This window comes from Cupriavidus sp. KB_39 (genome assembly GCF_052114485.1).
In the GTDB taxonomy this organism is placed as follows: domain Bacteria; phylum Pseudomonadota; class Gammaproteobacteria; order Burkholderiales; family Burkholderiaceae; genus Cupriavidus.
In genome coordinates, this window is sequence record NZ_JBFREV010000013.1 from 114,235 (window position 1) to 168,331 (window position 54,097).

The window sequence follows — 54,097 nt, forward strand, 5'->3', positions numbered from 1 at the left end:
GGGCGCGGGCTGGGCGTGCTCAATACCTTTGTCTTCCTTGGTTCCGCGCTGACCTCTTGGGGCTTCGGGCTGATCGCCAATGTCGGCCACACGCGCCAATGGGCGGAAGGCGATACCTACGGCGCGATTTTTCTCACGGCGGCCGTACTGGTAGCGCTGGCGCTGGTGCCGTACGCCTTCAGCCGGACCTCGGTCGCGGCCCAGCCGCGCTAGAACCCGACAGGACCGCGCTGCGTTCCGCGATGTGGGATGTCCTCTGCCCACGGGCGGGCAACGTCCGCAATGCGCGTTTTCCCTGAGAAATTTCTCAAGCTTCTGCTACCCGATGCCGTTAAGCCATCCAATGTCCGGTCGTGCGTTCATTCGCGCGACGGGGCACCGGAGAGAGAGCGGCCGGGCGCCATGCGGGCGCGCACGGTCACCCACCAGTGTGCAATCAGGTAGAAGAAATGAAGAATCTTGGTATTGGTGTTCGCCTTGGCATTGGCTTTGGCGTGGTCTTGATGCTATCCACCCTCATGACCGTGGTGGGCGTGCTGCGCCTCCAGGAAGTGGCCGGCCGCACGCACGAAATGATGCAGCAGCCGCTGGCCAAGGAACGGCTGGTCAGTGACTGGTACCGGCTGATGTACGCGAGCGTGCGCCGCACGACCGCCGTGGCGCGTAGCGCCGACCCCTCGCTCGGCACCTTCTTCGCGGCCGAGACCAAGTATTCGGTCGAGGCGATCGCCAAGCTGCGCGAGAAGCTCGACCCGGTCATGACGTCCGAGGCCGAGAAGGCGGCGTTCCAGCGCATTCTTGTTGTGCGCAACCCGTACAACGACTCGCGCGACAAGATCACCAAGCTCAAGAAGGACGGGCAGACCGACGAGGCGAACAAGGTCCTCGAGACCGAATTCGTGCCGGCCGGCGATGCCTACCTGGGTGAGATTCAGAAGTTGCTGGACATCCAGCGCGCGGCCATCGACAGCACGGCCGAGGAAATCAACGGCATCTACCGCAGCGCGCGTAACGGCCTGATCACGCTGGGCGTGGTGGCGCTGGGTATTGGCGTGGCGTTTGCGTGGTGGCTGACCATCGGCATCACGCGCCCGCTGCACCGTGCGGTGGGCTTTGCGCGCACCGTGGCGGCGGGCGACCTGACCAGCCAGATCGAGGTGGATAGCCACGACGAGACCGGCCAGCTGCTCGAAGCGCTGCGCGAGATGAACGACAACATCCTCGGCATCGTCACCGAAGTGCGCTACGGCACCGAGGCGATTGCCACGGGCACGAGCCAGATCGCGGCCGGCAACACGGACCTCTCGCAGCGTACCGAAGAGCAGGCGTCGTCGCTGCAGGAAACGGCCTCCAGCATGGAGGAGCTGACCAGCATCGTCCGCCAGAACGCCGACAGCGCCAAGCAGGCCAGCGCGCTGGCCGTGAATGCGTCGGAAGTGGCGACGCAGGGTGGCGACGTGGTGGGGCAGGTGGTCCACACGATGGACGAGATCAACGTGTCCTCGCGCAAGGTGGTGGACATCATCTCGGTTATCGAGGGCATCGCCTTCCAGACCAACATCCTGGCGCTGAACGCGGCCGTGGAAGCGGCCCGTGCCGGCGAGCAGGGCCGCGGCTTCGCGGTGGTGGCGGGCGAGGTGCGCAGCCTGGCGCAGCGTTCGGCCACGGCGGCCAAGGAAATCAAGTCGCTGATCGGGGATTCGGCGGATCGTGTGGAGCGCGGCTCGCAACTGGTGGCGCGCGCCGGCGAGACCATGGAGCAGATCGTCAGCGCCGTGAAGCGCGTGACGGACATCATGGGGGAAATCAGCGCGGCCTCGGCCGAGCAGAGCGCCGGTATCGAGCAGGTGAACCTCGCGGTCACGCAGATGGACACCGTGACGCAGCAGAACGCGGCGCTGGTGGAGCAGGCCGCTGCGGCGGCGGGCTCGCTCGAAGAGCAGGCCCAGCGCCTGAAGGAAGCCGTGTCTACCTTCCGCCTGGCCGCCTAAGTGGACACCTGAGCGGCAGCAGGAGTATCAGAAGTATCAAGGGGCCTTGGGCGGCGTGATGCCGCCCGGGCCCGGCAGCTTCTCCGAATGCTGCATCGACGGCATCATATTGCTGTTCAGGTGGAACATCACCCAGAGCGAGCCGGTGAGCGTGATGACCACGAGCACCAGCGTGAAGATCAGGGACAGCATGTTCCAGCCGCCTTCCGAGTGCGCGTTCATGTGCAGGAAGAAAATCATGTGGACGACGATCTGCACTGCGCCGAGCAGCAGGATCACCACGGCCGTGGTCGAAGTCTTGTCGAACACATCGCCCATCACCAGCCAGAACGGAATCGCGGTCAGGAAGACCGACAGCACGAAGCCGGTCAGGTAGCCGCCCAGCGTGGCGTGCGGCCCGATCTCTTCTTCGTGACCATGACCATGCGCGTCCGCGTGGTCGCCGAGGGTGTTGTCGTGCACGCTCATTGCAGCGTTCCCATCAGGTAGACGAAGGTAAAGACGCCGATCCACACGACGTCCAGAAAGTGCCAGAACATCGACAGGCACATCAGCCGACGCTTGTTGGCGGTGATCAGCCCGTGCCGGCTGACCTGGAACATCAGCACGACCAGCCAGATGATGCCGAACGTCACGTGCAGCCCGTGCGTGCCGACCAGTGCGAAGAACGATGTCAGGAAAGCGCTGCGCTGTGGCCCCGCGCCTTCATGGATCAGGTGTGCGAACTCGTACAGCTCCACGAACAGGAAGGCCAGGCCGAACACGCCCGTGATGGCCAGCCAGATCAGCGTGCCGGCTTTGCGCCGCACCTGCATCTGCAGCATGGCGAAGCCGTAGGTGATCGACGACAGCAGCAGGAAGGTGGTGTTCAGGGCCACCAGCGGCAGCTCGAACAGCTCCGCCCCGGTGGGGCCGCCCGCGTATTCCCGCCCGAGCACGCCGTAGCAGGCGAACAGGCACGCGAAGACCAGGCAGTCGCTCATCAGGTAGAGCCAGAACCCGAGCAGGGTGCCGTTCTCCGCGTGGACCTCTTCCTTGACGTAGAACTGGTAGTTGTGGTCGAGCGGCGCGGCCGGGTGGGTGCCCGGGCCGCCGTGCGAGAGGGGCATCGTCGATTCAACCATGGGTCGCGAGCAGTTGGGTGCGCGTCGCTTCGGTCCGGACCACGTCATCGGCCGGAATGTAGTAATCGCGCTTGTAGTTGAAGGTATGGACGATGGCGGAGATGATCGTCGCCGCGAAGGACACCACCACGAGCCACCAGATGTGCCAGATCAGGGCGAAGCCGCACAGGGTGCTCAGGCCCGCCAGCACGATCCCGGCGGCGGTGTTCTTCGGCATGTGAATGGGGATGAAGCCCTGGTCGGGGCGCTGGTAGCCCAGCTGCTTCATCTGCCACCAGGCGTCGGCGTCGTGGACCATCGGCGTGAACGCGAAGTTGTACTGCGGCGGCGGCGACGAAGTGGACCATTCGAGCGTGCGGCCGTTCCACGGGTCGCCCGTGGTGTCGCGCAGCTGCTCGCGGCGCATGAAGCTGACCACCAGCTGGATGATGAAGCAGCCGATGCCGAGCGCGATCAGCAGCGCACCCAGCGCGGCGATCTGGAACCACGGCTGCAGCGACGGATCGTCGAAATGGTTCATGCGGCGCGTCACGCCGAGGAAGCCCAGCCAGTACAGCGGCATGAACGCCACGTAGAACCCGACCAGCCAGAACCAGAACGAGCACTTGCCCCAGAACGGGTCGAGCTTGTAGCCGAAGGCCTTCGGGAACCAGTAGGTGATGCCGGCCATCAGCCCGAACAGCACGCCGCCGATGATCACGTTGTGGAAGTGGGCAATCAGGAACAGGCTGTTGTGGAGCAGGAAGTCAGCGGGCGGCACCGCCAGCAGCACGCCGGTCATGCCGCCGATCACGAAGGTGACCATGAAGCCGACGGTCCACAGCATCGGCACCTCGAACTTGATGCGCCCGTGGTACATCGTGAACAGCCAGTTGAAGATCTTGGCGCCGGTTGGGATCGAGATGATCATCGTCGTGATCCCGAAGAACGAATTGACGCTGGCGCCTGATCCCATCGTGAAGAAGTGGTGCAGCCACACCAGGTAGGAGAGCACCGTGATCACCACCGTGGCGTACACCATCGACGCATAGCCGAACAGCCGCTTGCGCGCGAAGGTGGCTACCACCTCGGAATACACGCCGAACACGGGCAGGACCAGGATGTAGACCTCGGGGTGGCCCCAGATCCAGATCAGGTTCACGTACATCATGGCGCTGCCGCCCTGGTCCGCCGTGAAGAAGTTCGTGCCGACGTAGCGGTCCAGCGCCAGCATGGTGATGGCGGCGGTCAGCACGGGGAACGCGGCGATGATCAGCACGTTGGTGCACAGCGAGGTCCAGGTGAAGATCGGCATGCGCATCAGCGTCATGCCCGGCGCGCGCATCTTGACGATGGTGACGAGCAGGTTGATCCCCGATAACAATGTGCCGACCCCGGCCACCTCCAGGGACCATATGTAGTAGTCCACGCCCACGTCCGGACTGTGCAGGATGCCGGACAGCGGTGGATAGGCCAGCCAGCCGGTGCGCGCGAACTCGCCCACGAACAGCGACATCATCACCAGTATCGCGCCGCCCACGGTCATCCAGAAGCTGAAGTTGTTCAGGAACGGGAACGCCACGTCGCGCGCGCCGATCTGCAGCGGCACGACGAAGTTCATCAGCCCGGTGACCAGTGGCATCGCCACGAAGAAGATCATGATCACGCCGTGCGCGGTGAAGATCTGGTCGTAGTGGTGCGGGGGCAGGTAGCCGAGGTTGTCGCCGAATGCGACGGCCTGCTGGATGCGCATCATGATCGCGTCGGCAAAGCCGCGCAGCAGCATCACGATGCCCAGGATCACGTACATGATGCCGATCTTCTTGTGGTCGATGCTGGTGAACCACTCGCGCCACAGGTAGCCCCAGACCCGGTAGTAGGTCAGCGCGCCGACGAGGGCGAGGCCCCCGAGCGCCACCACGGCGAACGTCGCCAGCAGGATCGGTTCATGGAGCGGAATGGCCTCCCAGGAGAGGCGGCCAAAGATCGGCGAAGCGAGATCGGAACGCTCGGGCATGTTGTGTCACCTGGGCCAGCAGGCCGCTGAGTATTGGCGAAAGATTACGAGTCCGGCGGCGCTTCGTCTACCGCAGCAAGCGCCTGCCGTCGTTCAGCGCGGGTTCCGAGGCGAACATGGACGCCTCGCCCGCCGCGCCGCCAGCCGTATTGCCGGCCGTGCAGACATAGGTGGACGGGTCGAACTTGCCGCGGCTGCGGTCCAGCGCCATCGTGTCCGCCATGCAGGTTCCCCCTAGCACGCAGCGGTTCAGGATCTGCTTGTACAAATCGGGCTCGACGCTGGCATAGCGCTGCACCGGCACGCGCTCGCTCGGCTCGGCCAGCTTCACGTACGCATCCTTGGAGAGCGCGGTGCCGCCCGATTTCACCTGCTGCACCCATTTGTCGAAATCGCCGTCTGACAGCCCGTGGAACTTGAAGCGCATGTGCGAGAACCCTTCGCCGCTGTAGTTGCCCGAGAGTCCATCATAGACGCCGGCCTTGTTGATGACGGCGTGCAGCTTGGTCTCCATGCCGGGCATCGCATAGACCATGCCCGCCAGCGAGGGCACGAAGAACGTGTTCATCACCGAGGTGGCCGTGATCTTGAACGCGATGGGCCGGTCCACCGGCGCGGCCATCTCGTTGACCGTGGCGATGCCCTGCTCGGGGTAGAGGAACAGCCATTTCCAGTCCATCGCCACCACTTCCACGACCAGCGGCTTGGTGTCAGGCGTGACGGCGCGTTTGCCGTCGATGAAGGTGAGGGGGCGGTAGGGATCGAGCTGGTGGGTACTCACCCAGGTCACGGCGCCCAGCGCGATGATGATCAGCAGCGGCGCGGCCCAGATGGCCAGCTCCAGCACGGTGGAGTGGTCCCAGTCAGGGTTGTAGTGGGGATTGTTGGCGTTCTCCCGGTACCGCCAGGCGAACAGCAGCGTCAGGATGATCACCGGAACGATGATCAGCAGCATCAGCAGGGTGGCGATGATGATGAGGTCGCGCTGGCGCACGGCCAACTCGCCAGATGGCGAAAAAAGCACTGCGTTGCAACCGGCGAGCGCGGCCAGCAGGCCGAACGCACCAACACGCAAAAGCAGTCTTCCCGTCACTTTGAGCGGCCGAGCCGCAGAATCGAAGGGTCGCATGGTTGCGGAAGTGGCGTTTGAGGAACGTCGAGCGCCGCTCGACGCAATCATCTTTTCGATTTCCTATGGCAGTTTAGGCGCTATTCTTGTCAGTGGATGACTTTGAGTGCAGTTTGACATGCCTCTCGCTCGCGAAGGAGATCTCAAGGATGGCCAGCCTGACCCATCAGCACCGCGCGTCGCCGACTGCACCTCCGGCGGAAGGTCACCATCAGGTGGCGCCCGCCGAAATCGCCACCGGCGTCGTGATCGGCCGCGCGTCGGAGTACTTCGACTTCTTTGTCTACGGCATCGCCTCGGTGCTGGTCTTCCCATCGGTCTACTTCCCCTTCGCCAGTGAGCTGGCGGGGCTGCTCTACAGCTTCACGATCTTTTCCTTCGCGTTCATCGGGCGGCCGTTCGGCACGGCGCTGTTCATGCGCATTCAGCGCCGATGGGGGCGCGGCGTCAAGCTGACGGCCTCGCTGTTCCTGCTCGGCACGGCAACGGTGGGCATCGCCTTCCTGCCGTCCTATGCCACGCTCGGCAGCGCCGCCATCTACCTGCTCGCGTTTTTCCGCTTCCTGCAGGGCATTGCCTTCGGCGGCTCGTGGGATGGCCTGCCGTCGCTGCTGGCCATCAACTCGCCCCCGCACAAGCGGGGCTGGTACGCGATGGTGGGGCAACTGGGCGCGCCCACGGGCTTCATCATCGCCGGCGCGCTGTTCCTGTTCCTCTACGCGAGCCTGACACCAGCCGAATTCATCGACTGGGGCTGGCGCTATCCGTTCTTCGTGGCCTTCGCCATCAACGTGGTGGCGCTGTTCGCGCGGCTGCGGCTGGTGGTGACGCACGAGTACACGCAACTGCTCGACGAAGGCGAGCTGGAGCCGATCAGCACGTTGCAGATGGTGAACGCGCAAGGCTTCAACATCTTCCTCGGCGCCTTCGCGGCGTTGGCGAGCTACGCGCTGTTCCACCTGGTGACGGTGTTCCCGCTGTCCTGGGTGCTCCTGCACAAGGCGCAGGGCGTGACGGACATGCTGGCGATCCAGATCGTGGGCGGCTTCATCGCCTTCATCGGCACGCTGCTGTCGGGCTGGATCGCGGACCGTATCGGCCGCCGCACCACGCTGGCGGTGATGGCGGTGCTGATCGGCATCTTCAGCCTGTTCGCCCCATGGCTGCTCGACGGCGGGCAGACCGGGCAGGACGTGTTCATCCTGGTCGGGTTTGCGCTGCTGGGGCTGTCCTACGGGCAGGCGGCGGGCGTGGTGACGTCGAATTTCGATCGCCGCTACCGCTACACGGGCGCCGCACTGACCACGGACTTCGGCTGGCTGTTCGGCGCGGCCTTCGCGCCGCTGGTGGCGCTGGGCCTGTCGTCCCTGTTCGGGCTGGCGGCAGTGAGCCTGTACCTGCTGTCCGGTGCCGTCGGCACGCTCGTGGCGCTGCGGATCAACAAGGCGCTGGGCACGCACGACGAGGTGTAGCACCGATGGGGCACGACCTGCCCCATCGCCACCCGTTGCGCCACGCCGACACCCCACTAACCACTGAGGCGTGGCGGCCGGCGCGCTGATACCCTTCGGCTCGCGATCCATCCTCAGTCTCGTTCCATGTCTTCCAAGTCCCTGTGCGCAGTGTCCCTGGGCGCGCTGCTGTGCGCGCCTGCCCTGGCCGCCAACACTCAAGTCCTGCTGGAAACCCCCGTTACCTATGCGCCCGGCGCCGGCGTGGTCGACAAGGTCCGCGAGGAATGCCAGATCGAGTCGATGCTGGCCACGCGTGTGTCGGACGTCCTGCGCCGCCGCAACAAGGGCGGTGACGGCAAGCTGGCCGCCGGCGCGGAGGCCGGCGAGGCCCAGGTGATGCGGCTCCAGATCACGCACGTCCTGGGCGTGGGCGGCGGGGCCTGGACCGGCCCGAAGGCCATCACGGTGAATGCCGAGCTGATCGAAGGCGGCAAGGTGGCGCGCCACGTCAAGCTGAACCGCTGGTCCATCGGCGGATTCTGGGGCGGGTTCAAGGGCACCTGTTCGATCCTGAACCGCAGCGCGGTGGCGCTGGCCAAGGACCTGAACCGCTGGGCGCGCGATCCGTCCTACGTGCCGAAGGATGAGGTCGAGCCGCCGGCGCAGGCCGCCGAGGGACCGGCAGAAGGGCAGGCTGAGCCGGCAGCAGAAGTCCCGGCCGATGCCGCGGACGCGCCGCAGGCCAAGGGCACGGCGCTCGAATAGCGCGAGGCGGGCGGCGTATCATGGTGGCGTCATCGACCCCCTGACCCTCCCGTCGCCCCCGCCGCCATGCCCCTGCGCATCAGTGAAGAGATCACGTTCCGCAAGCTCGAGGCCCTGCTGGCCTTCATGGAGACCGGCAACCTGGCCAAGGCCGCGGAGGCGCTCGATATCAGCCCGGTAAGCGTGCACCGGGCGCTCCATTCGCTCGAGGACGGCATGCGCTGCGCGCTGTTCCGCCACGAGGGCCGCAACCTGTTGCCGACCGAGGCCGCGCACGTGCTGGCCGATGTGGCGCGAGATGTCCTCAAGACGATGTCCGACGGCATCCGCGTCACGCGCGAGGCCGCCGGCTACTCCGCCGACCAGCTCAAGATCGGCTCGCTCTATTCGCTGACCATCAAGACCGTGCCGCAGGTGGTCATCGGCATCAAGATGCGCCGCCCGGAGCTGCAGACCGAACTCGTGCTCGGCTCCAACGCCGACCTGCTCCAGAAGCTGCGCCAGGGCTCCATCGACGCCACGCTGATGGCCCTGCCCGAGCCCGACGCCGAAATCGAGTCGATTCCGATGTTCGAGGACGACATCTTCTTCGCCGCCCCGGCCGATTCCCACTACGCCACGCTGCCCGAGATCGACCTGCGGGTCTGCCGGGACGAGCCGTTCGTGTCGCTGGGCGAGGGCTTTGTGACATCGAGCGGCTTCATGGAGGCGTTCCGCATCGCAGATTTCACGCCCAACGTGGTGATGAAGGTCGGGGACATCTTCTCGCTGATGAACCTCGTGGGCGGCGGCATCGGTTATTCCCTGCTGCCCGGGCGCGTGCGGGACGTGTTCGCGAAGAACGTCGCCTTTGTCCCCCTGACCGCCGAATACGACATGAAGCAGTCCATCGGCCTGAGTTTCCTGCGCCGCCGGGAGCGCGATCCGAACCTGCTCGGCCTGGCCGCCGTGTGCCGGATGCTAATGAAAGCCTAGGGTTTCCGGGAGGCAATACCCCTTGTGAGGGGGCCGCACCGCCGTCAATAAATACGGGAGAATGCCGTTGTACTGGCGTGTCAATCCCTTGGTGCCCATGGAAATCATGCTGTCTGCGCGACGAATCGCCGTAATGGCGCCATTGGTGCTGGGGATCTGGCACGCGCAGGCCGCCGCCCAGGCCCGCGCCGCGCCGCCTGCAGCGCCCACCCAGGCGCAGACCACCATCGTCCTGTACTCGGAGGCCGGCCAGCGACCCCAGTCCTACGAGGAAAACGGGATTCCCAAGGGCGCCTATATCGACAACATCAATCGCGTCCTGAAGCGGATTCCCGAATTCAAGGTGCAGGTCCGCTTTGCCCCCTGGGCGCGGGTGGTGGAGGAGGCCCGGAACGGCAACAGCGCCGGCGTGCTCGGCGTCTATTACCGGCCCAGGGAGCGGCCGTTCCTGAATCACTCCAAGCCGTTCTATAGCGAGGAAGTGGCGGTGCACTGCAACCGCGATTCGATCGAGGGCCGCACCTTCCATCGCTATCCGGACGACTTCGCCGGGCTGAAGTTCGGCAACCAGCGCGGCTACCTCGCCCCCGGCCCGCGCTTTTTCCAGCTGGCGCGGGAGGGCAAGATCCAGCTCGTGGAGGGGCATGAGTTCCACGACCTGGTCAAGAAGATGCTGGTGCAGGAGATCGACTGCGTGGTGAATCCCACCGTGGTCATCAACGAGGCGCTGGTCACGCTGGAAGCGCAGGGCATTCCGGAGCGCATGCGCTACAAGTCCCGGCGGGCGATGACCATCAAGACCGAGACCGTGCACGTCGGATTCAGCAAGAAGTACGAGGAATCGCACCCGGAACTCGCCAGGTTCCGGCAATTGTTCGACCAGGCGGCGGACCAATAGCCCGCGCCGCGACCCCTCAGGATTGCGCATTCCATGCCACTGCTGCCACCGGTTCGTTCGATCCGGAACAGGATGATCGTGCTGTTCATCGTTGCCACCACGACAACGCTGGGCGCGTTCGCCATGCATCGGCAATGGCTGCTGCACCAGGACCTGGAGCAGCGCTTCGAGCGGACCCGTGGCGAGGTGTTGGACGGCCTCAAGCAGAGCCTGGCCGCGCCCACCTGGGCGCTGAACGTGGGGACCCTGCGCACGCAGCTGGAATCCACGCTGATCCATCCCGAGGTCACCGAGGCCTGCGTCTTCTCCCCGGACCGGGAGGAGGTGTACGCGGCGGTGCAGCGCACGGCCACCGCCGCCCCGGCCGGGCCATTCTGCGCGGCCAGCGGGCATGACGTGCTGGCGGAAGTCACGCTCTATCCCCCGGATGACATCGACGCCGAGCGGCGCAGCCAGGCCATCGGCACGGCCGTGGTCCGCTTCACGCGCGACACCATGCAGAAGACCCAGCGCGCGGCCATGATCCAGGGGATCACCGAGGTCGCCGTGATCGACGTAGCGCTGGTCATCCTGCTGACCTTCGGCCTGCGGATGGTGTTCCGGCCGCTCGAGCATCTGCGGGAGGCGCTGTTCGAACTGTCCTCCAGCCATGGCGACCATCTCGACGAACTTGCCCGGCTGGGTCGCACCGAGTTCGATAGCGTGATCGACGGCTTCAACTCGGTCCTGCGCCGGCTCCGGCTGATCATTGCCCTGCGCACGGAGGCGGAACTGGAATTGATGGAGAAAAACCGCCTGCTTGAGGCGCTCTCCAAGACCGACCAGCTCACCGGGGTGTTCAACCGGCGGCATCTCGACGATGCACTGGCCGGCGCGCTGGCGCGCAGCCGTGTCGAAGGCAAGCCGTTCTCGATCCTGCTGATCGACGTGGACCGCTTCAAGTCGGTCAACGACACCTACGGCCATCAGGTGGGCGACCGCGTGCTGGTCGAGATCGCCGACCTGATCATGGCGGTCAAGCGGCCGACGGACACCCTCGGGCGCTGGGGCGGCGAAGAATTCCTGCTGATCTGCGCCGATACTGCCCTGCAGGACGCCGTGTACTTCGCCCACCGGCTGCGTAATGCGCTGGCCGAGCAGGACTTCGCGGTGACGGGCCGGATGACCGCGAGCCTGGGCGTGGCCTGCGTGCAGCCGGGCGACACCATCCACGGCATGATCGCCCGCGCCGACACGGCCCTGTACCGCAGCAAGGAGCGCGGCCGGAATCGGGTCGAGTTCGCCGACGATGGCGTGACCACGCCGTAACAGCGGAAAGCCGCCGCCGGGCCGGTCAGGGCGGTAACAGACCGGTCCGGGCGGCGGCCATCACTTCCCGGCTCAGGCCGTCGATCAAGGCCGATGCCGCGCGGGCGTAGTGCCAGTGCAGGGGCACGTCCAGCGGGGTGTCTGGCACGAGTTCGACCAGCGCGCCGTCTGCGAGATGTTGGGCGATCAGGCTCTGCGGATGCAGGCCCCAGCCCATGCCGGCCACGGCCGCCGTGACAAACGCCTGCGATGAGGGCAGCGTGTGCCGGGGCAGTTCCACATGCCGATGGCACAGGCGCCGCACCCAGGTCGCCTGCAACGCATCCTTGTTGTTGAACACCAGACTCGGCGCCGCCGCCAGACTGCCGGCACCCACGCCGGCGGCGAAATGGCGTTGCACGAAGGCCGGGCTGGCAGCCGCCAGATAGCGCATGGCGCCCAGCGGACGGCTTTCGCAGCCAGCGGCAGGGCGGGCGGCGGCGGTCACGGCAGCCAGCACGGCGCCGCTGCGCAGCCATTCGGTGGTGTGGTCCTGATCGTCCACCGCCACCTCCATCAGGACGGGATGTTGCGCGGCAAACGTCGCAATCGCCGGCGCGGCCCACGTCGCCAGACTGTCGGCATTGATCGCGACGGGCAGCGCCACCCGCGCCAACCCCTCCGCCGCAAGTGACGGCAACGTCCCCTGCAATTCATGTTCGAGCATCCGCACGCGGTCCACGTGCTGGCACAGCCGGCGCCCGGTTTCCGTGGCCCGGCAGGGCTGGTCGCGGATCACCAGCGCGCAGCCCACGCGCTCCTCCAGCAGGCGAATGCGTTGGGAAATGGCCGATGGGGTCACGTGCAGCGCGCGGGCCGCACGCTCGAAGCTGCCTTCGCGGACCACGGCGGCCAAGGCGGACAGGGCGGCGTAATCGAGCATGAGATTAGTGAAACTACATCGAATGAAGAAAAGATAGTTTGTCTACATACTCCAGAGCAGGCAAGCTGCGCGCATGATTTCCGCACTGCCCACTCCTTCGCTCCCTTTATCCGTCGCCCTGCAGGGCCTGGCCCTGAGCTTCGGCCTGATCGTCGCCATCGGCGCGCAGAACGCGTTCGTGCTGCGTCAGGGCCTGCGCCGGGAGCATGTGGGCAGCGTGGTCCTGCTCTGCGCGGTGGCGGATGCCTTGCTGATTGCCGCCGGCGTCATGGGCATGGCCCAGGCGCTGGGCGAGCGCCCGGGCCTTGCGCGCTTACTGGCGCTGGCCGGCGCGATCTTTCTGGCCGTCTATGGCTGGCGGGCGCTGCGGCGCGCGGGGCAGGCGCAGCGGCTGCAGGCGTCGGAGGGGGAGAAGGGTGCGAAGAGTCTTAGCCGAGGCGCGATCCTGGCGCAGGCGGCGGCCTTCACGCTGCTCAATCCGCATGTCTATTTAGATACCGTGCTGCTGGTGGGCAGCATCGGCGCCCAGCAGCCGGCCGCGCTACGTGGCTGGTTCGTGGCGGGCGCCAGTTCCGCCAGCCTGTGCTGGTTCGGGCTGCTCGGGTTTGGCGCGCGCTTTCTCGCCCCGTGGTTCGCCCGGCCGAAGGCCTGGCGCGTGCTCGACGGGCTGGTCGGTATCACCATGTTCGTTCTGTCGGCGCTGCTGGTGCGCCATGCCTGGGCGGGCTGAGACCGGCCGCCCCGACAGCGCCCCTTATTACACCGGCACGTTCAGCACCGCCTTGGTCTCCAGGAACGCTTCCAGCCCATAGACGCCGTACTCGCGCCCAATGCCCGACTGCTTCAGGCCGCCGAACGGCGCCGCCGGGTCGTGGGCGAGCGTGTTGACGAGGACCCGCCCGGCCTCGATGCGCGATGCCACCGCGTGCGCCCGCTGGACATCCGCCGACAGCACGTAGGCCTGCAAGCCGTAGCTGGTGTCGTTGGCGATGGCGATGGCCTCCTCCTCGTCCCGGTAGGTAATGATCGACAGTACCGGTCCGAAGATCTCCTCGCGCGCAATCGTCATGTCGTTGGTCACATCGCTGAAGACGGTCGGGCGCACGAACCAGCCCGCGTCGAGCCCTTCCGGCCGGCCTTCGCCGCCCGCCACCAGCCGCGCGCCTTCGTCAATGCCGATGCGGATATAGCGCTGCACGCGCTCCCACTGCTTCTGGCTGACCATCGGCCCGACCGTCGTCTGCGGATCGCGCGGATCGCCGGCTTGCGTGGCCGCCACGATGTCGCGCACGTGCGCCTCGAACTCGGCAAGCCGGTGTTCCGGCACCAGAATCCGCGTGCCGGCGATGCACGCCTGCCCGCTGTTCATAAAGCCGGCGTCCATGGCCATCGGCACGGCTTCGTCGAAGTTCGCATCGTCGAGCACGACCACGGGCGACTTGCCACCCAACTCCAGCGTCACCCGCTTCAGCGTGTCCGCCGCCACACGCAGGATGGTCTTGCCGACCGCCGTGGAGCCCGTGAACGACACCTTGGTCACATCGGGATGCGTGCTGATCTCGGCGCCGACCACATCGCCGCGCCCTGTGACGATATTGAACACGCCGGGCGGCACGTCCGCTGCGTGCAGCGCCTCGGTGACGATGCGGGTCTGCATCGCGCTCATCTCGCTCGGCTTGATGACGGCGGTGCAGCCGGCGGCCACGGCGGCAGCCAGCTTGCCGCAGATAAAGCCCGCGTCGCTGTTCCACGGCGTGATCAGCCCGGCCACGCCCATCGGCTGCATCACCACCTCGGCGCCGCCCACGCGGCGCGTGAACGTGTACTGCTCGAGCACATTGGCCGCGTCGATCAGCACGTTGCTCGCATGCCGGGCCATCCAGCGGCCCCGGGACACCGGCGCGCCGTACTCCTCGGTGATTGCCTCGTACAGTTCGTCTTCCTTCGCCAGCACGGCGGCGTGCATGCGCTTCAGCAGGTCCACGCGCGCGCGCTGGCTGGTGCGGGAGAAGGCCGGGAACGCCCGTTTGGCGGCGGCGATGGCGTCCCGGGCGTCCTGCGCGTCGGCCAGGCGCACCTGGCCGATCACCTGTTCGGTGGCGGGATTGAACAGGTCGAACATCTCGTCGCCGTGCGGGGTGACGAAGGCACCGTCGATATAAATCTTGTCGATGATCTGCATGGTGGGTCTCCGGGGTAGCGGAAAAGCATCTTAAGCAAAGCGCGAAAAACGCGGGCTGAAGCACAAGATAGCTCTGCGCCATTGTGTTGACTAGCCATACAATGCGGGATGTGATGATGAAGAAATCAGGATAATGAAATCCTCTGGCCTCGGTGAACTGGAGGCGGTGCTGGCGGTGGCGCGGCATCGCAGCTTTCGGGCGGCAGCGGCGGAGCTGGGCGTCTCCACGTCCGCGCTCAGCCACGCGGTGGCGGCGCTGGAGTCGCGCATCGGCGTGCGGCTGTTCCATCGCACCACCCGCAGCGTGTCGCTGACGGCGGCCGGCGCGCAGTTCGTGGACAGCATCGCGCCGGCGCTGTCCACGATCCGGGGCGCGATCGAGCAGGCGGGGAGCCTGCGCGACACCGTGTCGGGCCAGTTGCGCATCAACACCTCGGCGGGCGCCGCGCGGCAGGTGATGCCGCTGTTCATCGCCTTCCTGCAGCGCTATCCGGCCATGACGCTCGATATCGTCACGGAAGGGCGGCTGATCGACATCGTCGCCGACGGCTTCGATGCCGGCATCCGCCTCGCCGAAACCCTGCCGCAGGACATGATCGCCGTGCCCTTCGGCGATACCCAGCGCTTCGCCGTGGTCGGCAGCCCGGACTACTTCGCCCGGCACAAGCCGCCGCGCACGCCCGCCGACCTGCACGCGCACGCCTGCATCCGCACGCGCATGCCGAGCGGGGCGATCTACCAGTGGGAATTCGCGCGGCATGGCGAGGCGGTGCGCGTCGACGTCAAAGGCGCGCTGACCCTCGACGAGCCCGGCCTGACGCAGCAGGCCGCCCGCGCCGGGCTGGGGCTGGCCTACCTGAGCGAGTGGAACGTGGCCGCCGACCTGCAGGCCGGCACGCTGGTGCGCGTGCTGGAAGGCTGGACGCCGCCGCTCGATGGCCTGTGCCTGTACTACCCGGGCCGCCGCCACGTGCCGGCCGGCCTGCGCGCGCTCATCGACCTGATCCGCGAGTAGGCACCGCACAGGCACCGAACAGGCACCGAATAGACACCAATCACCGGCGTATCAAGCACCATCCCGCGGGCGGGTTTCCACGTAAAATTCGGCAGCCGGCGCGATGCGTCGGCGCAATGTCTTTACATTTGGGATGTACGTAGACCTCCTCACCCTTTATCTCCTCGCCATCGGGACGCTTCTGGCCAGTGCCGGCATGACGTTCTGGGAGCATCGGACCAATCCCCGCCGCAGCCGCACGCTGCGGATTCTCGCGGCCGGTTTCACGACGCTCGCCATCGGCTGCGCGCTGGTGCTGGTCCGGCGCAGCGTGCCCGGGGCGATGGGCTCCGCCGTCAGCAATCTCGTCATCCTTACCGGGTACCTGCTGGTCCTCGGCGGCATCGCTTCGCTGAGCGGGCGGCAGTATCGCGCGGCGTCGGTGGGGATACTGATCGTGGACGCGCTGGTGTGGGCCGGCTGGGGCGCGCAGCGGCTGGACCTCATGTGGAACTACGTCAGCGCCCTGCCGATCGCGCTGATCAGCGCCATGACAGCGCGCGAGATGCTGCGTTGCGAGGCGATGAAGGCGCTCCGTTCGCGCCACATCATCGTGGTCGTGGCGGGCATCCATGCCGTGGTCTATTTCGCGCGGGCCCTGATCCTGCCGTGGCTGGTTTCTGCCTACGGGCCGGCGATGCAGGCCGCCGCCAGCAAGCTCACGGTCTACGAAGGGGTGCTGTACTCGGTCCTCCTGCCGATGGCGCTGCTCAAGCTGATCCGTGACGAGGCCCACGGCCAGCTCCTGCAGGAAGCCCAGACCGACTACCTGACCCGGCTGGGCAACCGCCGCTGGTTCTTCGAGCAGGGCGCCCGCCTCTTCGGTGGCGAAGGGAGCCGGCCGGTGGCCGTGCTGGCGTTCGACCTCGACCGCTTCAAGGCCGTCAACGACGTGTACGGTCACCAGACTGGCGACCAGGTGCTGAAGTCGTTCGCGGAAATCGCCCGGCGTGTGCTGGGGCCGCACGCGCTGCTCGGGCGCATCGGCGGCGAGGAGTTCGCCGCCCTGCTGGCCGGCGACGACGCGCGCCGCGCCCGGGCGCTCGGCGAGGCCGTGGCCACGCGCTTCGCCGACACCATCCCGCACCAGATCCACGGCCTCGGTCTCGGCATTCCGGCCACGGTCAGCATCGGGCTGGCCCACTTCGAGACCGAGGTGCCGCCGCTGGCCGACGCGCTGGCCGCCGCCGACCAGGCGCTGTATCGCGCCAAATCGCTCGGCGGCAACCGGCTCGAAGTGGCGCGGACCGCCGAGGGCTCCGCCGTGCGCTGAGCCGGGCCCTAGAAGCTGGCCGCCAGCCCGAACGACAGGCCGTGCACGTTGTTGCCGAAGACGTAGCGGAACACGCCCCGGATGCGGGTGACGAATACTTCATGTGCGCTGGTGTCGAGTTCCAGCCCGGTGCCGACCGTGGTGAGCTGGCTGAAGCCCAGCGCGCCGGCCTGATTGCCGAAGTAGTGCGAGTGGGACAGTTCGAGCACATAGCGCACCGGCCGGTCCAGCGCACGCAGGCCGGTGGGCGCGCGCCAGCGGGCGTAGAGGCTGGCGGTCTGGGCGGCGGCGGAGGCGTTCATGCCCCCCGTGGTGCCAAAGCTGCGCAGGTAGATGTTGGTGTAGCGCAGCTCCACATCGACATCGCGCTCGTTGCGGTGGCTTTCCCAGTCCAGCATCACCGACCCGCCCAGCCCGTAGGCGTTCATGGCGCCGTTGTCCAGGAAGGCGATCTCCTGGTCGGTCACATGTTCCACCGCGAACTTGGCGACGGAGAGGTCGCTGGCCACGCGGCCGATCGAGGCATTGAAGATCGGCCGGAACACCAGTTCCTTGCTGTCGATGAGCGGGAAATCCCAGCCGACGCCGACCGTGCCCGCGAAGGTATTCCACTTGGTCGGCAGCTTGCGGGTCTCCTGGCCGTTGGAGGCCACGAAGGTCGGGTCGTAGCGGTTGTAGGCAATCGACCCCTCCAGGTAGAGCGGGAACGACTGGCTCAAGGTGAAACCGCCGCCGAGCTGCCAGAGCGTCAGGGCGGGGTTGTCGGTGCTGGTGTTGCTGATGGAGAGCGAACTGGAGGCGAGGTCAGGCACCACGGCGAACGACATCAGCGTCAGCACCGCATTGGCCTGCTTCTGGACGTTGGCGCCCACGATGCCGAACGTGGGGCCGGTCTGGGCGTGGGCCGGCGCCGGGGCGAGGCCCACCATCCCCATCATCGCCAACATCACCAACATCACCACACATCGCGCGGAATTCAGGATGCCATGGGCGCGCATCGCCTACCTCTTCCTGGCCGGATTCAAGGACGCGGTCATGATCGCCGCAACGCCCAGTCGGCGGAAGTAAAACTTCTTGCGCGGCCGTTAAGAAAGTTCGGTGCTTGATGTGGCGCAAACGGCGCGACGCTGCGCAACGTTCATTCCGGACAAATCCGACCGCCTGTTCAATGCCGCGCGGCGGATTGGCGTGACGATGGCGCCTGCACACTGGAGGACAAACCATGAAAAAAATCGTAGGGATGGCGCTGGCCGTGACGGCGTTGGCTGGCGCGGGCGTTGGGCTGGCGGAGACGGCGAAGGAAGCCGCCGGGAAAGACAGCATGCAGGCGGCCAAGCCGGTCGCCAAGATAGCCAATCAGGACCTCAGCAAGGTAGCCGTGCCGGACAAGATCCCGCCCGGCTACCGCGCGTGGACGCTGATCTCGGTGGCCCGCGAGGAAGGCGCCACCGACGACCTGCGCGCCATCCTCGGCAACGAGGCGGCGGTCGTGGCCCTGCGCAGCGGCAAGTACCCGCTGCCCGACGGCGCCATCATCGCCCGGCTCGCCTGGAGCTACGACGCGCTGGCGGAGAGCGCGGAAGCCTTCGGCAAGGCCCAGTCCCACGTGGCCGGGCACCCGAAGAACGGCCTCCAGTTCATGGTGCGGGATTCGACCAAGTACGCCGCCACCGGCGGCTGGGGCTACGTGCAGTTCGATGACGGCAAGCCCTCGGACGCCACCAAGCAACAGGCCTGCTTCGCCTGCCACACGGTCGTCAAGAACCGCGACTATGTGTTCAACCGCTTCGCCCCGGATCCGCCTAACAGCAACTAGCCGAGCCCGGACAGAGGGAAGTGGCGGTCCCGTCATTTCTCTCACCGTAACGATCCGCCGCCGGGTGTCATTGTTTGACCATGGCCCCCGGCGTATCGTGGCCCACATCGACAGTCATGCCGCATGTCCGGAGCCGCGATGCCAGATTCCCCCACTCCCCGCCAATGGGACACCCGCCGCGTTGAGAAGCGCCGCCGCCAGGGCCTTGGCGCCCGGCTGGCCGATGGCAAGGTGGTTGCCACCGACAACATCGTCCCCTTCCTCGAAGCCGTGACCGCCCCGGGCGACCGCGTGGTGCTCGAGGGCAACAACCAGAAGCAGGCGGACTTCCTGTCCCGTGCGCTGGCCGAGGTAGACCCGGCCACCGTGCACGACCTGCACATGATCATTCCGAGCGTCAGCCGCGTCGAACATCTGGACCTGTTCGAGCGCGGCATCGCGCGCAAGCTCGACTTCGCCTATGCCGGCACGCAGAGCGTGCGGATCTCGCAGTTCCTTGAGGATGGGCTGCTCGAAGTCGGCGCCATCCACACCTATATCGAGCTGTACGCCCGGCTGTATGTGGATCTGACACCACAGATCGTGCTGATTGCCGGCTACAAGGCCGACCGCGCCGGCAACCTCTACACCGGCGCCAGCACCGAGGACACGCCCGCGCTGGTGGAAGCCGCCGCGTTCCGCGACGGCCTGGTGATCGCCCAGGTCAACGAGATCGTGGACGACCCGGCCGACCTGCCGCGCGTGGACATCCCCGGCTCGTGGATCGACTACGTGGTGCAGGCCGACAAGCCGTTCTTCTGCGAGCCGCTGTTCACGCGCGACCCGCGCCTGATCAAGCCGGTGCACGTGCTGATGGCGATGATGGCCATCCGTGGCATCTACGAGCGGCACAAGGTGCAGGCGCTGAACCACGGCATCGGCTTCAACACGGCCGCCATCGAACTGATCCTGCCGACCTACGGCGAATCGCTCGGGCTCAAGGGCAAGATCTGCAAGCACTGGACGCTGAATCCGCACCCCACGCTGATCCCGGCGATCGAATCGGGCTGGGTCGAGAGCGTGCACAGCTTCGGCAGCGAACTGGGCATGGAGAACTACGTGTCGGCCCGGCCGGACGTCTTCTTCACCGGCGCGGACGGCGCGATGCGCTCCAACCGGGCCTTCTGCCAGCTCGCCGGCCAGTACGCGGTGGACCTGTTTATCGGCTCCACGCTCCAGATCGATGGCGACGGGCATTCGTCGACGGTCACGCGCGGCCGGCTTTCGGGCTTCGGTGGCGCGCCGAACATGGGCCACCAGCCGGGCGGACGTCGCCACGCCACCCCGGCCTGGCTCGACCTGATCGAGACTGACGACCCGCTCGCGCGGGGCCGCAAGCTGGTGGTGCAGATGGTCGAAACCTTCCAGGCGGGCGGCAAGCCGACCTTCGTGGAGTCCATGGACGCTGTGCAGGTGGCCAAGGATGCCGGCATGCCGCTGGCGCCGGTGATGATTTATGGCGATGACGTCACGCACGTGCTGACCGAGGAAGGCATCGCCTATTTATATAAGGCGACGTCGATCGAGCAGCGCCGCCGGATGATCGCGGCGGTGGCCGGCGTCACGCCGATCGGCATGCGCCACGATCCGGCCACCACGCGCCAGATGCGCAGCGACGGGTTGATCGCACTGCCGGAAGACCTCGGCGTGCATCGCGCCGATGCCACGCGCTCGCTGCTGGCGGCCAAGAGCATGGCCGATCTGGTCGAGTGGTCGGGCGGGCTGTACGAGCCGCCGGCACGTTTCCGGAGCTGGTAATGGCCGTCCCAATCCATGCGGTAGCGCTCACCGAAGACCGCGCCGGCGCCATCGGCGCACTGGCCGAAGCGGTGTTGATCGACGAGGCGATGTTGTCGCCCAAGCCCGGGCTGGTGGATGCGCGCGGCAGCGGCGCCCACCGCGACCTGACGCTGGCGCTGATGGTGGCATCCGCGCGCAGCCTGCGCGGCGGCTTCGCCGCGATGGCGGAGGCGGGGCGGGAATCCTCCGGCGTCGATCGACCCCTGCGCGAACAACTCGGCGCGCTGGGCCGCGCGGCGGAGGCGACGATGCTGCGCGCCACCGGCGGCGTCAACACCCATCGCGGCGCGATCTGGTGCCTGGGCCTGCTGGCCGGCGCCGCCGGGCTGCTGCCGGAGGGTGCGGATGCCCACGCCGTGGCCGACGCGGCCGGGGCCATCGCCCAGCTGCCAGACCGGCATCGCCCCGCGCACACCGGCAACAAGGGCGAACTGGCGCGGCAGGCGTATCAGGTAGGTGGCGCGCGCGGGCAGGCCGAGGCCGGCTTCCCGCATGTCGTGCAGCGGGGTTTGCCGACGCTGCGCGCCAGCCGCGCGCGCGGCGATGCGGAGCCCACCGCGCGCGTCAATGCGCTGCTGGCGATCATGGCCGGGCTCGACGATACCTGCGTGCTGGCCCGCGCCGGCCGCGAAGGGCTGGCCACGATGCAGGCCGGCGCCGCCGCCGTGCTTGCAGCGGGCGGCATCGGCACGCTGCCGGGCCGGCGGCTGCTGCATCGGCTCGAAGCCGGCATGCTGGCGCGCAACGCCTCCCCCGGCGGCGCCGCCGACCTGCTCGCCGCCACGTTATTTCTGGATCGCCTGCCCACCGGGCCGGCGCTCCCCCACGGAGACCGATGATGGAACAACTCCAGTTCGAATATCCCGCCGGCGCACCGGCCAGCCAGCGCGTGCTGGTGGGCGTGGTCGGTTCCGGCGACCTTGAAGTGATGATCGAACCCGGCGACGCCGGCAAGACCTCGATCCAGGTGACCACCTCGGTGGACGGCTACGGCCGCGTCTGGGACGCCCAACTCACGCGCGTCTTCAGCGCCGAGCCGCGCGCCGCCATGCGCATCCGCATCCACGACTTCGGCGCCACGCCGGGCGTGGTCGGCATGCGGCTGGCCGAGGCGTTCGAGGCATTGGATGACAGCAAGGGGCAGCCATGAGCCAGCCCGCACTGCTGTCGCGCGAGAGTTTTGTCGAACTGGGCGCCCGCGCGCGCGCCCATGCGCTGCTGGACCCCGGCACCTTCCGCGAACTGGCGGGGCCGTTCGACGGCCTGACTTCGACCTGGCTCGCGCGTCAGGGCGTGGTGCCGCAGGCCGATGACGGCGTGATCGTCGCCAAGGGCACCATCGACGGGCATCCCACCGTCGTGCTGGCCATCGAAGGCGCCTTTCAGGGCGGCAGCCTGGGCGAAGTGGGCGGCGCCAAGATTGCCGGCGCGCTGGAACTGGCCGCGCAGGACAACCGACAGGGCACCCCGACGCGCGCGGTGATCCTGTTCGAGACCGGCGGCGTGCGGCTGCAGGAGGCCAACCTCGGCCTCGCCGCCATCGCCGAGATCCACGCGGGCATCGTCGATCTGCGCCGCTACCAGCCGGTGATCGGCGTGATTGCGGGGCAGGTGGGGTGTTTCGGCGGGATGTCGATTGCGGCCGGACTGTGCAGCACGCTGGTGGTCACGCGTGAGGCGCGGCTGGGCCTGAACGGGCCGGCCGTGATCGAGCAGGAGGCCGGCATTGCCGAGTACGACTCGCGCGACCGGCCGCTGATCTGGAGCCTGACCGGCGGCGAGCAGCGCATCGCTACCGGGCTGGCGGACCGCTATGTCGACGATGACAGCGCGGCGATCCGCGCCACCGTGGCGGCCCTCGTCGCCGAGCCGCCCAATCAGCCACCCACCCCGCCGCGCAGTGCCGCGTATGCGTCCTATCTGCAGCGGCTGGCCGACTATGACCCCGCGCGGCAGGCCGATGCGGCCACCGTGCGCGCCGTGTTTGGAGAACCGTCATGACGACCGAATCGACTGAATCGAACTCCCGGGGCGCCATTTGGCTCGCCGCCTTGAGCCAGGGCGCATCGCGCCTGACCGACTATCCGGCCTCGATCCAGGTGGCCGATGGCGAACTGGCGGGCCGGCCCGTGCGCTGGATCGCGGTGGTGCCCGATGCCGCCAGCCCGTTCCCGCGCGCCCGCCATGGCGAGGTGGGGCTGCGCGAGGGCTGGACGCTCGCGCGCGCCGTCCATGACGCCGTGCAGGCGGACCGCGACGCGCCGGTCAAGCGCGCCATCGTCGCCGTGGTGGATACCCCGAGCCAGGCCTACGGCCGGCGCGAGGAAGCGTTCGGCATCCACCAGTCGCTGGCCAGCGCGGCGGATGCCTACGCCACCGCGCGCCTGCAGGGGCATCCGGTGATCGCGCTGCTGGTGGGCAAGGCCATGTCGGGCGCCTTCCTCGCGCACGGCTATCAGGCCAACCGCATCGTCGCGCTGGCGGACCCCGGCGTGCAGGTGCATGCGATGGGCAAGGAAGCGGCGGCGCGCATCACCATGCGCAGCGTGGAGGACCTCGAAGCCTTCGCGGCCACCGTACCGCCGATGGCCTACGACATCGACAACTACGCCACGCTGGGCCTGCTGTGGCGGCGCGTGCCGGTCGCCCGGGCCGAGGCGCCCGAAGCCGGTGACGTCGCCACGGTGCGCACGACGCTGGAAGCTGCGCTGGCCGATATCGACGCCGACCCCGAGCGCGACCTGCGCAGCCGGCTGGGCGGCGAGAATCGGCAGGCATCGGCGCGCGTGCGCGAAGTGCTCGCCCGGCAGTGGCAGGGATGACACCGTGCCGGACGCTCCGCTCCCCCGCCCACTCCAGCCGCACGACCTGATCTGGCTGCGCGACGCCCCGGCGTTCGCGGCCAGCCAGCCGCTGCCGGCGTGGGTCGATGCCACGTGGCTGGCGGTGGCGCCCGTAGTGGTGCGGCGCGATCTGCTGCGCGATAGCTGCATCCCGGTGGGGCTGCGCGGCCGGCGGCGCGAGGAGCGCCACGCCACGTGGATCGATGCGTCCCAGTGCGATCGGGTGATGTCGCCGTTCGCCATCGCCGGGGCGGCGCGCTGGCAGGATCACCCGCGCCGACTGGCGCTCCCGGCGCTGCGCACGCTGGCGCAGATCGCCCCGCTGCTCGATGCGCGCGGCCTGCACTGGGGCGTGACCGGCGCGGCCGGGTTCACGCTCGCGTCCGGGCTCGATGTGCTCCATCCCGGCAGCGATGTGGACCTGCTGATTGACGCCGCCGCGCCGCTGGGTCAGGCCGACGAACAATGGCTGGCGGCGCTGATCGACGATTGCAAGGAGACGCGGCTCGATATCCAGATCGCCACGCCTCACGGCGGCTTTGCCCTGCTGGAGCGCCTGCGCACCGGCGGCCGCGTGCTGCTGAAGACCGCCACCGGCCCGGTGCGCTGCACGGACCCGTGGCAGACGGCATGAGCACGCTGCTGACCTTCCCCGGACAAGGCGCACAGCGCCCCGGCATGCTCCACAGCCTGCCCGACCATCGCGCCGTGCACGAGACGCTCGCCCAGACCAGCGACGCGCTGGGCCATGACGTGATGGCGCTCGACACCGCCGACAGCCTGGAATCCACCGTATCGGTCCAGCTCTGCCTGCTGGCGGCGGGCGTGGCCACGGCGCGCGCGCTAATGGCGGACGGCGCCCGGCCGGAGGCCGTGGCCGGGCTGTCGATCGGCGCCTACGCGGCGGCCGTGGTGGCCGGCGCGCTGGCCTATGACGACGCGGTGCGGCTGGTGGCGCTGCGGGGCCGGCTGATGGCGGACGCCTACCCGCAGGGCTTCGGCATGACCGCCATCCTCGGGCTCGAAGCCCCGGCGCTGGAAGCCATCGTGACGCGGGTCCGGGCGACCGGTCTGCCGGTCTACGTGGCCAATTTCAACGCGCCGACGCAGTTGGTCATCGCCGGGGCGGACGTGGCGATGGCCCGCGTGGCGGCGCTGGCGCAGGAGGCCGGTGCGCATGGCGCCAAGCGGGTGGCCATCGCCGTGCCGTCCCACTGCCCGCTGCTGGACGATGCCGCCGCGAGCCTCGCACAGGCGTTCGCGCCGGTCACGCTGCGCCGGCCCACGCTGCGGCTGTTCAGCGCCAGCGCCGCGCGCGAGCTACGCGACCCGGCACGCATCGCGGCGGATCTCGCCGCCAACATGGCGCTGCCGGTGCGCTGGCACGAGACCATGCTGCTGGCGCGCGCCTGCGGTGTGCGGCTGGCGGTGGAGATGCCGCCCGGCAACGTGCTGACGCGGCTCGCCGGCATGGTGCTGCCGGAGGCGGTGGCCTGTGCCGAGACGCGGGCAGACAGTGTGCGCGTGTTGATGGACCGGGCCAGCCGGGGCGAATAGAAGGTGCTCTCGACCTCGCAAAAAATTGAAACAATCGGTGTGCACGTGGGCGGCAAGCCTGCAGGCGGCGTACGATTTGGCCGTTAACACAGGCACGATCCCTAGCCGCCGGGACCCGCCCGGCGCGCGCTCAGGAACCGCCCATGCAGCCGCCCCCGATTCCGCCCGATGAAACCCTGCGTCTCGCCACGCTGAGATCGCTCAACATCCTCGACACCCCGGCCGAGGAACGGTTCGACCGCCTGACCCGGCTCGCCAAACGGCTGTTTGACGTGCCGATCGCGGTGGTCAGCCTGGTCGATGCCAACCGTCAGTGGTTCAAGGCCTGCGAGGGCCTGGACCAGACCGAGGCGCCGCGCAACACCTCGTTCTGCGGCCACGCGATTGCCGGCGACGGCATCCTGCTGATTCCCGACGCCCGCCTGGACCCGCGCTTCCACGACAACCCGCTGGTCACCGGCGATCCGCATATCCGCTTCTACGCCGGCTGCCCGCTGGTGGCGCACAACGGCACCAAGCTCGGCACGCTCTGCCTGATCGACCGCCAGCCGCGCACCTTCGACGACGACGACCGCGCGCTGCTGCACGACCTGGCCCGCATGGCCGAACAGGAGCTGGCCGCCGTGCACCTGGCCAGCATGGACGAACTGACCGCGCTCTCCAACCGGCGCGGCTTCACGGTGCTGAGCCAGCACGCCATCGAGTTGTGCCGCCGGCTGGACCGGCCGGCCACGCTGGTGTTCTTCGATATGGACGGCTTCAAGCCGATCAACGACCAGTTCGGCCATGCCGAGGGCGACCGCGCGCTGACCGCGTTCGGCGCGGCGCTGCGGATGGCGTTCCGGGATTCGGATGTGGTGGGGCGGCTCGGCGGCGACGAATTCGCCGCGCTGCTGACCAATACCGATGCCGCCGGCTGTGGCGAGGCGCTGGCGCGCCTGCATCGAAACGTGGATGCGTGGAATGCGCAGAACGCGCGTGGCTACCGCCTGCGTTTCAGCGTGGGGCTGACCGAGTTCGATCCGTCCCGCCACGCCACGGTGCATGAGCTGCTGGCGCAGGCCGATGCGGCGATGTACGCCGACAAGGCCCAGCGCAAGGCCACGCGGCACTGATTCAGGCTGGTTAGGGCTCCGCGCGCTGCGGCGCGGCGCGCAGCACGCCGGCGGCGATCTCGCGCATCAACTCGTCCACGGCATTGAGTTCGGGCTCGCCGAGTTCCCAGGCGCAGCGCGTGGCGCCCCAGTCGCCATAGATCAGCGCGATGCAGCGGTTGCGCATGCGCACCGGCGCCAGCAGGATCGACTTCGCGTCCGGCATGGCGTCGCGGTACCAGCGCGGAATCCGGTGGGCGATGCTCGGGTCGAACGCATCCTCGATCAGCAGCGGCTTGTCGGCCAGCCCGGCGAAGTGGAACACGTCGGGCACGAAGCCTTCCTCGAAGGACAGGGCCGTCAGCTTGTCACGCATGCCCTCGCCAAAGCCCAGCCGCGCGTGGAAGCGCTTGGTGGCCGGGTTCAGCATCATCAGGAAGCAGCGCGAGAAGTTCATCGCGCGCATCGTGGTTTCCAGCACCATCGGCGCCAGCTGGGACACCGACAGCCCGGCGCCCTCGCGCCGCACCTCGTCCAGCCCCTGGCGCAGCCGCCGCAGCATGTCTTCCGGATCGCTGCTGGCGCCGGCGGGCGCCGCCGCCTCGGCCGGGGCCTCGGCGCGGGTGATCGAGGTATTGAGCGAATCGGCCTGGCGCACGGCAATCGCCACGTCGCCGGTGGTCAGGCCCAGCATCTTGGCGTGGGCGGTGAGCAGGTCCTGCACCGACTCTTGCGTGCCGTCGCGCACCATGGCAGCGGCGGCCTGGGCCGAGACATGGGCGATGGCGGCCAGCCAGTCGGCATGGGTTTCCAGCACCGTGTCCGGCGACATCAGGCGCGGCTTCATGGCATGGGCGATGATCCCCGGCAGGCGCCACTTGCGCGCGGCGGCCTCGGCGATCTCCTCCATCGAGACGCCCAGCACCTCCTGGCAGGCCTCGTTCTCGGTCATCGGGTGCGTGGCGCACATCGCCTCCACGCGCTCCCACTCGTCCGGGAAGTAGAACACCACCAGCAGCCGGCTCATGTGGTGCATCAACGTGCAGACGACCGCTTCCTCGCCCTCGTTGATGCCGCGCGCATGCGACAGCGCCCGGGTGATCTCGCCCGCCACCAGCGCGCGCTGGAGCCCCTTGGTGGCTTGCGGGCGCTGCGACGCCACGCCGTGGAAGTAGTCGAGCAGCTGGATGCCCAGCGTCAGGTGGCTGATGGCCTCCACGCCGAGCACCAGGATGGCGCGGGACACCGTGGTGACCTCGCCGCCGAACGAGCGGTACATCGCCGAGTTGGCCAGCCGGATCACCTTCTGCGACAGGCTGAAGTCGGACAGCACGCTGGTGGCCATCTCGCCCACGGTGAGATCGCCGTTGAGCGTCTGGAAGATGTTGTCGACACAGTACTGCAGGGTCGGGAAGTCCCCCTGCTGCGCCATGCGGGTCCACAGCGACTCGAAGAATTGTTCCTTGGGCAGCATGGTCATCCAGCCACCTGCCGCGAGAACACTTCGTCGCGGCCCAGCATCAGGCGGCCGTCCGCGAGGGCCTGCTCGAAGTCGAGCGGGCTCAGCGCGCGCGCGTAGCGCCAGCCTTGCACGAGGTTGCAGCCCTGGGCGGCCAGCAGCTCGCCCTGCGCGTCGGTTTCCACGCCCTCGGCGATGGCGACCAGACCCAGCTCGCGCGCCAGCGACAGCACCGCCGAGACGATGGTGCGCGCATGCGGGGAATCGACCATGTCCGCGACGAAGCTGCGGTCCACCTTGAGCGCGGACAGCGGGAAGCGGCGCAGGTAGGAGAGGCTGGAATAGCCGGTGCCGAAGTCATCCACGGCAAAGCGCAGGCCCAGCGCGCGCAGGGACATCAGCAGGTCCTCGGCGGCCTTGGGGTCGGTCATCAGCGCGCTTTCGGTGATCTCCAGCACCAGGCGGTCGGCGCTGATGCCGGCGTCCTGGATGGCGTTGCGCACGCTCTCGAAGAACCCCGGGTGCAGGAACTGCACGGCGGAGACGTTGACCGACATATGGCCGACCTGGAGCCCCTGGGCATCCCACGCGGCCAACTGGGCGCAGGCGCAGCGCAGCGCCCAGGCGCCCAGATGCTTGATCAGGCCGTTCTTCTCGGCCACGGGAATGAAGACGTCGGGGCGGATGAACTCGCCCGCGTGGTCCCAGCGCATCAGCGCCTCCACGGCGCAGACCTCGCCCGTGGCGGGCCAGACGATGGGCTGGTAGTGGAGCAGGAATTCGCCGTTCTGCACCGCCTCGAACATGCTCTGCTCGATGCGGAACTGCTCGTCCAGCCGGCGGTCCAGCTCGGGCGAGTAGACGCAATAGCGGTTCTTGCCCAGCGCCTTGGCCTCGTACATGGCCAGGTCGGCGCGGCGCAGCCAGTGCGACTCCGACTCCGGCTGGACGTTGCCGGACGCGGCCGACGAGAAGGCCAGCCCGATGCTGGTGGTGATCCGCACATGGCAGCCGCCCAGCAGGAAGGGCTGGCGGCAGACGTGGATCACGCGCTCGAGAATGCGGATGGCCTCGGCCTCGGACTCCAGGCCATCGAGCATCAGCACGAATTCATCGCCACCCAGGCGCGCCACGCTCTGCTGGGAGCGCACGGTGTCCTGCAGGCGGGCGCCGACTTCCTTGAGCAGCGCGTCGCCGAACTCGTGGCCGAGCGAATCGTTGATGTTCTTGAAGCCGTCCAGGTCCATCAGCGCCACGGCGAACGGCACGCGCGCGCTGGCGGCGCCGGCCATGTACTGCTCGATGCGCCGACGGATGAAGGCCCGGTTGCCGACGCCGGTCAGCGGGTCCAGGAAGGCGCGGGCGTTGAGCTGGCGCTCGTTCTCGACCCAGTCCGTGACGTCATGGCCGAACAGCAGCAGGCTCGCCGGGGTGTTGCCCTCGCCGGGCTGGTGCGCGATGCGCAGGTCCAGCCAGCCGCCGCCGATGCCGCCGGCAAAGCGCACGCGCTCGCGGCGGGCGGCGCGGTCGCGCGCGCAGGCCTGGAGCAGGGCGGCCACGCTATCGCGCGATTCCGGGGCGATGACGTCGAGCACCGACGTGCGCAGCAGGTATTCGTGGGGGTATACGAGCAGGTCAGCCGTGGCTTCGGTGGCCTGGAGGATGCGACCCTGGACATCGACCCGCATGGCCAGCGCGCCGGAAGCTTCCAGCAGCGCCCAGGCCTCGCGCCCGGCAGGGCGGTCGCCGGCAGTCCCGCTTTCCGCGGGCTCCGGCGCCAGGGCAACATCATATGCAAACGAGGTCATGTCTTCCTCAGCCCGGAATCCCCTTGGACGCTGGCCTGATAACTGTTGAGTGGGTCTCGATGGGTAACGCGTGTTCTGGCAGGCAGATCGGAACCAGTCCGGGGCCTTCCCGCACCCGGAACATGACCACTGGTTCTGTTGCATGCCGAACGGATCGACACCGGCGATTCTAATACGAGCCGGCATCAGGCTGAACGCCGCGCGGGGCAAGGAATGCGCGGCGTCGGCGCCGCTACAACAGGCGCGCGGCGCCCGGGGGTGGGCGCCGGTGGGGGGATTGACATCGCAACGAAAATGGCGCTTTGTGCGCCGCGGGCTTTCAGCCCCGTTTGTCAGCCCTTCCGTGGCCGGCGCACGGCGCGCAGCTTGCCGCTCGTGCCGCCGCCGCAGAAGAACTGGTCGGCGCCATCGGACTCCAGCCCGGACACGCCCACGCCGGCCGGCATATCCAGCCGCTCCAGCACCTCGCCCGAGGCCGGATCGACGCGCCGCAGCTCGCTTTCCTCGCTTTCCCAGGTGCCATGCCACAGCTCGCCGTCCACCCACGTCACGCCCGTGACAAAGCGGTTGGACTCGATGGTGCGCAGGACCTTGCCGGTCTCCGGGTCGATCTGGTGGATCTTGCGCGCCTGCCACTGGCCCACCCACAGCGTGCCTTCGGCCCAGGCCATGCCCGAGTCGTTGCCGTCGCCCGGGGCGGGGATGGTGGCGACAACCTCCCCGGTCTGCGGGTCGATTTTCTGGATCTGGCGCTCGGCGATCTGGTACAGGTGCTTGCCGTCGAAGGCGGTGCCGGCATTGGCGGTCACGTCGAGGGTGCGCAGCGTCTGGCCAGTGGCCGGGTCGAGCACGTGGAGCGCGTCGCCCGAGGCGAACCAGACGCGCTTGCCGTCGTAGGTGACGCCGTGGACGGCCTCGACGCCGGGGAAGGGGCCGTATTCACGGAGGATTTCAGCGGGCTGTCGTTTCATGGGTGGATTCCCTCGTTGGTTGAAACATGCCTTCATCCTAGTGATTCGGCAGCGGGGTGGGGAGTAACAAGGTCGTCGTGAATCCGGGCACGGGGGTGCTCAGCCAGCGCCGGGCGCGGCCCCGGCCGAACGCCTCAACCTTGCCGTCGGCGGCCAGCGCGTCCAGCGCGCGCTGGGCGGTGCGCTGGCTGGCGCCCAGCGCCAGGGCGAGGGCGGAACTGGACCACGACTCGCCATCGCCCAGCAAGGCCAGCACGGCACCGTGCTTTTCCTCGACCGGCCGCGCCAGCACCACCACCTGCCGGGCGGGCGGTGGCTCCAGTGGCACCAGCGCGAAGCCGTCCGGGGTGGCCTCTACCCGCGCCAGCGCGCCCAGCATCGCGCGCAGCCGGCCGATTTCCACGCGCAGCCGCGCGCGGTGGGAGCCGTCGATATGGCGGGTACGGAAGGCCCGGGCGATCAGGGCGTCCCGGGGCACATCGGCCGGCCAGGCTTCGCCGAGCGCCCGCGCCAGCGTCAGCAGCACCGGCCGCCGCGCCAGCGAGATGGCCGTGCCGTCGGCCTGCACGACATGACGGCAGCCATCGATCACCAGCGCCTTGGAGGCTAGCAGCGCCTCCACCTCGTCGAGCCGCAGCGGCCAGTCGCCGTCCGGCGTGATCTGCCGCGCGGCGGGGGCGTCGAGCAGCCGGACGGCCTGCTCGACCTCGGCCGAGAGCCCGGGAATGGCGGCCTGGCGCGCCGCCTGACTGGCCCGGGCGAGGGCCTCGCGCGCGGTCTGGGTGCGCAGCCGGCGCAGGGCGATGCCGGCCACGATCAGTTCGTGCGCGGCGCGCGAGGCGGGTGGGAAGGGGGTGGGGTCGAGCGTGGCGAGCGCGGCCTCGGCGGCATCGAGCCGGCCAATCAGCAGCAGATGGCGGATTTCGAGTTGCCGGGCGTGGGCGGCATTGGCGAGGTCGCCGTGCGCCGCCAGCGTGGCCTGCGCGGCGCCGAGCGATTTGGCTGGCCAGCCGAGATCGCGGGAAACCAGCGCGATCTCGGCTTCGGCCACCACGCAGCGCGCCCGGGCCACGGCCTCCTTCTGGCCGAAGGCGCGGGCGGCGCGGCGCACCAGCAGCCGGGCACGCGCGAGATCGCCAAGCTGGGCCATGGCGATGCCGCGCAACGCCAGCGCCGGCGCGTCCTCGCGCAGGGCCACGCGGTTCAGCGCGCCGAGCGGGTCACCCGCCGCCAGCGCCCGCGCGGCGGCGGTAATCAGTGCGTCCATCCAGTTCCGCCAGGAAATGGGTCATGGACGGCACACTATCACGCGACCCGGCGGGCTGCTCCCCTCTCCCGCTTGCGGGAGAGGGGAGCGGCCGGGGGAGAAAACCGGCAGTCAAGCCAGCGCGCCATCCGTGTAGACGTCGAACTGGCGTGACGGCTCGGCGGACACCCCACGCCGGTCCATGCCCGACAGGAAACGCGAGCTGTCCTGGTCGCGCGAGGGCGGTGTCACGTCGCGGGCGCCGTCGGTGTAGACGTCGAAGCGGCCACGGGCGCCGTCGCTGTAGACATCGCGCGAATCGACGCGGAAGTTGTAGCCGTATTTGTCGCCGGCGAACAGGCTGTCACGCGGGCTGGCGGCCTGGGCAAGCTGGGCGGCAAGGGCGGTGGCGATGGCGACGCCGATGAGGAAGGGAAGAAAGCGGTAGTACATGGGTCGAACTCCGATTGGGACAGGGTAGGAAGGGCAAGGAACGCAATCGCGCGTTCCTCCCTTCCTACGCAGGGGCCGTGCCAATCGAAAATCTCGCCCGAATGTGCCGTGGCTGGCGCAAAACCGCGCTATCGGGCGCCTGGCTGGCGGGTGCCAGCCAACAGGTGCGGCGCGTGCCGATGGCCGTGCGCCAACACCCGTTGGGGGTAGGTTCAGCGCGAGTGCGTCCGGAAGCCTTCGCCCTGCATGCCGGCCCGATCCACGGCGGCGATGCGGTTCCGGCCATTGTCCTTCGCGTGATACAACTGCGCGTCCACGAGGTTGATGAAGGCAGTGGGCTCCGCGCCCGGCACCGGCAGCGTGGTGCCCACGCCGAAGCTGGCCGTTACGCGCTGTTCGTAGGGGGAGCGCAGGTGGGGGATGGCCGCGTCGGCGATCATCGTGCGGCAGCGCTCGGCAATCGTCACGGCTGTGTCCGCGTCGGTGCCCGGCAGCACGGCCACGAACTCCTCGCCGCCAAAGCGGCCCACGAAGTGCTCGGCGCCCACCGCATCGGCCAGCAGCGCCGCCACCTTGCGCAGGCAGTCATCGCCCTGCAGGTGGCCGTAGTAGTCGTTGTAGGCCTTGAAGAAATCCACATCCATCAGGATCAGCGACAGCGGCTTGCCGGCGTCCTGCAGGGCGGCCCATTCGCGTTCGACCACGGTGTCGAACATGCGGCGGTTGCCCACGCCGGTCAGCCCGTCCGTGAACGAGAGCCGCTCCAGCTCCTTCTGCAACTGGGCGAGCTGTTCCTCGGTGCGCTTGCGTTCGCTGATGTCGAACATGAAGCCGATCAGCGACTCCACCTCGCCGCTGGGCTTGCGCACCACGTGGACCACATCCCGCAGCCAGACATAGCCGCCGTCGCGCGTGAGCGCCCGGTAGTCGGCCTCGTGGTCGGTGCCCGCCTGCGACTGCGCCACGCAGAAGTTCACCACGGCCTCGCGGTCGTCCGGGTGCATGCGGTCGGCCCAGTCGTTGACGGTCTTCCAGGACGACGGCGCCCAGCCGAGCAGCGCCTCGATCTGCGGGCCGATATAGGCGAATGCCATGGTCGCCCAGTCGATCTTCCACGGAATGGCCTTGGTGGACTCCAGCAGCGTGCGGTACACGGCGCTGTCGTCCTCGCCGACCATGCGCCCGGCCGGCGCCAGCGATTGTTCGTGCCGCAGGAAGGCGGCCTGGAGCGGGTGTTCGGGGTGATCGGGCTGGTCGGGCTGGCTCATGGAGAGGGAAAAGGGCGGTGGCGGAAGTCGGGGAATTATGTGGGGAATCGATTAAGGCCGATAGCAACTGGCGATAGCGTCAGGGCTGCCGGGGCGGCGCCACGCCCGCCCCTTCGATGCGGTGCCGTTGCAGCGCCGCCGCCACGAAGCCGCTGGCCTTCATCTCCTCGATATAGCTGCTCAGCCACGCCCGCGCGGCGGTGCGGCCCTTGGGCACGCCCATGGCCTGCTCGATGACCATGAAGCGGCCCGGCAGCAGCCGCACGCCGCCCACGCGCCGTGCGTCGGCTTCCAGCTGCTGCTTTACGCCGGCCGCCACGTCGAGCCGCTCGGCCAGGAACATGTCCGTCACGGCGGGGGAGGTCGGCGCGCGCACCAGCGTGGCCGCCTTGATCTCGCGCGTGAGGAACAGGTCGTAGGCGCTGCCCCGACCCACCACGATGCGCGTGCCGGGGCGGTCCACGTCCTCGTTGCGCTGCAGCGCGGCGTCGTTGCGCACGAGGTAGGCGCCTTCGATGATCACGTAGGGCGCGGTGTATTCCATGTCCGCCGCGCGCACCGGGTCGATGGCGACGAAGGCCAGATCGACCTGCCGCCCCTTCACCGCCTCCACCACGCTGCCTGCCGACTGGAACGCCACCAGTTCCAGCGGCAGGTTCAGCCGGCGCGCGGCCTCGCGGGCCAGGTCGACGGACACGCCCTGAAGCTCGCCGTTGGCCGCCCGGCCCGCCAGGATCGGGTTGCCGAGGTTGATGGCGGCGCGTAGCTTGCCAGTGCCGCCGAGTTCCGTGGCGGCGGCGCGTGCGTCCGGGTTGCCGGCGGCTGCCGGTCCGCCCGGCGTGGCACAGCCGGACAGCGCCAGCGCGATGGCTGCGGCGCCGGCGGTGCCGATCAGGCGTCGCGTCCGGTTCATCAGAAGTCCACCTTCTGGCCCGGCTCCGGCACGATCACCTGCGTGCCGGTGGCCCCCAGCGCGGCCGTGAACTGAGCCGGCGTGCCGGCCAGCTGCGGCGTGGTCAGGTAGTGCATCGGGATGGCGTACCTGGGCTTGATCATGTCGCGCACGGCCACGGCGGCCTCTTTCGGCCCCATCGTGAAGTGCCCGCCAATCGGAATCAGCACGAGGTCCGGCTTGATCATCTCGCCGATCATGCGCATGTCGCCGTACAGGCCGGTATCGCCCATGTGCCAGACCTTGAAGCCGTTCTCCATCTCGATGATGTACCCGACCGGTTCACCGCCGTAGTGCACTTCATCCTTGTTCGTGGCCGGGTTCTTCCAGACCAGTTCGGACGAGTGCTCGGCGCGGACGGCGGTGATTTTCGGCCCCTGCGGCCCGAACGGTGCCACCGTGCCGCTCTTGTTGAAGCGCTGCGACATCGCCGCCGGCACCATGCCCAGCGCGACCAGGGTCTGGCCCATGCCGCCGCCGTTCCAGATCGGCGCGTTGTTGAGCTGCGACAGCGCCGCGGCGTCGCCGAGGTGGTCGCCGTGGGCGTGGGTGACCAGGATCAGGTCGATCTTGCCGAGCGCGCCCAGCTGCTTGAAGTTGGCCGGCGTCTTGGGATTTCCGGTCAGCCAGGGGTCGATCATGATGACCTTGCCGCCCGGCGTGGTGATGCGCATGGCGGCCTGGCCGAGCCAGAGCACTTCTGTCTTGCCGGCGGTGATCTGCCCCGGCGCGGTGGGCTTGGGCGCGTCGGCGCCCGTGCCGGAGAGGGTCGATGCGCAACCGGCGAGTCCCGCCACCACGGCGGCACAGAGGAGCGTGCGGAGTCTTTTCATGGTCGTCCTTGCTTGGATGTGTGACAGCGGTGAATGACGTCTCTAACCCTGCCACCCATGAGCATGGACATGATCGGGGCGCGGGCTGGCGATGTGGAGTATTCGCAGGCCGCCGGTCCGTGTCAACTCAGGGTGCACCATGACGACTCCCCATTGATGCACACTATGCATCAATCGAGAGGAAATTTGCAATTCACAGACGCGCGGCGGGCGTCCATGATGCGTTCAGCCAAAGCCAGGGCCCCGCCGGCCCAGCCGGCCATCGGCCCCATCCCGAAAAAAAGGCACCCGGGACGCTTCCCGCGGTGTCATGCAAGTGGAGGAGACATGAATGCCACCCGCCGCAGCCTGCTCAAGGCTGGCGCGATGCTGCTCGCCATGCCCGGCTTTGCCGAGGCGCAAGACCCGTTTCCCAACAAGCCGCTGCGCTACGTGGTGCCGGTATCGGCCGGCGGCGGCTCGGACCTGATCGGCCGCACCGTGGCGGACCGCTGGGGCCGCGTGCTCGGCCAGTCCATCGTGGTCGAGAACCAGGCCGGCGGCGGCGGGGTGATTGCCTGCCAGATGACCGCCAAGGCCGCCCCGGACGGCTACAGCCTGATGCAGGGCTACGTCGCCACGCACGGCACCAATCCCGCCACCCGCAAGGTGCCCTACGACCCGCTCAAGGACTTCACCGCCATTGGCATGATCGGCGGCACGCCCAATGTGCTGGTGGTGAGCGCCGGCGTGCCGGCGTCCACGTTGGCCGAGTTCATCGCCTATGCGAAGAAGTCCGGCGCGGTGGCGTACGGCTCGTCCGGGCCGGGGTCGCTGACGCATCTGTCGATGGAGTTGTTCGCCCAGCAGGTCAACGTGAAGATGACCCACGCGGCGTACCGGGGCATTGCCCCGGCGTTCAACGACCTGATTGGCGGCCAGACGCAGGCGATGTTCCCGGGGCTTTCCGCCGCGCTGCCGCATATCCGCTCGGGCCGCGTGAGGCCGCTGGCCGTGACCGGCCACGCGCGCCACCCGCTGCTCAAGGACGTGCCGACGCTGGAGGAAGCCGGGCTCAAGGGCTTCGACGCCCAGCAGTGGTACGGCGTGGTCGGCCCGGCCGGCATGCCCGCCGATATCGTCGCCAAGCTCAACAGTTCGCTCAACACGGTGCTCAAGAGCCCGGACCTGGCTGACAAGCTGTCCTCCGAGGCGCTGCAGCCCACGCCGATGACGCCCGACCAGTTCCGCCGCTATATCGCCGACGAGGTGAACCGCTGGAGCAAGCTCGCCAAGGACCGCGGCATCCATCTCGATACCTGACCGGCTCGGCTGCCTGCAAGCCAGCCCCCATTTTTCGATTCACTGAACAAGGACCCCTATCCCATGGCACGCAATACCCATGTCGCCGCCGACCACAACGCCCCGCCGGTCACGCGCATCCTCGGAAAATTCGTGGCCACGCATCCGTCGCAAGGCTGGAGCCGCGAGGTGGACCACGAAGCCCATCGCACCTTCATGAACTGGCTGGGCTGCGCCGTGGGCGCCGCCGGGCATGAGTCCGCCGTGGCCGCGCTGGCCGCCGTGGCGGAACTGCAGCCGGCGCCGCAAGCCACCGTGCTGGGCCGCCGCGACAAGGTGGACATGGCCAGCGCCGCGCTGGTGAATGGCATTACCTCGCATACGTTCGATTTCGACGATACGCACCTGAAGACCATCATCCACCCGGCCGGCCCGGTGGCATCCGCCGTGCTGGCGCTGGCCGAGCACACTGGCGCCAGCGGCCGTGCCGTGACCGATGCCGTGGTGCTGGGCATCGACGTGGCCTGCCGCGTGGGCAACGCCATGTACCCGGACCACTACGACCGTGGCTGGCACATCACCGGCTCCACCGGCATGCTGGGCGCGGCGGCAGCCTGCTCGCGCCTGCTTGGGCTGGACGAGGACCGTACGACGATGGCGCTGGGCATCGCCGCTTCCCAGCCGGTGGGCCTGCGCGAGCAGTTCGGCACCATGACCAAGCCGTTCCACCCGGGCGGCGCGGCGCGCGCCGGGCTGATGTCGGCGTTGATGGCGCGGCACGGCTACACGTCGAGCGCGAAGGCGCTGGAGGCACCGCGCGGCTTCATGCAGGTGATCTCGGCCAAGACCGACTGGAACGAGATTACCGACGAGCTGGGCAGCCGCTTCGAGATCTCGTTCAATACCTACAAGCCGTTTGCCTGCGGCATCGTGATCCACCCGAGCATCGACGCCTGCGTGCAGCTGCGCGAGCAGGGCGTGAAGGCCGAGGACGTGGAGCGCATCGAACTGCGCGTGCACCCGCTGGTGCTGGAGCTGACCGGCAAGAAGGAGCCGACCGATGGCCTGCTCGCCAAGTTCAGCGTCTACCACGGCTGCGCGGCGGGCCTGATCTTCGGTCGCGCCGCCGAGGAGGAGTTCTCGGACCACATCGTCACCCGTGAGGACGTGGTGGCGCTGCGCCGCAAGGTGGTGGCGACGGCCGACGCGAACGTCGACGAGGCCGCTTCCATCGTCAAGGCCGTGCTCAAGAACGGCCGCGAGATCGCGGTGACCGTGGAGCACGCCATCGGCTCGCTGCAACGCCCGATGACCGATGCCAACCTGGACGCCAAGTTCCACGCGCTGGCCGACCCGGTGCTCGGCGCGGCGCAGGTAGCCAAGCTGATCGATGCCTGCTGGAAGCTGGGCGAGACCGCCAACGTCGGCACCATTACCGCGCTGGCGCGTCCGTAACATGGCGCGCCCCCGGATTGCGGTACTGGGCGACTACGAGCGCGCCCTGACCCGGCTGGCGGACTGGTCGGCCATCCAGGCGCAGGCGGACGTGGCCTTCCACCACGCCCCGCTGCGCGGGGAGGCGCTGGCCGCCGTGCTGCGCGAGGTGGAAGTGCTGGTGCTGGTGCGGGACCGCACCCCGCTGGATGCCGCCACGCTGCGGATGGCCGAGCGGCTGCGCTACGTGGTCTTCACCGGCACGCGTAACACCACGCTCGACGTGGAGGCGCTGCGCGCGCGCGGCATCCCCGTCGCCAATACGGAATGGGGGCCGTCCAAGGAGTCCACCTGCGAGATGACGTGGGCGCTGATTTTGGCGGCCACGCGCCAGCTGGAAATGCAGATGGCGACGATGCGGCTCGGCGGCTGGCGGCCGGCGGAGGCGCTGCCGCTGCCCGGCGTGCTGCACGGCGAGCGGCTGGGCTTGATCGGCCTGGGCGAGATCGGCAAGCGCGTGGCGCGTGTCGGCAAGGCGCTCGGCATGGAAGTGGTGACGTGGAGCCCGCGCATGACGCCCGAGCGCGCGGCGGCAGAGGGGGTGACGGCGGTGAGCCTGGAGGCGCTGCTCTCCACCTCGCGCGTGGTCAGCCTGCATCTGGTGCCGACGGCGGAAACCACGCGGCTGATCAACGCCGAGCGGCTGGCGCTGATGCGGGCCGACGCGCTGCTGGTCAACACCTCCCGCTCGGCCCTGATCGACATGGAAGCCCTGCCGCGCGCGCTGGACCGGCATCGCCCTGCCATGGCGGCGCTGGATGTCTTCGACGTGGAGCCGGTGCCCGCCGATCATCCGCTGCGCGGGCGTACGGATGTGGTTGTTACGCCACACACGGGGTTTGTCAGCGAGCCGGTGTTCACGATGTTCGCCAAGGGCGTGGTCGGGACGCTGGCGTCGTGGCTGGAGGCGCAGGCCGGTTCGTAGAGCGCGCCAAACCTTGGTCAGGCCGCCTTCGGCCGCTTGGGCTTGCTGTCCCCCTGCTCGGCCGCGCCACGCCGCCGTTCGTTGGCGTACTTGACCGCGAGGCGCTTCATTTCTGCTTCCGCAAAGCGGCGCAGCGCCTCGCGCATGAGCGGCTGGTAGCCCATGCCGTGCTCTTCGGCGAGGAACTTGAAATCGCTGATCAGCGATTTTTGCAGGCGGATCGACACTGCCTGCAGGCCAAGCGCCCGGTCCAGTGCCGCGGATTCGTCGGGTGCGACGACGGCGTGTGCCTCGTCCTCCCCGAGGTCACCCTGCTCCCACGCTTCGACGGTTCCCGGAATTTTCTTGGCGTTGCTCATGTGCTACTCCTGTTGCAAAGGTTGATTCATGACCGCCCGGCCAGGCACATGCGCCGGTAGAACGCCACGGTGGGCAGTGCCGGTTCATACGCGGTCTTGAGAAAAATAGTGTCGTCCCTTCTGACGTAGACGATCTTGAGCATGCGGCCAGTGTCCGTCTTCGCGCAGAACCAGTGCGTGGGCGGGTCCGAGGCGTGTTCCTCGCGGTCATCCACGAGGATCTGCCCCACCCGGTTTGCAAAGGCTTGCCGGATCTCCACATCGCGAATGCCGCCGTGCTTCGCCACAAGCTTCTTTGCGATGGCTGGTGAGATGACGATCTTCAAATGCTACCCCCTATTTGTATATACGGCAATACGCTTGTTGGGCGAGTTAACCGTGTGGTCAGGGGGCGCGGCGTCGCGTTTTACGCGATTTCTTGGGAATGATCTGGTTTGAAGTGATGCTGTGTTGGCATCTTGTCGTATATACAGAATATGGGCAATGGCCACTATGCCCACTGTCGGCAACACCCCACGGTGTGTGTCCAAAATGTAAAAACCCCACGCTCTCTCAAGCGTGGGGTTTCTTTTTGGCGCAGACCTGTGGGGAACCTACCGGCTCCCCATCGGCGGGCGGATCGGCAAATCAGAAGTCTTCGGCGTCCACGTCGTAGTTGGCCGGCTCCCAGCGGATGGCCAGCAGGGCGACCAGGCCGGCCAGCGGGGCCAGGGCGATGACCCAGAACACCTTGGTGCTCAGCGCGGCGGCCAGCACCGGGAACAGGAACAGCGATGCCGTGGAGCTGGCGCGCATCAGCGTCTGGTTGAAGCCGACGCCCACGCCGCGCAGCGACGTCGGGTAGCTCAGCGAGGCGTAGGTCATGGTGTGCGCGCCCGGGCCGAAGCCCTGGCCCAGCAGGAACACGGCCAGGAAGGCGATGGCGGCGACCACTTCGGGGGCGCCGTGGGGCTTGCCGACCAGCGCCAGGCCGATCAGCGCGGCGAGCTGGAAGGCGTAGCCGGTCACGGTCAGCTTCCAGGCGCCGGTCTTCGGCACCAGGTGCACGCCGATCAGGCCGCCGACGAAGGCGAACAGCAGGTTCAGCGCCAGCGAGACCAGGATCGTGGTCAGCATCGACTGCGCCAGGAAGCTGGCGATGATCACCGGCAGGCCGAACGCCACGGCGTTATAGGCGAACGACGAGGCAATCGACATCACCGTGGCCAGCACCGTGCGCCGCGCGTACACGCCCTTGAGCAGCAGCCCGTAGTTGCGCCAGGAGGCGGGGCGCTTGGGCGGCTCGGCCACGGCGTCCGGGGCCACTACGGCGTCGATGCCGTAGGACTGGCGCAGGATCTTGGCGGCGCCTTCCAGGTCGCCCTGGTTGGCGGCCCACACCGGCGATTCGCTCATGTAGCGGCTGCGCACGGCGATGATGACCAGCGCCGGCACGGCGCCGAAGCCGAGGATGATGCGCCAGAGCAGGTTGCTGTGCGATTCCGGCAGCACCGAGTAGCAGAGCAGCACTAACAGATAGGACACGCAGATGGCCGCGTACCAGGTCGGGCACCACATCGCCACCCGGGACGCCTTGTTGCCCTTGCCCTGGAGCTTGGAGAACTCGGCCAGGAAGGCCATGGCGACAGGGAGGTCGATGCCGACCCCCAGTCCCATGACGAAGCGCGCGCCGGCCAGCACGTATTCGTTGGGGGCAAACGCGCAGGCGATGGCGGCCACGACGAAGAACACCATGTCGGCCATGAACACGCGGTAGCGGCCGATGCGGTCGGTGAAATAGCCGCCCAGGAAGGCGCCGACGATGGCGCCGAACGTGATGGCCGATGCCACCATGCCGGTGCCGGCGGGCGACAGGTTGAATTCGCGGGTGACGTCCTTCAGGCCGAAGGCCAGGGCGCCGAGGTCATAGGCATCGAGGAAGATGCCGCCCAGCGCGATGGCCACGACGATGCGGGCATTGCTGACGGCGGCGCCGCCCTGGTTGACCAGCTTGGCCACATCGGCGGCGGAACGGATGGTCGCACGGGCGGGCGCGGCCGCCTGGGCGGCGGCCTGCGTCGCGGCGGGCGACAGGGCAAGATCGGCAGACATTGATTGGGGGCGATTGAAAGAAAATTGCGCGTGGACCGGGCGCAATCGGCCCTGTCCGCAAGAAAAGACTGCCGCATGCTACGGGAAGGCGCCCCGCCGGCCAAATGCTTTGTTGTTATATCTTTAGATCATCACGAAAATGCGACGCCGGGAATGGCTCCCAAGGCATTTTCAGGCGCGTCGGACTATCATCGGCAGCTACGAAAACAGGAGACAAGGCATGACGCAAGGAAGCAAAGTCGCACTGGTCACGGGCGCGGCCCGTGGTATTGGCAAGGCCGTGGCGCAGGCGCTGCTGGCCGACGGCTACCAGGTGGTGCTGGCCGGCCGGACCGCCGCCACACTCGAGGCGCTGGCGGCCGAAGCCGCCGCCGCTGGCCAGACCGCGCTGGCCGTGCAGTGCGATGTGAGCGACCCGGCCTCGGTCGACCAGCTCTACGCCCGGGTGCGCGAGCGCTTCGGCCGGCTGGACGTGCTGTTCAATAACGCCGGCATCAACGCCCCGGCCATTTCCATCGATGAACTGTCGGTCGAGCAGTGGAAGGCCGTGGTCGATACCAATCTGACCGGCGCCTTCCTGTGCGCGCGCGGCGCGTTCGCGCTGATGAAGTCGCAGGACCCGCGCGGCGGGCGGATCATCAATAACGGGTCGATTTCGGCCCACGCCCCGCGCCCGAACACGGTGCCCTACACGGCCACCAAGCATGCCATCACGGGGCTGACCAAGAGCCTGTCGCTCGATGGCCGCGCCTGGGACATCGCCTGTGGACAGATCGACATCGGCAACGCCGGCACCGACATGGCCAACCGCATGGCGCGCGGCGTGCCGCAGGCCAATGGCGAGATTCGCCCGGAACCGCTGATGGATGTGGCGCACATCGCCAGTTCGGTCCTGCACATGGCGAACCTGCCGCTGGAGGCCAATGTGCAGTTCATGACCGTGATGGCCACCAAGATGCCGTTCGTCGGCCGTGGCTGAGTTGGACCGAGCCAGATTGACCGATAAGACCTAGTGGTGCGGCCCGCCCAACTGGGTGGCCGCGCGGCCGGCGCCCATGACGGCGGCGGCATCGGCGGCGGAGAGGCCGCGGTGGTCGCGCGCGTCCGGGTTGGCGCCGTGCGCGATCAGCAGATCGACGATTTCGGTGCGATTGAACATCGCCGCCGTCATCAGCGCGGTGCGGCCGTCCGGCGAGGCTCCTTCCACATCGGCGCCATGCGCAAGTAGTGCTTCGATCACTTCTCTGAAACCCTTGAACGCAGCGCCTGCCAGCGGCGTCTGGCCGGCCGCATTGCGCAGGTCCGGCGAGGCGCCGGCCTGGAGCAGCGCCAGCACGGTGTCCACATGACCGTGGTAGGCGGCCAGCATCAGCAGGCTGTCGCCCTTTTCATTGCGCAGGTTGGCCGGCATGCCGCGCGCGATCAGCGCGGACAGCGCCGCTGCGTCGCCCTGGCGCGCGAGGTCGAATACTTCGCCCAGCGCGGCCACCATGCGGGATTCCTCTTCCGCCGTCATGGTGCCGGTGGGTGGGGTCGATGTCTGGTCCATGGCATTGTCCTGTTGTCCTGTCCTGCGGTGTCCGGGGAGCCCGGGGCCGCAGCCCCGGAGTGCCCGATCGTCCGGTAGCCCGGTTAGCGCTTACTTCTGGCCTTCGATCCGCTCGATCGCAGCCGCCACGCCCTGGCCGTAGGCCGGGTCGGCCTTGGTGCAGTGCTCGATATGGCGCTGCTGGATATGGCGCGACACGCCCTTGATGGCGCGGGCCGTGTTATCGAACAGCACCTGCTGCTGGGCCGGCGTCATCAGTCGGAACAGGTCGCCCGGCTGCGAGAAGTAGTCGTCGTCCACACGATGGTTCCAGTGGTCGGCGGTGCCTTCCAGCGTCAGCGGCGGCTCGCGGAAGTCCGGCTGCTCCACCCACTCGCCGCGCGTGTTCGGCTCGTAGGAGGTCTTGCCGCCCTGGTTGTCGTCGATGCGCATGCGGCCGTCGCGGTGATAGCTGTTCACGAACTTGGCGGCCTTCGGCGAGTTGACCGGGATCATCGAATGGTTCACGCCCAGGCGGTAGCGCTGGGTGTCGCCATACGAGAACAGGCGGCCCTGCAGCATCTTGTCCGGCGAGAAGCCGATCCCCGGCACGATGGTCGACGGCGCGAACGCGGCCTGCTCCACCTCGGCGAAATGGTTCTCGGGGTTGCGGTTCAGCTCCATCACGCCCACTTCGATCAGCGGGAAGTCCTTCTTCGACCAGATCTTGGTCAGGTCGAACGGGTTGACGCGGTACTTGCCCGCCTCGGCTTCCGTCATGATCTGGATGTACAGCTTCCAGCGCGGGAACTCGCCACGCTCGATGGATTCGTACAGGTCGCGCTGGTGGTGCTCGCGGTCGCGGCCAGTCACCTCGGCGGCTTCGGCGTCGGTCAGGTTCTGGATGCCCTGCTCCGTCCGGAAGTGGAACTTCACCCAGTGGCGCTCATAGTTGGCGTTGATGAAGCTGTAGGTATGGCTGCCGAAGCCATGCATGTGGCGCCACGAACTGGGGATGCCGCGATCGCTCATGACGATGGTGACCTGGTGCAGCGCCTCGGGCAGGCCGGTCCAGAAGTCCCAGTTGTTGTCGGCGCTGCGCAGGCCGGTGCGCGGGTCGCGCTTGACGGCGTGGTTCAGGTCGGGGAACTTCAGCGGGTCACGCAGGAAGAAGACCGGGGTGTTGTTGCCCACCAGATCCCAGTTGCCTTCCTCGGTATAGAACTTCATCGCGAAACCACGGATATCCCGCTCGGCATCGGCCGCGCCGCGCTCGCCAGCCACCGACGAGAAGCGCAGGAACAGCTCGGTTTTCTTGCCGATTTCGGAGAACAGCTTGGCGCGCGTGTACTGGGTGATGTCATGCGTGACCGTGAACGTGCCATAGGCGCCCGAGCCCTTGGCGTGCATGCGGCGCTCGGGGATGACCTCGCGGTCGAAGTGGGCCAGCTTTTCCAGGAACCATACGTCCTGCAACAGGGCCGGTCCGCGCGGACCAGCGGTCTGAATGTTCTGGTTATCGACGACGGGCGCGCCGAAAGCGGTCGTAAGCTTGTTCATGACAATTCCTTTGTGGGCAGGGGGTGTTGAAAGCACTATCGCAGAACGACTACGACAAGTCATATCGTATTGATCAATAAAGGCGATAGGTGTCAGTCTTTTCGATCCGCGATTTCAGCAAATTAGGAGAACGCCTATGGTGCAGAGAAAGGGTCGATACCCGCCATAACACCTTGGGATAGGCCGTCTGAACCCAAGGATCATGGGCGTCACATGGGCCGGCCATGTCCTATAGTTCAAGCCCGCAGTCCACCGGAGGCGAATCATGGCCACCTGGAAGCCCGACCCGAGCTTTTACCCGTCTCCGCGGCTGGCCGCCAAGGCGCCGCCCGAGACCCTGGCCTACGTGGCGATGTTCGACCCCGGGCGCCAGCAGCCGGACGGCATCGCCGTGGTGGACGTGGACCCCGACTCGGCCACGTACGCGCAGATCGTCGGGCAGGTGACCATGACCCATGCCGGCGACGAACTGCATCATTTCGGGTGGAATGCCTGCTCGTCCTGCCTGTGTCCCAACGCGCCGCATCCTCATATGGAACGGCGCTACCTCGTGGTGCCGGGCCTGCGTTCCTCTCGTATCTATATCCTCGATACCGGCCCGGACCCGCGCCAGCCCGTCATCAGCCGGGTGATCGAGCCCGAGGAACTGGCCGAGCGCACCGGCTACAGCCGCCCCCACACGGTGCATTGCGGCCCGGGCGGCATCTATGTGACGGCGCTGGGCAATGCCGAGGGCAAGGGGCCGGGCGGCATCGCCATGCTGGACGCCCAGAGCTTCGACCCGCTCGGCCAATGGGAGGTGGAGCGCGGTCCCCAGCATTTCGCCTATGACGGATGGTGGCACCTGGGCTATGACACGCTCGTGACAAGCGAGTGGGGCACGCCGGACATGATCGAGGACGGCCTGGTCGCCGACATCCTGCTCGGCGCGCGCTACGGCCGGAAGCTCCATTTCTGGGATTTCACGGGGCGCAAGCATCTTCAGGAGATCGATTTCGGCCCGGACTACCAGCTGGTCTTCGAACTGCGCCCCGCGCACGACCCGACCAAGGCGTACGGCTTCGTCAACTGCGTGCTGTGCCTGAAGGACCTGTCCTCGTCGATCTGGACCTGGTACCGCGATGGCGACAAATGGGCGGTGAAGAAGATCATCGACATCCCCGCCGAGCCGGCCGACCCGGACCAGCTTCCGCCGATGCTCAAGGGGTTTGGCGCGGTGCCGCCGCTGGTCACGGACATCGACCTGTCGATGGACGACCGTTTCCTCTACGTGTCCTGCTGGGGCACAGGGGATTTGCTCCAGTACGACGTCTCCGACCCCTTCGCCCCGAAGCTGACCGGCAAGGTGCGGATCGGCGGCATCGTCTCGCGGGCCGGGCATCCGGGCGCGCCGGGCCGCAGCCTGAACGGCGGCCCGCAGATGGTGGAGGTCAGCCGGGACGGCCGGCGCGTCTATTTCACCAATTCTCTCTATGGCGCGGTCGATCCGCAGTTCTACCCCGAGGGGCTGGACGGCTGGATGGTCAAGCTCGATGCCGCGCCCGACGGGGGCATCGCCTTCGATCCGCGCTTCTTCCTCGATTGGCCCAAGAGCCATCGTCCGCACCAGGTGCGCCTGCAGGGCGGCGACTGCTCCTCGGATTCCTACTGCTTTCCCTAGCCTTCGCGGGGGCCGCGCATGCTGACGTGGACGCCAACCTGGGCGGCGACATGGACTGCCTGGTGGCCCTGGCTGACGATTGCCGCGCTGGGCCTGTTCCACGGCCTGAACCCGGCCATGGGATGGCTGTTCGCCGTGGCGCTGGGCCTGCATCGGGGCCAGCGCCGCGCGGTGCTGTGGTCGCTGGTGCCGATTGCGCTCGGCCACGCGGCGGCGGTGGCGCTGGCCGTGGGCGTGGCACTCTGGCTGGGCAGCGTGCTGCCGCACACCGGCTTCGCGCGGGTGGCCGGGGCGGTGCTGCTGGGTTGGGCGATCTGGCACATGGTGCGCGGGCACCGCATGCGGCCGCGCGTGGGCATGCGGGCTGGCATGCTGGGGCTGGCGGCGTGGTCGTTCCTGATGGCCGGCATGCACGGGGCCGGGCTGATGCTGGTGCCGGCGCTGATGCCGATCTGCGCCACGCCGGGCGCCACCCAGTTCGACGCCGCCGACGCGCTCGGCCCGGCCATGCTGGCGCTGGGCCTGCACACGGCAACGATGCTCGCCGCCATCTGCGCCGTGGCGCTGCTGGTCTACGACCGCGTCGGCGTGGCCTTCCTGCGGACCGGCTGGGTCAATCTCGACTGGATCTGGACGGCGGCGCTGGGTATCTGCGGGGTGGTGCTGCTGGTGATGTGACTAATTCCGATTCCCGAAGCGCGCCAGGCAGTGCCAGACCTTCTTCAGCAACTGGGGATCGTGGCGGCCCGCGCGGGCGGCTGCGCCGATCCGGGCCGGGGTGAGCGGCTCACTCCCGGCCAGCGTCGTGGCCAGTTCGGCGATGTGGGCGCCGCGATAGTCGCGATAGTCGCGTTCGGCCCGCAAGTCATCGGCATTCGCCGAGAATCCCGCGTGCCATTCGACGGCGCAGGGCAGGGCGCGGGCCAGCGTCTCGGTCTCGGTGCCCCGGAACGACGGATCGAGCACGAGCGCCTCCACGTCGCGCGCCAGCACCAGCGGGCCGTGTACATGCGCTTCTATATAGTGGTCGAGCGGATCGTCCGGCGGCGCGGCGCGCAGCCGGTCTACCAGATCCAGCCGTCCGGCCACGCCGAAATGCACCGGATCGAACACGCTGTCCGGGTAACAGAAGGTGGTCCGCGCCAGCACGTCCGCCGCCAGCCGCAGGTGGCAGGCGCCGAAGCGCGGCGAGCCCCCTTCGGGCCGATGGCGATGGTTGAGCGCGCCGTACTTGGGGCGGTCGGCTGGCGGCGCGGCGTCGTAGGCCTGGCCGAACATCCGGCTTTCCCAGTGCCAGCGGTCCCCGCCGGGGTGGGCGGTCAGCCCGCCGTTGCTGGTGCCGGTCTCGAACTGGGAGCGATAGACGCCGTCGGCGGCCATGGCCGCGAGCAGCGGCACGCCGGCGTGGAGCCGGTCCGGGTGGAAATTGAGCGTGACGCGCCAGTCTGGGTGCAGCGGCGCGCCGTGGCTGCGCGCGGCCACATGGGCCAAGGCGTGGGCGGCGGGGTCGTCCGGGAACATTGGCGGATCCGGGGGTGCCGGCAAGGCGGCGATCGGCCGATTGTAGCGGCGCTGCGGTGCAGCAATTGTCGGCGCGACACCGACAGCCACGGCGCCCGTCGCAAGGTACGATAAGGCGCCCTGGCCGGCATCCATGCTGGCGGGGGGCCGGGACGCCTGCCGCCGCGCCCGCCCGCTTTCATCCCATCGATCCTGCCGGTATGCAACCGACTTCCCTGCAACGCTTCCTGTTTGGCACGATCCTGGTGCCCGTCTCGCTTGCCGTGGTCTTCGCGGCGGATGCGTTCACGCCGCTCGGCCTGGCCGCGTGGCTGTTCTATCTGATCCCGATTTGCCTGTCGATCTACGCGGACAACCCGCGCCTGCCGCTGATCGTGGCGGCGGTCAGTTCGCTGCTGCTGGCGGTGGGCTACGTGGTCTCGCCGCCCGGCGCCGCGCCCATCATCGCCATCACCAACCGGTCCATCGGCTTCCTGGTGAACTGGTTCCTGGCCGTGGTGATCTACCGCTACCTGGTGGGCCAGGGCGCCATCCAGCGGCTGATGTGGGTGCAGCAGGCCCAGGTGAAGATTCACCAGGAGGTGCGCTCGGCGCAATCGGCCGGCAATGTCGGCGATGCGCTGGTGCGTGCGCTGGCGTCGGCGCTCGACGCCCGCGTAGGCGTGGTCTATCAGTGCGACGACGGCCGCCTGCACCGGCTGGCCACCTGGGCATTGGCCGATGCTGACCGCGCGCCGGCCACCCTCGCCCCCGGCGAGACGCTGGCCGGCCAGGCCGTGACCGAGAACCGGGTGATCGCCGTGGGCGGGCTGCCGCCCGACTACCTGCCGGTGGCCTCCGCGCTGGGCCGCACGACTCCCACCGAGATCGTGGCCGCGCCGCTGACCGCCGAGGGCGAGGTCGTCGGGGTGATCGAACTGGGCTTTATCACGTCCCGGCGCGGGACTGCCGATGTGGTGGAACTGCTTGAGCGCATCGGTGAGCCAGTCGGCATGACGCTGCGCGCCGCGAGCTACCGGGGCCGGCTGGAGCACCTGCTCGGCGAAACCCAGCGCCAGAGCGAGGAATTGCAGGTCCAGCAGGAGGAGCTGCGCGTCTCCAACGAGGAACTGGAGGAGCGCGGCCGTGCGCTGATGGACTCCCAGGCGCGGCTGGAAACCCAGCAGGCGGAACTCGAACAGACCAACGTCCAGCTGGAGGAGCACACCCAGCGGCTGGAGACGCAGAAGCGCGAGATGCTCGCCTTCCAGGCCGAACTGGCCGCCAACGCCCGGGCGCTGGAGCGCTCGAACCAGTACAAGAGCGAATTCCTGGCGAATATGTCGCACGAGCTGCGCACGCCGCTGAACAGCGCGCTGATCCTGGCGAAGCTGCTGCAGGAGAACAAGGACGGCACGCTGACCGGCGAGCAGGTCCGCTACGCGGCCACCATCCACGCGGCCAATACCGATCTGCTGAACCTGATCAACGACATCCTCGACCTCTCCAAGATCGAGGCCGGCCACCTGACCATCGAGCCGGAGCCGGTGGAACTGGACGCCTTCACCGCCCGGATTTCGCAGATGTTCGACCATGTGGGCGAGCAGAAGGGCGTGGCCTTCCGCGTGGAGCGGATGCCGGGCCTGCCTGACGCCATCGTCACGGACAGCCAGCGCCTGCAGCAAATCCTCAAGAATCTGCTATCCAATGCCTTCAAGTTCACGGAGAAGGGCTCGGTCACGCTGGCGCTGGTCGCGCAGGGCGACGATGCGATGCGATTCGAGGTGCGCGACACCGGCATCGGCATTCCGCGTGACAAGCAGCAGGTCATTTTCGAGGCCTTCCAGCAGGCCGACGGCACCACCAGCCGCCGCTACGGCGGTACCGGGCTGGGCTTGTCGATCTCGCGCGAGCTGGCGCGGCTGCTGGGTGGCGTGATTGCCGTGGCGAGCGAGCCGGGCCAGGGCAGCGTGTTCTCGCTGACCGTACCGCGCACGCTGGTGGCGGATGCCGCCACGCAGGCCGGGCTGGTCACGCCGCCGGCCGCCCCCGAGCAGGTGCAGGCCCCGCCGTCACAGGCCATGCCGCTCTCGCCCGCCGCCCGGGCAGCGCCGGTGCCGGCCCCGGAGGCGTCCGAAGCCGGGCCAGGCCCATCGCCGTCCGGCTATCCGCAGCCGATTGCCGACGACCGCGACCACCGCACGCGCGGCAATCGCCTGATCCTGGTCGTGGAAGACGATATCGACTTCGCCGGCATCCTCTACGACCTGGCCCACGAGCTGGATTTCGACTGCATCCATGCCACCACGTCGAGCCACGGGCTGGAACTGGCGCGCCACCACCAGCCCTGCGGCATCCTGCTCGACGTGGCGCTGCCGGACCAGTCGGGCCTGACGCTGCTGGACTGGCTCAAGCACGACCCGGCCACGCGCCACATCCCCACGCACCTGATCTCGGTCAGCGACCACGCCGAGGCCGCGCTGCATCGCGGCGCCATCGGCTACACCTTCAAGCCGAGCGAGCGCAACAAGCTGGCCGAGGTGATGCGGGGGCTGGAGGCGCGCATGGCGCCGGGCCAGCGCCGCGTGCTGGTGATCGAGGATGACCCGGCGCTGCGCGAGAGCATTCGCGCGTTGCTGCAATCGGTCCAGGCCGAGATCGTCACTGCCGGCACCGTGGCCGGCGCGCGCGAGGCGCTGGCCGGCGCCGCGTTCGACTGCGTGGTGATGGACATGGTGCTGCCGGACGGCACCGGCCACGACCTGCTCGCCCACATGGCCAGCGATGGCGCCGCGCAGATGCCGCCGGTCATCGTCTACACCGGGCGGCAGCTATCGGCCGAGGACGAGCAGCGCCTGCGCCGCTATTCGAAGTCGATCATCATCAAGGGCGCGCGTTCGCCGGACCGGCTGCTGGACGAAGTGACGCTGTTCCTGCACAGCGTGGAGTCCCAGTTGCCACCCGAGCAGCAGCGCATGCTGCGCGCCGCGCGCAGCCGCGACGACGCCTTCGACGGCCGCAAGCTGCTGCTGGTGGAGGACGACGCGCGCAACATCTTCGCGCTGTCCAAGGTGATCGAGCCGCTCGGGGCCACCGTGGAGATCGCCCGCAGCGGGCGCGAGGCGCTGGACATGCTGGCGCGCCACAAGGACGTGGACCTCGTCCTGATGGACATCATGATGCCGGAGATGGACGGCATCACGGCCATGCGCCATATCCGCCAGATGCCCGAGTACGGGCGGCTGCCGATCATCGCGCTGACCGCCAAGGCGATGCCGTCCGACCGCGAGGCGTGCCTGCGCGCCGGGGCGAACGACTACATCGCCAAGCCGATTGATGTGGATCAACTGCTGTCCCTGTGCCGCGTATGGCTCCACGAAAGTTGAAGACCCCGGACACCGCGCCGCTGCCGCCGCTGTCGTTACCGCTGCCCGTGCCGGTGGTGGATCACGGCGAGACGGCGCTGCCCGACGCCAATTTCGAAATCGAACTGGAACTGCTGCTGGAGGCCATCTTCCGCAAGTACCAGCACGATTTCCGGCACTACGCGCGGGCCTCGGTGCGGCGGCGGTTGCAGCAGGCGCTGCACGACCTGGGCTTTGGGACGTTGTCGCAACTCCAGGACCGCATGCTGCGCGACCCGGCACTGTTCGCGCGCATGCTGCAGTACCTGACGGTGCAGGTCAGCGAGATGTTCCGGGACCCGTCCTACTTCCGCGCCATCCGCGAGCATGTGGTGCCGGTGCTCCAGACCTATCCGTCGATCAATGTCTGGGTGGCCGGGTGCAGCAGCGGCGAGGAATTGTGGTCGCTGGCCATCCTGTTCGAGGAGGAGGGGCTGGCCGAGCGCACGGTGTTCTACGCCACGGACATCAACCCCGACGCGCTGGCCATCGCCCGGGCGGGTGTGTACGATGCGGGGCGCCTGCGGGCGTTCGGCGCCAACTACCTGGCGGCGGGCGGGCGGCGCTCGCTCTCGGACTACTATCATGCAGCCTATGGCAAGGCCAAGTTCAGCGCCGGGCTGATCCGCCAGTCGGTGTTTGCCGACCACAGCCTGGCCACCGACAGCGTGTTCCAGGAGGCCCAGCTGATTTCGTGCCGCAATGTGCTGATCTATTTCGACCGCGCGCTGCAGGACCGCGCCGTCGGCCTGTTCCACGACGCGCTGGCGCGGCGCGGCTTCCTGGGGCTGGGGAGCAAGGAGAGCCTGCACTTCAGCGCCCACGCCGGGGATTTCGAGCCACTGGTGCCGCGCGAGCGGCTGTACCGCAAGCTGTGAAGGAGGCGCGATGGCAGGGCTGATGGATACGCAAGGGTGCGACGCCGTGGTGATCGGCGCGTCGGCCGGTGGCGTCGAGGCGTTGTCCGTGCTGCTGCCGATGGTGCCGGCGGGCTTCCGGCCGGCGCTGCTGATCGTGATGCACCAGCATCCGAACCAGCCCAGCCTGCTGCCCGAGCTGTTCGGCGCGCGCTGCGCGCTGCCCGTGTGCGAGGCCGAGGACAAGATGCCGGTGCGGCCGGGCCACGTCTACCTGGCGCCGCCGGACTACCACCTGCTCGTGGAGCGGGTGCCGGAGGCGCCGGAGGATGTCGAACTGGCGCTCTCCGTAGAGCCGCCGGTGCGTTTCTCGCGGCCTTCCATCGACGTGCTGTTCGAGTCGGCGGCGGTGGCGTGGCGCGCCCGGGTGCTCGGCGTGCTGCTCTCGGGCGCCAACGACGATGGCGCGCGCGGCCTGGCGATGATCCGCGCGGCGGGTGGCCGGGCGTGGGTGCAGTCGCCCGGCAGTGCCGCCGTGGAAACCATGCCGCAGGAGGCCATCGACCGTGGCGCGGCAGACCGCGTGCTGACACTGGAACAAATCGGCCAACGCCTGGCCCAGTTTTCTGAATGACCCTGACCATGCAAGCTCCGATCAAGATCCTCGCCGTCGACGACATCGCCGCCAACCTCACGGCCCTCGATGCCGTGCTGGCCAAGCCCGATGTACAGATCGTCCACGCCAATTCCGGCGCGCAGGCGCTGGAACTGCTGCTCGAGCACGACTTCGGGCTGGCCATCCTCGATGTGCACATGCCCGAGATGGACGGCTTCGAGCTGGCCGAACTGATGCGCGGCAGCAAGCGCACCAGCCATATCCCCATCCTGTTCCTGACGGCGGCCGGGGAGGACAGCGCGCGGGCGTTCCGCGGCTACGCCACCGGCGCGGTCGACTTCCTGTTCAAGCCGATCGACGCGCGCGTGCTGGCGGCCAAGGTCGATGTATTCGTGCAATTGGCCCAGCAGAAGCAGCAACTGGCCGAGCAACTCGAAACCGCCCAGCAACTGCTCAAGACCAACGAGATGCTGATGGCGGTGCTCGCGCACGACCTGCGTACGCCGCTGTCGGCGATCATCGCGTCGGCGTCGTTCCTGGGGCGGTTCGGGGGCGAGGAGAAGCTCAAGCCGGCCACCGACCGCATCTCGCGCAGCAGCCAGCGCATGGCACGCATGGTGGACCAGCTGCTGCACGTGGCGCGGCTGCACGGCGGGCGCGTCAAGCTGGAGCCGCGCCAGGAAGACCTGCGCGCGATCTGCGCGGCCATCGTCGATGAATGCGAGGCGTCTCACGGCAAGGAGCGCGTGGTACTGGAAACCGTGGGAGATACGCTGGCGACCATCGATCCGGACCTGATCTCGCAGGTGCTGTCGAACCTCGTCAGCAACGCCCTGCATCATGGGGACCCGGCGGTGCCGGTGGTGGTGGCCGTGGACGGCACGGCCGCCGAGCGCCTGACGGTGACGGTGACCAATGGCGGCGTGATCGATGGGGCGACCCTGCCGCATGTCTTCGAAGCGTTCCGCTCGGGCGGCGGAGACAGCGCCGAGGGGCTGGGCCTGGGGCTCTATATCTCGCGGGAGCTGGCCGCGTTGCACGGCGGAAGCGTCGAGGCCGCCTCGTCGGCGGCCTCGGGTAGCACGGTGTTCACTGTGACGCTGCCCCGCGCGTGCTGCGGGACGCAGGGAACCTTCCAGCCGGCCTAGCCAGCGCATCGCGTGGTGACGCTGTCCGCCATCGACGTCCGATTGCAACTGGGCGATTTCCGATTCCGGCGGATGCCGTCGCAATCGCTAACACGCGCAGCGGTATCTATCTATAGAAGAACCCTGAATCTGCATGGCGATTGAGCCTTGATCAAACGCCCCTGAGTTACCCCAGCCAAAGCATTTCCACCCCCTGAGAATCCGTTTATCGTGCGGCGCGCAAGGCTCGCGTCGCACGACGCGTTGTCCTTGCAGCAGGCTTTATCAGGCTGACAACGGAGCGCAAAGGCATGGCGGATCTTGGGGAAGAACTGGAGGCTTACGGCGGCGCGCTGGACGAGGGGCTGACCGGGCGTCAGGCCTATTTCCTGGCGGTGCCCGGCGCGGCAAGCGCGGCGGGGCTGTCCGTGGTCTCCTTCAAGGCCGTGGAACGCCTGGGCGAGCCCTACGCCGTCACCATCCAG

Annotated in this window: 50 protein-coding genes (1 of these 50 cut by a window edge); 29 read left to right on the forward strand and 21 right to left on the reverse strand. The window is 68.3% G+C overall.

The features are described from left to right. Window positions 1-213 carry the 3' end of an MFS transporter gene (locus AB4Z27_RS12570; RefSeq protein ID WP_441644559.1) on the forward strand. The gene continues 1,050 nt to the left of window position 1, outside the view, so only the last 213 of its 1,263 coding nucleotides appear in the window; its start codon lies off the left edge, out of view; its stop codon occupies window positions 211-213. A 236-nt stretch (window positions 214-449) separates the two neighbouring features. Beyond that, window positions 450-1,991 carry a methyl-accepting chemotaxis protein gene (locus AB4Z27_RS12575; protein WP_092293761.1) on the forward strand — a complete coding sequence of 514 codons (1,542 nt, stop codon included), beginning with the start codon at window positions 450-452 and terminating at the stop codon, window positions 1,989-1,991. Window positions 1,992-2,027: 36 nt separating this feature from the next. Here AB4Z27_RS12575 and cyoD read toward each other — a convergent pair whose 3' ends face one another. From cyoD to cyoA, 4 genes are all read right to left on the reverse strand, one after another. Next, window positions 2,028-2,459: a cytochrome o ubiquinol oxidase subunit IV gene (gene cyoD / locus AB4Z27_RS12580; RefSeq protein WP_092293760.1), complete on the reverse strand. Its 432-nt coding sequence runs from the start codon at window positions 2,457-2,459 to the stop codon at window positions 2,028-2,030. Further along, window positions 2,456-3,115, reverse strand: coding sequence for a cytochrome o ubiquinol oxidase subunit III (cyoC, locus tag AB4Z27_RS12585; protein ID WP_092293758.1), 660 nt, complete (start codon window positions 3,113-3,115; stop codon window positions 2,456-2,458). Before cyoC ends, cyoD begins: the two co-directional genes overlap by 4 nt. Further along, window positions 3,108-5,111 (reverse strand): cytochrome o ubiquinol oxidase subunit I, encoded by a 2,004-nt coding sequence (gene cyoB, locus AB4Z27_RS12590; protein WP_092293756.1) that lies wholly within the window; start codon window positions 5,109-5,111, stop codon window positions 3,108-3,110. The genes cyoC and cyoB overlap by 8 nt, the downstream gene beginning before the upstream one ends. Window positions 5,112-5,178: 67 nt before the next feature. Then, complete coding sequence (cyoA, locus tag AB4Z27_RS12595; RefSeq protein WP_092293754.1) at window positions 5,179-6,240, reverse strand: ubiquinol oxidase subunit II; 1,062 nt, start codon at window positions 6,238-6,240, stop codon at window positions 5,179-5,181. Between the two features lie 149 nt (window positions 6,241-6,389). Here cyoA and AB4Z27_RS12600 point away from each other — a divergent pair, with 149 nt between their 5' ends. The 5 genes from AB4Z27_RS12600 to AB4Z27_RS12620 all read left to right on the forward strand — a co-directional run bounded on the left by AB4Z27_RS12600 (window position 6,390) and on the right by AB4Z27_RS12620 (window position 11,640). After that, entirely contained in the window at window positions 6,390-7,712 is a 1,323-nt protein-coding gene (locus AB4Z27_RS12600) for an MFS transporter (protein WP_092293752.1), read from the forward strand. A 126-nt stretch (window positions 7,713-7,838) separates the two neighbouring features. Next, complete coding sequence (locus AB4Z27_RS12605) at window positions 7,839-8,459, forward strand: hypothetical protein (protein WP_092293750.1); 621 nt, start codon at window positions 7,839-7,841, stop codon at window positions 8,457-8,459. Window positions 8,460-8,525: 66 nt separating this feature from the next. Beyond that, a complete protein-coding gene (locus AB4Z27_RS12610; protein ID WP_092293748.1) occupies window positions 8,526-9,434 on the forward strand; it encodes a LysR family transcriptional regulator in 909 nt (302 codons plus the stop codon). 133 nt (window positions 9,435-9,567) lie between these two features. After that, on the forward strand, window positions 9,568-10,332 hold the full coding sequence (locus AB4Z27_RS12615) for a substrate-binding periplasmic protein (protein WP_177219896.1): 765 nt from the start codon (window positions 9,568-9,570) through the stop codon (window positions 10,330-10,332). 33 nt (window positions 10,333-10,365) lie between these two features. Continuing rightward, window positions 10,366-11,640: a GGDEF domain-containing protein gene (locus tag AB4Z27_RS12620; protein ID WP_092293744.1), complete on the forward strand. Its 1,275-nt coding sequence runs from the start codon at window positions 10,366-10,368 to the stop codon at window positions 11,638-11,640. Between the two features lie 25 nt (window positions 11,641-11,665). Here the strand turns inward: AB4Z27_RS12620 and AB4Z27_RS12625 are convergent, their stop codons facing one another. Then, complete coding sequence (locus tag AB4Z27_RS12625; protein ID WP_092293742.1) at window positions 11,666-12,562, reverse strand: LysR family transcriptional regulator ArgP; 897 nt, start codon at window positions 12,560-12,562, stop codon at window positions 11,666-11,668. A gap of 73 nt (window positions 12,563-12,635) precedes the next feature. On the opposite strand from AB4Z27_RS12625, the gene AB4Z27_RS12630 reads away from it, so the two are divergent. Then, the gene (locus tag AB4Z27_RS12630; RefSeq protein ID WP_092293740.1) at window positions 12,636-13,292 is read left to right on the forward strand and encodes a LysE/ArgO family amino acid transporter; all 657 of its coding nucleotides are present in this window, start codon (window positions 12,636-12,638) and stop codon (window positions 13,290-13,292) included. 27 nt (window positions 13,293-13,319) lie between these two features. Here the strand turns inward: AB4Z27_RS12630 and AB4Z27_RS12635 are convergent, their stop codons facing one another. Further along, window positions 13,320-14,744, reverse strand: a complete 1,425-nt coding sequence (locus AB4Z27_RS12635; protein WP_092293738.1) for an aldehyde dehydrogenase family protein — start codon at window positions 14,742-14,744, stop codon at window positions 13,320-13,322. A 133-nt stretch (window positions 14,745-14,877) separates the two neighbouring features. On the opposite strand from AB4Z27_RS12635, the gene AB4Z27_RS12640 reads away from it, so the two are divergent. Further along, entirely contained in the window at window positions 14,878-15,759 is an 882-nt protein-coding gene (locus AB4Z27_RS12640; protein WP_092293736.1) for a LysR family transcriptional regulator, read from the forward strand. Window positions 15,760-15,892: 133 nt separating this feature from the next. Further along, window positions 15,893-17,071 carry a diguanylate cyclase domain-containing protein gene (locus AB4Z27_RS12645; RefSeq protein WP_441644560.1) on the forward strand — a complete coding sequence of 393 codons (1,179 nt, stop codon included), beginning with the start codon at window positions 15,893-15,895 and terminating at the stop codon, window positions 17,069-17,071. A gap of 8 nt (window positions 17,072-17,079) precedes the next feature. Here AB4Z27_RS12645 and AB4Z27_RS12650 read toward each other — a convergent pair whose 3' ends face one another. Then, entirely contained in the window at window positions 17,080-18,027 is a 948-nt protein-coding gene (locus AB4Z27_RS12650) for a hypothetical protein (RefSeq protein ID WP_369823409.1), read from the reverse strand. A gap of 266 nt (window positions 18,028-18,293) precedes the next feature. Between AB4Z27_RS12650 and AB4Z27_RS12655 the strand changes: the two genes are divergently transcribed. The 9 genes from AB4Z27_RS12655 (at window position 18,294) to AB4Z27_RS12695 (ending at window position 26,241) form a co-directional block, all read left to right on the forward strand. Continuing rightward, window positions 18,294-18,887: a cytochrome P460 family protein gene (locus AB4Z27_RS12655; RefSeq protein WP_218158026.1), complete on the forward strand. Its 594-nt coding sequence runs from the start codon at window positions 18,294-18,296 to the stop codon at window positions 18,885-18,887. Window positions 18,888-19,025: 138 nt separating this feature from the next. Next, entirely contained in the window at window positions 19,026-20,684 is a 1,659-nt protein-coding gene (mdcA, locus tag AB4Z27_RS12660; RefSeq protein WP_441644561.1) for a malonate decarboxylase subunit alpha, read from the forward strand. After that, window positions 20,684-21,565, forward strand: coding sequence for a triphosphoribosyl-dephospho-CoA synthase (locus AB4Z27_RS12665; RefSeq protein WP_441644562.1), 882 nt, complete (start codon window positions 20,684-20,686; stop codon window positions 21,563-21,565). Before mdcA ends, AB4Z27_RS12665 begins: the two co-directional genes overlap by 1 nt. Beyond that, window positions 21,565-21,876: a malonate decarboxylase subunit delta gene (locus tag AB4Z27_RS12670; RefSeq protein ID WP_092293727.1), complete on the forward strand. Its 312-nt coding sequence runs from the start codon at window positions 21,565-21,567 to the stop codon at window positions 21,874-21,876. Before AB4Z27_RS12665 ends, AB4Z27_RS12670 begins: the two co-directional genes overlap by 1 nt. After that, window positions 21,873-22,727 (forward strand): biotin-independent malonate decarboxylase subunit beta, encoded by an 855-nt coding sequence (locus AB4Z27_RS12675; RefSeq protein WP_441644563.1) that lies wholly within the window; start codon window positions 21,873-21,875, stop codon window positions 22,725-22,727. The genes AB4Z27_RS12670 and AB4Z27_RS12675 overlap by 4 nt, the downstream gene beginning before the upstream one ends. Continuing rightward, a complete protein-coding gene (gene mdcE, locus AB4Z27_RS12680) occupies window positions 22,724-23,548 on the forward strand; it encodes a biotin-independent malonate decarboxylase subunit gamma (protein ID WP_092293723.1) in 825 nt (274 codons plus the stop codon). Before AB4Z27_RS12675 ends, mdcE begins: the two co-directional genes overlap by 4 nt. 4 nt (window positions 23,549-23,552) lie before the next feature. Next, window positions 23,553-24,203, forward strand: a complete 651-nt coding sequence (locus tag AB4Z27_RS12685) for a malonate decarboxylase holo-ACP synthase (protein WP_441644564.1) — start codon at window positions 23,553-23,555, stop codon at window positions 24,201-24,203. Then, window positions 24,200-25,126 carry a malonate decarboxylase subunit epsilon gene (gene mdcH / locus AB4Z27_RS12690; protein WP_092293719.1) on the forward strand — a complete coding sequence of 309 codons (927 nt, stop codon included), beginning with the start codon at window positions 24,200-24,202 and terminating at the stop codon, window positions 25,124-25,126. Before AB4Z27_RS12685 ends, mdcH begins: the two co-directional genes overlap by 4 nt. Before the next feature lie 143 nt (window positions 25,127-25,269). Then, entirely contained in the window at window positions 25,270-26,241 is a 972-nt protein-coding gene (locus AB4Z27_RS12695) for a diguanylate cyclase domain-containing protein (RefSeq protein ID WP_441591298.1), read from the forward strand. A 10-nt stretch (window positions 26,242-26,251) separates the two neighbouring features. Here the strand turns inward: AB4Z27_RS12695 and AB4Z27_RS12700 are convergent, their stop codons facing one another. The 8 genes from AB4Z27_RS12700 to AB4Z27_RS12735 all read right to left on the reverse strand — a co-directional run bounded on the left by AB4Z27_RS12700 (window position 26,252) and on the right by AB4Z27_RS12735 (window position 35,210). Continuing rightward, window positions 26,252-27,700, reverse strand: coding sequence for an HDOD domain-containing protein (locus AB4Z27_RS12700; protein WP_255370779.1), 1,449 nt, complete (start codon window positions 27,698-27,700; stop codon window positions 26,252-26,254). Beyond that, complete coding sequence (locus AB4Z27_RS12705; RefSeq protein WP_092293715.1) at window positions 27,697-29,487, reverse strand: putative bifunctional diguanylate cyclase/phosphodiesterase; 1,791 nt, start codon at window positions 29,485-29,487, stop codon at window positions 27,697-27,699. The genes AB4Z27_RS12700 and AB4Z27_RS12705 overlap by 4 nt, the downstream gene beginning before the upstream one ends. A 332-nt stretch (window positions 29,488-29,819) precedes the next feature. Next, entirely contained in the window at window positions 29,820-30,458 is a 639-nt protein-coding gene (locus tag AB4Z27_RS12710) for a Vgb family protein (RefSeq protein WP_092293713.1), read from the reverse strand. A 37-nt stretch (window positions 30,459-30,495) separates the two neighbouring features. After that, on the reverse strand, window positions 30,496-31,725 hold the full coding sequence (locus AB4Z27_RS12715; protein ID WP_092293711.1) for a helix-turn-helix domain-containing protein: 1,230 nt from the start codon (window positions 31,723-31,725) through the stop codon (window positions 30,496-30,498). A gap of 111 nt (window positions 31,726-31,836) precedes the next feature. Beyond that, window positions 31,837-32,157 (reverse strand): hypothetical protein, encoded by a 321-nt coding sequence (locus AB4Z27_RS12720; protein WP_092293709.1) that lies wholly within the window; start codon window positions 32,155-32,157, stop codon window positions 31,837-31,839. A 212-nt stretch (window positions 32,158-32,369) separates the two neighbouring features. Continuing rightward, window positions 32,370-33,425 carry a GGDEF domain-containing protein gene (locus tag AB4Z27_RS12725; protein WP_092293707.1) on the reverse strand — a complete coding sequence of 352 codons (1,056 nt, stop codon included), beginning with the start codon at window positions 33,423-33,425 and terminating at the stop codon, window positions 32,370-32,372. A gap of 79 nt (window positions 33,426-33,504) precedes the next feature. After that, complete coding sequence (locus AB4Z27_RS12730; protein ID WP_092293706.1) at window positions 33,505-34,338, reverse strand: ABC transporter substrate-binding protein; 834 nt, start codon at window positions 34,336-34,338, stop codon at window positions 33,505-33,507. After that, window positions 34,338-35,210, reverse strand: a complete 873-nt coding sequence (locus AB4Z27_RS12735) for a metal-dependent hydrolase (protein WP_441644565.1) — start codon at window positions 35,208-35,210, stop codon at window positions 34,338-34,340. The genes AB4Z27_RS12730 and AB4Z27_RS12735 overlap by 1 nt, the downstream gene beginning before the upstream one ends. A gap of 327 nt (window positions 35,211-35,537) precedes the next feature. Between AB4Z27_RS12735 and AB4Z27_RS12740 the strand changes: the two genes are divergently transcribed. From AB4Z27_RS12740 to AB4Z27_RS12750, 3 genes are all read left to right on the forward strand, one after another. Continuing rightward, complete coding sequence (locus AB4Z27_RS12740; RefSeq protein WP_092293702.1) at window positions 35,538-36,512, forward strand: Bug family tripartite tricarboxylate transporter substrate binding protein; 975 nt, start codon at window positions 35,538-35,540, stop codon at window positions 36,510-36,512. 63 nt (window positions 36,513-36,575) lie between these two features. Continuing rightward, window positions 36,576-37,946: an MmgE/PrpD family protein gene (locus AB4Z27_RS12745; RefSeq protein WP_092293700.1), complete on the forward strand. Its 1,371-nt coding sequence runs from the start codon at window positions 36,576-36,578 to the stop codon at window positions 37,944-37,946. A 1-nt stretch (window position 37,947) separates the two neighbouring features. Next, entirely contained in the window at window positions 37,948-38,910 is a 963-nt protein-coding gene (locus tag AB4Z27_RS12750) for a D-2-hydroxyacid dehydrogenase family protein (RefSeq protein WP_441591302.1), read from the forward strand. Between the two features lie 17 nt (window positions 38,911-38,927). Here the strand turns inward: AB4Z27_RS12750 and AB4Z27_RS12755 are convergent, their stop codons facing one another. The 3 genes from AB4Z27_RS12755 to AB4Z27_RS12765 all read right to left on the reverse strand — a co-directional run bounded on the left by AB4Z27_RS12755 (window position 38,928) and on the right by AB4Z27_RS12765 (window position 41,360). After that, window positions 38,928-39,269, reverse strand: coding sequence for a hypothetical protein (locus tag AB4Z27_RS12755; RefSeq protein WP_092293696.1), 342 nt, complete (start codon window positions 39,267-39,269; stop codon window positions 38,928-38,930). Between the two features lie 26 nt (window positions 39,270-39,295). Then, a complete protein-coding gene (locus AB4Z27_RS12760; RefSeq protein ID WP_092293694.1) occupies window positions 39,296-39,595 on the reverse strand; it encodes a DUF4258 domain-containing protein in 300 nt (99 codons plus the stop codon). Between the two features lie 301 nt (window positions 39,596-39,896). Beyond that, window positions 39,897-41,360 carry an MFS transporter gene (locus AB4Z27_RS12765; RefSeq protein WP_092293692.1) on the reverse strand — a complete coding sequence of 488 codons (1,464 nt, stop codon included), beginning with the start codon at window positions 41,358-41,360 and terminating at the stop codon, window positions 39,897-39,899. A gap of 220 nt (window positions 41,361-41,580) precedes the next feature. On the opposite strand from AB4Z27_RS12765, the gene AB4Z27_RS12770 reads away from it, so the two are divergent. Further along, window positions 41,581-42,339 carry an SDR family oxidoreductase gene (locus tag AB4Z27_RS12770; protein ID WP_092293690.1) on the forward strand — a complete coding sequence of 253 codons (759 nt, stop codon included), beginning with the start codon at window positions 41,581-41,583 and terminating at the stop codon, window positions 42,337-42,339. Window positions 42,340-42,369: 30 nt separating this feature from the next. On the opposite strand, the gene AB4Z27_RS12775 is transcribed toward AB4Z27_RS12770, so the two are convergent. Both AB4Z27_RS12775 and AB4Z27_RS12780 read right to left on the reverse strand, forming a co-directional pair. Continuing rightward, window positions 42,370-42,909, reverse strand: a complete 540-nt coding sequence (locus AB4Z27_RS12775) for an ankyrin repeat domain-containing protein (protein WP_369823408.1) — start codon at window positions 42,907-42,909, stop codon at window positions 42,370-42,372. Between the two features lie 90 nt (window positions 42,910-42,999). Further along, complete coding sequence (locus AB4Z27_RS12780) at window positions 43,000-44,448, reverse strand: catalase (protein ID WP_092293688.1); 1,449 nt, start codon at window positions 44,446-44,448, stop codon at window positions 43,000-43,002. A gap of 265 nt (window positions 44,449-44,713) precedes the next feature. On the opposite strand from AB4Z27_RS12780, the gene AB4Z27_RS12785 reads away from it, so the two are divergent. Together AB4Z27_RS12785 and AB4Z27_RS12790 are read left to right on the forward strand one after the other, a co-directional pair. Beyond that, window positions 44,714-46,108: a selenium-binding family protein gene (locus AB4Z27_RS12785; RefSeq protein ID WP_441644566.1), complete on the forward strand. Its 1,395-nt coding sequence runs from the start codon at window positions 44,714-44,716 to the stop codon at window positions 46,106-46,108. A gap of 18 nt (window positions 46,109-46,126) precedes the next feature. Next, window positions 46,127-46,786 (forward strand): hypothetical protein, encoded by a 660-nt coding sequence (locus tag AB4Z27_RS12790; RefSeq protein ID WP_441644567.1) that lies wholly within the window; start codon window positions 46,127-46,129, stop codon window positions 46,784-46,786. Here the strand turns inward: AB4Z27_RS12790 and AB4Z27_RS12795 are convergent, their stop codons facing one another. After that, entirely contained in the window at window positions 46,787-47,629 is an 843-nt protein-coding gene (locus AB4Z27_RS12795; protein WP_441644568.1) for a DUF3626 domain-containing protein, read from the reverse strand. It lies immediately after the preceding gene. 200 nt (window positions 47,630-47,829) lie between these two features. Between AB4Z27_RS12795 and AB4Z27_RS12800 the strand changes: the two genes are divergently transcribed. Genes AB4Z27_RS12800 through AB4Z27_RS12815 form a run of 4 tightly spaced genes read left to right on the forward strand, consistent with a single transcriptional unit; the run spans window position 47,830 to window position 53,633 of the window. After that, window positions 47,830-50,994 carry a response regulator gene (locus tag AB4Z27_RS12800; protein WP_441644569.1) on the forward strand — a complete coding sequence of 1,055 codons (3,165 nt, stop codon included), beginning with the start codon at window positions 47,830-47,832 and terminating at the stop codon, window positions 50,992-50,994. After that, entirely contained in the window at window positions 50,976-51,890 is a 915-nt protein-coding gene (locus AB4Z27_RS12805) for a CheR family methyltransferase (protein ID WP_441644570.1), read from the forward strand. The genes AB4Z27_RS12800 and AB4Z27_RS12805 overlap by 19 nt, the downstream gene beginning before the upstream one ends. A gap of 10 nt (window positions 51,891-51,900) precedes the next feature. Beyond that, the gene (locus tag AB4Z27_RS12810) at window positions 51,901-52,503 is read left to right on the forward strand and encodes a chemotaxis protein CheB (RefSeq protein WP_255370777.1); all 603 of its coding nucleotides are present in this window, start codon (window positions 51,901-51,903) and stop codon (window positions 52,501-52,503) included. A gap of 8 nt (window positions 52,504-52,511) precedes the next feature. Next, window positions 52,512-53,633, forward strand: coding sequence for a hybrid sensor histidine kinase/response regulator (locus AB4Z27_RS12815; RefSeq protein WP_092294351.1), 1,122 nt, complete (start codon window positions 52,512-52,514; stop codon window positions 53,631-53,633). Window positions 53,634-54,097: the final 464 nt, after the last annotated feature.

What these genes read in the sequence shown, in the direction of transcription:
- AB4Z27_RS12575 (WP_092293761.1), top strand. Translation starts at nt 450, where the DNA reads ATGAAGAATCTTGGTATTGGTGTTCGCCTTGGCATTGGCTTTGGCGTG.
- cyoD (WP_092293760.1), bottom strand. Translation starts at nt 2,459, where the DNA reads ATGAGCGTGCACGACAACACCCTCGGCGACCACGCGGACGCGCATGGT.
- cyoC (WP_092293758.1), bottom strand. Translation starts at nt 3,115, where the DNA reads ATGGTTGAATCGACGATGCCCCTCTCGCACGGCGGCCCGGGCACCCAC.
- cyoB (WP_092293756.1), bottom strand. Translation starts at nt 5,111, where the DNA reads ATGCCCGAGCGTTCCGATCTCGCTTCGCCGATCTTTGGCCGCCTCTCC.
- cyoA (WP_092293754.1), bottom strand. Translation starts at nt 6,240, where the DNA reads ATGCGACCCTTCGATTCTGCGGCTCGGCCGCTCAAAGTGACGGGAAGA.
- AB4Z27_RS12600 (WP_092293752.1), top strand. Translation starts at nt 6,390, where the DNA reads ATGGCCAGCCTGACCCATCAGCACCGCGCGTCGCCGACTGCACCTCCG.
- AB4Z27_RS12605 (WP_092293750.1), top strand. Translation starts at nt 7,839, where the DNA reads ATGTCTTCCAAGTCCCTGTGCGCAGTGTCCCTGGGCGCGCTGCTGTGC.
- AB4Z27_RS12610 (WP_092293748.1), top strand. Translation starts at nt 8,526, where the DNA reads ATGCCCCTGCGCATCAGTGAAGAGATCACGTTCCGCAAGCTCGAGGCC.
- AB4Z27_RS12615 (WP_177219896.1), top strand. Translation starts at nt 9,568, where the DNA reads ATGGCGCCATTGGTGCTGGGGATCTGGCACGCGCAGGCCGCCGCCCAG.
- AB4Z27_RS12620 (WP_092293744.1), top strand. Translation starts at nt 10,366, where the DNA reads ATGCCACTGCTGCCACCGGTTCGTTCGATCCGGAACAGGATGATCGTG.
- AB4Z27_RS12625 (WP_092293742.1), bottom strand. Translation starts at nt 12,562, where the DNA reads ATGCTCGATTACGCCGCCCTGTCCGCCTTGGCCGCCGTGGTCCGCGAA.
- AB4Z27_RS12630 (WP_092293740.1), top strand. Translation starts at nt 12,636, where the DNA reads ATGATTTCCGCACTGCCCACTCCTTCGCTCCCTTTATCCGTCGCCCTG.
- AB4Z27_RS12635 (WP_092293738.1), bottom strand. Translation starts at nt 14,744, where the DNA reads ATGCAGATCATCGACAAGATTTATATCGACGGTGCCTTCGTCACCCCG.
- AB4Z27_RS12640 (WP_092293736.1), top strand. Translation starts at nt 14,878, where the DNA reads ATGAAATCCTCTGGCCTCGGTGAACTGGAGGCGGTGCTGGCGGTGGCG.
- AB4Z27_RS12645 (WP_441644560.1), top strand. Translation starts at nt 15,893, where the DNA reads ATGTACGTAGACCTCCTCACCCTTTATCTCCTCGCCATCGGGACGCTT.
- AB4Z27_RS12650 (WP_369823409.1), bottom strand. Translation starts at nt 18,027, where the DNA reads ATGTTGGTGATGTTGGCGATGATGGGGATGGTGGGCCTCGCCCCGGCG.
- AB4Z27_RS12655 (WP_218158026.1), top strand. Translation starts at nt 18,294, where the DNA reads ATGAAAAAAATCGTAGGGATGGCGCTGGCCGTGACGGCGTTGGCTGGC.
- mdcA (WP_441644561.1), top strand. Translation starts at nt 19,026, where the DNA reads ATGCCAGATTCCCCCACTCCCCGCCAATGGGACACCCGCCGCGTTGAG.
- AB4Z27_RS12665 (WP_441644562.1), top strand. Translation starts at nt 20,684, where the DNA reads ATGGCCGTCCCAATCCATGCGGTAGCGCTCACCGAAGACCGCGCCGGC.
- AB4Z27_RS12670 (WP_092293727.1), top strand. Translation starts at nt 21,565, where the DNA reads ATGGAACAACTCCAGTTCGAATATCCCGCCGGCGCACCGGCCAGCCAG.
- AB4Z27_RS12675 (WP_441644563.1), top strand. Translation starts at nt 21,873, where the DNA reads ATGAGCCAGCCCGCACTGCTGTCGCGCGAGAGTTTTGTCGAACTGGGC.
- mdcE (WP_092293723.1), top strand. Translation starts at nt 22,724, where the DNA reads ATGACGACCGAATCGACTGAATCGAACTCCCGGGGCGCCATTTGGCTC.
- mdcH (WP_092293719.1), top strand. Translation starts at nt 24,200, where the DNA reads ATGAGCACGCTGCTGACCTTCCCCGGACAAGGCGCACAGCGCCCCGGC.
- AB4Z27_RS12695 (WP_441591298.1), top strand. Translation starts at nt 25,270, where the DNA reads ATGCAGCCGCCCCCGATTCCGCCCGATGAAACCCTGCGTCTCGCCACG.
- AB4Z27_RS12700 (WP_255370779.1), bottom strand. Translation starts at nt 27,700, where the DNA reads ATGACCATGCTGCCCAAGGAACAATTCTTCGAGTCGCTGTGGACCCGC.
- AB4Z27_RS12705 (WP_092293715.1), bottom strand. Translation starts at nt 29,487, where the DNA reads ATGACCTCGTTTGCATATGATGTTGCCCTGGCGCCGGAGCCCGCGGAA.
- AB4Z27_RS12710 (WP_092293713.1), bottom strand. Translation starts at nt 30,458, where the DNA reads ATGAAACGACAGCCCGCTGAAATCCTCCGTGAATACGGCCCCTTCCCC.
- AB4Z27_RS12715 (WP_092293711.1), bottom strand. Translation starts at nt 31,725, where the DNA reads ATGGACGCACTGATTACCGCCGCCGCGCGGGCGCTGGCGGCGGGTGAC.
- AB4Z27_RS12720 (WP_092293709.1), bottom strand. Translation starts at nt 32,157, where the DNA reads ATGTACTACCGCTTTCTTCCCTTCCTCATCGGCGTCGCCATCGCCACC.
- AB4Z27_RS12725 (WP_092293707.1), bottom strand. Translation starts at nt 33,425, where the DNA reads ATGAGCCAGCCCGACCAGCCCGATCACCCCGAACACCCGCTCCAGGCC.
- AB4Z27_RS12730 (WP_092293706.1), bottom strand. Translation starts at nt 34,338, where the DNA reads ATGAACCGGACGCGACGCCTGATCGGCACCGCCGGCGCCGCAGCCATC.
- AB4Z27_RS12735 (WP_441644565.1), bottom strand. Translation starts at nt 35,210, where the DNA reads ATGAAAAGACTCCGCACGCTCCTCTGTGCCGCCGTGGTGGCGGGACTC.
- AB4Z27_RS12740 (WP_092293702.1), top strand. Translation starts at nt 35,538, where the DNA reads ATGAATGCCACCCGCCGCAGCCTGCTCAAGGCTGGCGCGATGCTGCTC.
- AB4Z27_RS12745 (WP_092293700.1), top strand. Translation starts at nt 36,576, where the DNA reads ATGGCACGCAATACCCATGTCGCCGCCGACCACAACGCCCCGCCGGTC.
- AB4Z27_RS12750 (WP_441591302.1), top strand. Translation starts at nt 37,948, where the DNA reads ATGGCGCGCCCCCGGATTGCGGTACTGGGCGACTACGAGCGCGCCCTG.
- AB4Z27_RS12755 (WP_092293696.1), bottom strand. Translation starts at nt 39,269, where the DNA reads ATGAGCAACGCCAAGAAAATTCCGGGAACCGTCGAAGCGTGGGAGCAG.
- AB4Z27_RS12765 (WP_092293692.1), bottom strand. Translation starts at nt 41,360, where the DNA reads ATGTCTGCCGATCTTGCCCTGTCGCCCGCCGCGACGCAGGCCGCCGCC.
- AB4Z27_RS12770 (WP_092293690.1), top strand. Translation starts at nt 41,581, where the DNA reads ATGACGCAAGGAAGCAAAGTCGCACTGGTCACGGGCGCGGCCCGTGGT.
- AB4Z27_RS12775 (WP_369823408.1), bottom strand. Translation starts at nt 42,909, where the DNA reads ATGGACCAGACATCGACCCCACCCACCGGCACCATGACGGCGGAAGAG.
- AB4Z27_RS12780 (WP_092293688.1), bottom strand. Translation starts at nt 44,448, where the DNA reads ATGAACAAGCTTACGACCGCTTTCGGCGCGCCCGTCGTCGATAACCAG.
- AB4Z27_RS12785 (WP_441644566.1), top strand. Translation starts at nt 44,714, where the DNA reads ATGGCCACCTGGAAGCCCGACCCGAGCTTTTACCCGTCTCCGCGGCTG.
- AB4Z27_RS12790 (WP_441644567.1), top strand. Translation starts at nt 46,127, where the DNA reads ATGCTGACGTGGACGCCAACCTGGGCGGCGACATGGACTGCCTGGTGG.
- AB4Z27_RS12795 (WP_441644568.1), bottom strand. Translation starts at nt 47,629, where the DNA reads ATGTTCCCGGACGACCCCGCCGCCCACGCCTTGGCCCATGTGGCCGCG.
- AB4Z27_RS12800 (WP_441644569.1), top strand. Translation starts at nt 47,830, where the DNA reads ATGCAACCGACTTCCCTGCAACGCTTCCTGTTTGGCACGATCCTGGTG.
- AB4Z27_RS12805 (WP_441644570.1), top strand. Translation starts at nt 50,976, where the DNA reads ATGGCTCCACGAAAGTTGAAGACCCCGGACACCGCGCCGCTGCCGCCG.
- AB4Z27_RS12810 (WP_255370777.1), top strand. Translation starts at nt 51,901, where the DNA reads ATGGCAGGGCTGATGGATACGCAAGGGTGCGACGCCGTGGTGATCGGC.
- AB4Z27_RS12815 (WP_092294351.1), top strand. Translation starts at nt 52,512, where the DNA reads ATGCAAGCTCCGATCAAGATCCTCGCCGTCGACGACATCGCCGCCAAC.